This is a genomic window from Bradyrhizobium sp. MI1.11 (genome assembly GCF_055811255.1).
In genome coordinates, this window is sequence record NZ_JBVVPM010000014.1 from 110,845 (window position 1) to 159,714 (window position 48,870).

47 protein-coding genes (1 of these 47 only partly in view) are annotated in these 48,870 nt (G+C 64.3%); 18 read left to right on the forward strand and 29 right to left on the reverse strand.

Annotation, left to right across the window (positions count from 1 at the left end; translation table 11 throughout):
• The 3 genes in view from uvrA to AC0L30_RS16710 are tightly spaced (at most 47 nt apart) and all read left to right on the forward strand, a layout consistent with a single transcriptional unit that may run on beyond the window.
• Positions 1–1,256 carry the final stretch of an excinuclease ABC subunit UvrA gene (uvrA, locus tag AC0L30_RS16700; protein ID WP_473404732.1) on the forward strand. 1,726 nt of this gene lie to the left of the window's left edge, so 1,256 of the gene's 2,982 nt are visible here — the last part of the coding sequence; its start codon lies off the left edge, out of view; the stop codon is at positions 1,254–1,256.
• Positions 1,257–1,303: 47 nt separating this feature from the next.
• The gene (locus tag AC0L30_RS16705; RefSeq protein ID WP_007590721.1) at positions 1,304–1,867 is read left to right on the forward strand and encodes a DinB family protein; all 564 of its coding nucleotides are present in this window, start codon (positions 1,304–1,306) and stop codon (positions 1,865–1,867) included.
• 18 nt (positions 1,868–1,885) lie between these two features.
• Positions 1,886–2,560, forward strand: a complete 675-nt coding sequence (locus AC0L30_RS16710; RefSeq protein ID WP_473404733.1) for an HAD family hydrolase — start codon at positions 1,886–1,888, stop codon at positions 2,558–2,560.
• Between the two features lie 48 nt (positions 2,561–2,608).
• Here AC0L30_RS16710 and AC0L30_RS16715 read toward each other — a convergent pair whose 3' ends face one another.
• Both AC0L30_RS16715 and AC0L30_RS16720 read right to left on the reverse strand, forming a co-directional pair.
• Positions 2,609–3,562: a YVTN family beta-propeller repeat protein gene (locus tag AC0L30_RS16715; protein WP_007590717.1), complete on the reverse strand. Its 954-nt coding sequence runs from the start codon at positions 3,560–3,562 to the stop codon at positions 2,609–2,611.
• 2 nt (positions 3,563–3,564) lie between these two features.
• Positions 3,565–4,146: an SRPBCC family protein gene (locus tag AC0L30_RS16720; RefSeq protein ID WP_473404734.1), complete on the reverse strand. Its 582-nt coding sequence runs from the start codon at positions 4,144–4,146 to the stop codon at positions 3,565–3,567.
• Positions 4,147–5,303: 1,157 nt separating this feature from the next.
• On the opposite strand from AC0L30_RS16720, the gene AC0L30_RS16725 reads away from it, so the two are divergent.
• Positions 5,304–7,376: a DUF1217 domain-containing protein gene (locus AC0L30_RS16725; protein WP_473404735.1), complete on the forward strand. Its 2,073-nt coding sequence runs from the start codon at positions 5,304–5,306 to the stop codon at positions 7,374–7,376.
• A gap of 16 nt (positions 7,377–7,392) precedes the next feature.
• Here the strand turns inward: AC0L30_RS16725 and AC0L30_RS16730 are convergent, their stop codons facing one another.
• Positions 7,393–8,253 (reverse strand): PCC domain-containing protein, encoded by an 861-nt coding sequence (locus tag AC0L30_RS16730; RefSeq protein ID WP_007590713.1) that lies wholly within the window; start codon positions 8,251–8,253, stop codon positions 7,393–7,395.
• Between the two features lie 9 nt (positions 8,254–8,262).
• Entirely contained in the window at positions 8,263–9,870 is a 1,608-nt protein-coding gene (locus tag AC0L30_RS16735) for an acyl-CoA synthetase (RefSeq protein ID WP_007590712.1), read from the reverse strand.
• Positions 9,871–10,049: 179 nt separating this feature from the next.
• Here AC0L30_RS16735 and AC0L30_RS16740 point away from each other — a divergent pair, with 179 nt between their 5' ends.
• Positions 10,050–10,406 carry a hypothetical protein gene (locus tag AC0L30_RS16740; protein ID WP_007590711.1) on the forward strand — a complete coding sequence of 119 codons (357 nt, stop codon included), beginning with the start codon at positions 10,050–10,052 and terminating at the stop codon, positions 10,404–10,406.
• A gap of 63 nt (positions 10,407–10,469) precedes the next feature.
• Here the strand turns inward: AC0L30_RS16740 and AC0L30_RS16745 are convergent, their stop codons facing one another.
• On the reverse strand, positions 10,470–11,399 hold the full coding sequence (locus AC0L30_RS16745) for a tetratricopeptide repeat protein (RefSeq protein ID WP_473404736.1): 930 nt from the start codon (positions 11,397–11,399) through the stop codon (positions 10,470–10,472).
• Positions 11,400–11,502: 103 nt separating this feature from the next.
• Here AC0L30_RS16745 and AC0L30_RS16750 point away from each other — a divergent pair, with 103 nt between their 5' ends.
• Positions 11,503–11,778, forward strand: a complete 276-nt coding sequence (locus AC0L30_RS16750; RefSeq protein ID WP_219685496.1) for a GNAT family N-acetyltransferase — start codon at positions 11,503–11,505, stop codon at positions 11,776–11,778.
• Between the two features lie 53 nt (positions 11,779–11,831).
• On the opposite strand, the gene AC0L30_RS16755 is transcribed toward AC0L30_RS16750, so the two are convergent.
• Positions 11,832–12,221: a DUF3597 domain-containing protein gene (locus tag AC0L30_RS16755; protein ID WP_219685497.1), complete on the reverse strand. Its 390-nt coding sequence runs from the start codon at positions 12,219–12,221 to the stop codon at positions 11,832–11,834.
• A 333-nt stretch (positions 12,222–12,554) separates the two neighbouring features.
• Here AC0L30_RS16755 and AC0L30_RS16760 point away from each other — a divergent pair, with 333 nt between their 5' ends.
• The 8 genes from AC0L30_RS16760 to AC0L30_RS16795 all read left to right on the forward strand — a co-directional run bounded on the left by AC0L30_RS16760 (position 12,555) and on the right by AC0L30_RS16795 (position 20,080).
• On the forward strand, positions 12,555–13,463 hold the full coding sequence (locus AC0L30_RS16760) for a DUF2189 domain-containing protein (RefSeq protein ID WP_219685498.1): 909 nt from the start codon (positions 12,555–12,557) through the stop codon (positions 13,461–13,463).
• Positions 13,464–13,593: 130 nt separating this feature from the next.
• Positions 13,594–14,418, forward strand: coding sequence for a lytic murein transglycosylase (locus AC0L30_RS16765; protein ID WP_354128846.1), 825 nt, complete (start codon positions 13,594–13,596; stop codon positions 14,416–14,418).
• A 472-nt stretch (positions 14,419–14,890) separates the two neighbouring features.
• Positions 14,891–15,043 carry a DUF1127 domain-containing protein gene (locus tag AC0L30_RS16770; RefSeq protein WP_007590701.1) on the forward strand — a complete coding sequence of 51 codons (153 nt, stop codon included), beginning with the start codon at positions 14,891–14,893 and terminating at the stop codon, positions 15,041–15,043.
• Positions 15,044–15,168: 125 nt separating this feature from the next.
• Positions 15,169–16,596, forward strand: coding sequence for a methylenetetrahydrofolate--tRNA-(uracil(54)-C(5))-methyltransferase (FADH(2)-oxidizing) TrmFO (gene trmFO, locus AC0L30_RS16775; RefSeq protein ID WP_007590691.1), 1,428 nt, complete (start codon positions 15,169–15,171; stop codon positions 16,594–16,596).
• A gap of 7 nt (positions 16,597–16,603) precedes the next feature.
• Positions 16,604–17,698, forward strand: a complete 1,095-nt coding sequence (locus AC0L30_RS16780) for a serine/threonine protein kinase (protein WP_007590689.1) — start codon at positions 16,604–16,606, stop codon at positions 17,696–17,698.
• Between the two features lie 104 nt (positions 17,699–17,802).
• Positions 17,803–18,366 (forward strand): CAP domain-containing protein, encoded by a 564-nt coding sequence (locus AC0L30_RS16785; RefSeq protein WP_473404737.1) that lies wholly within the window; start codon positions 17,803–17,805, stop codon positions 18,364–18,366.
• Positions 18,367–18,458: 92 nt separating this feature from the next.
• Positions 18,459–18,872 carry a GFA family protein gene (locus tag AC0L30_RS16790; RefSeq protein ID WP_007590685.1) on the forward strand — a complete coding sequence of 138 codons (414 nt, stop codon included), beginning with the start codon at positions 18,459–18,461 and terminating at the stop codon, positions 18,870–18,872.
• 29 nt (positions 18,873–18,901) lie between these two features.
• Entirely contained in the window at positions 18,902–20,080 is a 1,179-nt protein-coding gene (locus tag AC0L30_RS16795; RefSeq protein ID WP_035992621.1) for an aminotransferase class V-fold PLP-dependent enzyme, read from the forward strand.
• A gap of 17 nt (positions 20,081–20,097) precedes the next feature.
• Here the strand turns inward: AC0L30_RS16795 and AC0L30_RS16800 are convergent, their stop codons facing one another.
• From AC0L30_RS16800 to yajC, 6 genes are read right to left on the reverse strand one after another with little or no spacing between them, the layout of a single operon-like run.
• Positions 20,098–21,342, reverse strand: coding sequence for a threonine ammonia-lyase (locus tag AC0L30_RS16800; RefSeq protein ID WP_007590682.1), 1,245 nt, complete (start codon positions 21,340–21,342; stop codon positions 20,098–20,100).
• Positions 21,343–21,387: 45 nt separating this feature from the next.
• On the reverse strand, positions 21,388–22,251 hold the full coding sequence (locus AC0L30_RS16805; protein ID WP_007590680.1) for a phytoene/squalene synthase family protein: 864 nt from the start codon (positions 22,249–22,251) through the stop codon (positions 21,388–21,390).
• Positions 22,248–22,631, reverse strand: a complete 384-nt coding sequence (locus tag AC0L30_RS16810; protein ID WP_007590678.1) for an Mth938-like domain-containing protein — start codon at positions 22,629–22,631, stop codon at positions 22,248–22,250. The genes AC0L30_RS16805 and AC0L30_RS16810 overlap by 4 nt, the downstream gene beginning before the upstream one ends.
• A 60-nt stretch (positions 22,632–22,691) precedes the next feature.
• A complete protein-coding gene (gene secF / locus AC0L30_RS16815) occupies positions 22,692–23,717 on the reverse strand; it encodes a protein translocase subunit SecF (protein ID WP_007590676.1) in 1,026 nt (341 codons plus the stop codon).
• 16 nt (positions 23,718–23,733) lie between these two features.
• Complete coding sequence (gene secD / locus AC0L30_RS16820) at positions 23,734–25,338, reverse strand: protein translocase subunit SecD (RefSeq protein ID WP_007590675.1); 1,605 nt, start codon at positions 25,336–25,338, stop codon at positions 23,734–23,736.
• 59 nt (positions 25,339–25,397) lie between these two features.
• On the reverse strand, positions 25,398–25,763 hold the full coding sequence (yajC, locus tag AC0L30_RS16825) for a preprotein translocase subunit YajC (protein WP_007590674.1): 366 nt from the start codon (positions 25,761–25,763) through the stop codon (positions 25,398–25,400).
• A 180-nt stretch (positions 25,764–25,943) separates the two neighbouring features.
• Between yajC and AC0L30_RS16830 the strand changes: the two genes are divergently transcribed.
• Entirely contained in the window at positions 25,944–26,972 is a 1,029-nt protein-coding gene (locus AC0L30_RS16830) for an ATP-binding protein (RefSeq protein ID WP_007590673.1), read from the forward strand.
• Between the two features lie 155 nt (positions 26,973–27,127).
• Here the strand turns inward: AC0L30_RS16830 and AC0L30_RS16835 are convergent, their stop codons facing one another.
• On the reverse strand, positions 27,128–28,516 hold the full coding sequence (locus AC0L30_RS16835) for a LysM peptidoglycan-binding domain-containing M23 family metallopeptidase (protein ID WP_007590672.1): 1,389 nt from the start codon (positions 28,514–28,516) through the stop codon (positions 27,128–27,130).
• Between the two features lie 109 nt (positions 28,517–28,625).
• A complete protein-coding gene (locus AC0L30_RS16840; protein WP_473404738.1) occupies positions 28,626–29,276 on the reverse strand; it encodes a protein-L-isoaspartate(D-aspartate) O-methyltransferase in 651 nt (216 codons plus the stop codon).
• A 226-nt stretch (positions 29,277–29,502) separates the two neighbouring features.
• Here AC0L30_RS16840 and AC0L30_RS16845 point away from each other — a divergent pair, with 226 nt between their 5' ends.
• The gene (locus tag AC0L30_RS16845) at positions 29,503–29,874 is read left to right on the forward strand and encodes a response regulator (RefSeq protein ID WP_007590670.1); all 372 of its coding nucleotides are present in this window, start codon (positions 29,503–29,505) and stop codon (positions 29,872–29,874) included.
• A gap of 35 nt (positions 29,875–29,909) precedes the next feature.
• Here AC0L30_RS16845 and surE read toward each other — a convergent pair whose 3' ends face one another.
• The 12 genes from surE to AC0L30_RS16905 form a co-directional block, all read right to left on the reverse strand.
• Entirely contained in the window at positions 29,910–30,677 is a 768-nt protein-coding gene (gene surE, locus AC0L30_RS16850; protein WP_007590669.1) for a 5'/3'-nucleotidase SurE, read from the reverse strand.
• Positions 30,678–30,780: 103 nt separating this feature from the next.
• Positions 30,781–31,143, reverse strand: coding sequence for a hypothetical protein (locus AC0L30_RS16855; protein WP_007590660.1), 363 nt, complete (start codon positions 31,141–31,143; stop codon positions 30,781–30,783).
• A gap of 95 nt (positions 31,144–31,238) precedes the next feature.
• Positions 31,239–32,525: a serine--tRNA ligase gene (gene serS, locus AC0L30_RS16860; protein WP_354128850.1), complete on the reverse strand. Its 1,287-nt coding sequence runs from the start codon at positions 32,523–32,525 to the stop codon at positions 31,239–31,241.
• A 211-nt stretch (positions 32,526–32,736) separates the two neighbouring features.
• Positions 32,737–33,549 (reverse strand): twin-arginine translocase subunit TatC, encoded by an 813-nt coding sequence (tatC, locus tag AC0L30_RS16865; protein ID WP_007590658.1) that lies wholly within the window; start codon positions 33,547–33,549, stop codon positions 32,737–32,739.
• A complete protein-coding gene (gene tatB, locus AC0L30_RS16870; RefSeq protein WP_007590657.1) occupies positions 33,546–34,121 on the reverse strand; it encodes a Sec-independent protein translocase protein TatB in 576 nt (191 codons plus the stop codon). Before tatB ends, tatC begins: the two co-directional genes overlap by 4 nt.
• 88 nt (positions 34,122–34,209) lie before the next feature.
• On the reverse strand, positions 34,210–34,446 hold the full coding sequence (locus AC0L30_RS16875; RefSeq protein WP_007590656.1) for a twin-arginine translocase TatA/TatE family subunit: 237 nt from the start codon (positions 34,444–34,446) through the stop codon (positions 34,210–34,212).
• 167 nt (positions 34,447–34,613) lie between these two features.
• Positions 34,614–35,366 (reverse strand): SMC-Scp complex subunit ScpB, encoded by a 753-nt coding sequence (gene scpB / locus AC0L30_RS16880; RefSeq protein ID WP_007590655.1) that lies wholly within the window; start codon positions 35,364–35,366, stop codon positions 34,614–34,616.
• 21 nt (positions 35,367–35,387) lie between these two features.
• Entirely contained in the window at positions 35,388–36,227 is an 840-nt protein-coding gene (locus tag AC0L30_RS16885) for a segregation and condensation protein A (protein ID WP_473404739.1), read from the reverse strand.
• On the reverse strand, positions 36,224–37,252 hold the full coding sequence (gene nagZ / locus AC0L30_RS16890) for a beta-N-acetylhexosaminidase (protein ID WP_007590653.1): 1,029 nt from the start codon (positions 37,250–37,252) through the stop codon (positions 36,224–36,226). The genes AC0L30_RS16885 and nagZ overlap by 4 nt, the downstream gene beginning before the upstream one ends.
• Positions 37,253–37,297: 45 nt before the next feature.
• A complete protein-coding gene (locus AC0L30_RS16895; RefSeq protein ID WP_007590652.1) occupies positions 37,298–38,872 on the reverse strand; it encodes an SPOR domain-containing protein in 1,575 nt (524 codons plus the stop codon).
• Positions 38,873–39,011: 139 nt separating this feature from the next.
• A complete protein-coding gene (argS, locus tag AC0L30_RS16900; RefSeq protein WP_007590651.1) occupies positions 39,012–40,802 on the reverse strand; it encodes an arginine--tRNA ligase in 1,791 nt (596 codons plus the stop codon).
• A 9-nt stretch (positions 40,803–40,811) separates the two neighbouring features.
• On the reverse strand, positions 40,812–42,008 hold the full coding sequence (locus AC0L30_RS16905) for a deoxyguanosinetriphosphate triphosphohydrolase (RefSeq protein ID WP_246649028.1): 1,197 nt from the start codon (positions 42,006–42,008) through the stop codon (positions 40,812–40,814).
• Between the two features lie 146 nt (positions 42,009–42,154).
• On the opposite strand from AC0L30_RS16905, the gene erpA reads away from it, so the two are divergent.
• On the forward strand, positions 42,155–42,484 hold the full coding sequence (gene erpA / locus AC0L30_RS16910; RefSeq protein WP_007610737.1) for an iron-sulfur cluster insertion protein ErpA: 330 nt from the start codon (positions 42,155–42,157) through the stop codon (positions 42,482–42,484).
• A gap of 6 nt (positions 42,485–42,490) precedes the next feature.
• Here the strand turns inward: erpA and AC0L30_RS16915 are convergent, their stop codons facing one another.
• Entirely contained in the window at positions 42,491–44,821 is a 2,331-nt protein-coding gene (locus AC0L30_RS16915; RefSeq protein ID WP_035992616.1) for a hybrid sensor histidine kinase/response regulator, read from the reverse strand.
• A 134-nt stretch (positions 44,822–44,955) separates the two neighbouring features.
• Between AC0L30_RS16915 and xth the strand changes: the two genes are divergently transcribed.
• Positions 44,956–45,753: an exodeoxyribonuclease III gene (gene xth, locus AC0L30_RS16920; protein ID WP_007590647.1), complete on the forward strand. Its 798-nt coding sequence runs from the start codon at positions 44,956–44,958 to the stop codon at positions 45,751–45,753.
• A gap of 15 nt (positions 45,754–45,768) precedes the next feature.
• On the opposite strand, the gene AC0L30_RS16925 is transcribed toward xth, so the two are convergent.
• Positions 45,769–46,590 (reverse strand): tetratricopeptide repeat protein, encoded by an 822-nt coding sequence (locus tag AC0L30_RS16925; RefSeq protein WP_007590646.1) that lies wholly within the window; start codon positions 46,588–46,590, stop codon positions 45,769–45,771.
• Entirely contained in the window at positions 46,577–48,301 is a 1,725-nt protein-coding gene (gene ilvD, locus AC0L30_RS16930) for a dihydroxy-acid dehydratase (protein WP_007590645.1), read from the reverse strand. The genes AC0L30_RS16925 and ilvD overlap by 14 nt, the downstream gene beginning before the upstream one ends.
• Positions 48,302–48,870: the final 569 nt, after the last annotated feature.

Consider the following 48,870-nt stretch of genomic DNA (forward strand, 5'->3'; position numbering starts at 1 on the left):
GCAACACCGTGATCGTGGTCGAGCATGACGAGGACGCGATCCTGCTCGCCGACCACGTGCTCGACATCGGCCCCGGTGCCGGCATGCATGGCGGCAACATCATCGCCGAAGGCACGCCCGCCGAGATCATGCGCAACCCCAACTCGCTGACCGGCAAATATCTGACCGGCGAGCTTGAGGTCGAGGTGCCGGAGCGGCGCCCGCCGAACCATCGCCGCACCATCAAGGTGGTCAATGCGCGCGGCAATAACCTCAAGAACGTCACGGCCGAAATCCCGCTCGGCCTGTTCACCTGCGTTACCGGCGTCTCCGGCGGCGGCAAGTCGACGCTGCTGATCGACACGCTGTACAAGGCGATCGCCCGCAAGCTGAACAACGCCAGCGAGGGCGCCGCGCCGCACGACCGCATCGAGGGCCTCGAGCACATCGACAAGATCATCGACATCGACCAGTCGCCGATCGGCCGCACGCCACGCTCCAATCCCGCGACCTATACCGGTGCCTTCACGCCGATCCGCGAATGGTTCGCCGGCCTGCCCGAGTCGAAGGCGCGCGGCTACGAACCCGGCCGCTTCTCCTTCAACGTCAAGGGCGGCCGCTGCGAGGCCTGCCAGGGCGACGGCGTCATCAAGATCGAGATGCACTTCTTGCCCGACGTCTACGTCACCTGCGACGTCTGCAAGGGCAAGCGCTACAACCGCGAGACGCTGGAGGTCCTGTTCAAGGGCAAGAGCATCGCCGACGTGCTCGACATGACCGTCGAGGAAGCGGCCGAGTTCTTCAAGGCGGTCCCGCGGGTGCGCGAGACCTTCCAGACGCTGCATCGCGTCGGCCTCGACTACATCCATGTCGGCCAGCAGGCCACGACGCTCTCGGGCGGCGAAGCCCAGCGCGTCAAGCTCGCAAAGGAGCTGTCAAAGCGCGCCACCGGCCGCACGCTCTACATCCTGGACGAGCCGACCACCGGCCTGCATTTCCACGACGTCAAGAAGCTCCTGGAGGTGCTGCACGAGCTGGTCGCGCAGGGCAACACGGTCGTCGTCATCGAGCACAATCTCGAAGTCATCAAGACCGCCGACTGGGTCATCGACCTCGGCCCCGAAGGCGGCGACGGCGGCGGCGAGATCGTCGCCTGGGGCCCCCCGGAAGACATCGCGAAAGCGCCGCGGAGCTACACGGGGAAGTTTTTGGCACCGGTGCTGGCGAAGGCGCGGAAGCCGAAGCGGAGACGCGCGGCGAGCGAGGCGGCGGAGTAGGTTACGCAGCGGGAGCGTGCCGACACATTGTCTGAGGGAGGTCGCTTTTGCCTGCAGGACTTCTGCAAACCTATCGTGCGTTCGCCCACAATAATGCTTGGGCGAACCACCGGCTGCTCACTGCTTGCGCCGCGCTGTCTCAGGCTGACTTCGAAGCCGCACGAACCGGCTTCTTTCCAAGCCTGCAGCGCACGCTCAACCACATCCATGTCATAGACCTCTTCTATGTCGATGCGCTGGAGGGCGGATGGCTGGGACCGGCGGCTTGGAAGAACCAGGTGCCCCACCTTTCACTTGCCGCGCTGAAGCCCGAGCAAGCCGCGATCGACAAGCGCTTGATTGCCGTCTGCGATGGACTGACGCCCGAGCTTCTCGACGGTCTCGTGCGGATCAACCGCGACACCCGCGTGCAGATCGAACGTCGCGACCGGCTGCTCATGCATCTGTTCCAGCATCAAATTCATCATCGCGGACAAGCCCACGCGATGCTGTCCGAAACGCACGTTACCCCGCCCCAGCTAGACGAGTTCTTCGCCGAGGGAGAGGCGCCGCTCAGGGCCACCGAATTCGACCAACTCGGATGGACCGAGGAAGCGGTGTGGAAAGCCTAGCGGTGTAGCTTCGTCTCCATGCCCTACTCCCTCGCCATCTTCGATCTCGACGGCACGCTGGCTGACAGCTTCCCGTGGTTCCTGCGCACCATCAACGACGTCGCCGACCGCTTCGGCTTCCGCCGCGTCGCCGATGAGGATGTCGAGGGGCTGCGGCATGCTTCGTCGCGCGAGATTCTCAGCCGGCTCGAGGTGCCCTTGTGGAAGCTGCCGGCGATCGCGCGGCATGCGCGGCGGCTGAAGGGAGAGGCGGCCGCCGAGATTTCGCTGTTTTCGGGCGTCGAGACGATGCTGAAAACACTGGCCGGTAACGGCGTGCAGCTCGCACTGGTGACATCGGACAGCGAAGCGAATGCGCGCGAAAAACTCGGCGAGGCCGCCGCGCTGTTCGCGCATTTCGACTGCGCCGCGTCGATCTTTGGCAAGCCTTCGAAATTCCGACGGGTCATCCGCCGCGCCGGCGTGGAGCCGGGCAAGGTCATCGCGATCGGCGACGAGGTGCGCGACATCGAGGCGGCACGGACGGTGGGAATTGCCTGCGGAGCGGTGGGCTGGGGTTATGCGGCGCCGGCGGCGCTGCGGGCGCAGGCGCCGGATCACATGTTTGAGCAGATGGATGAGATTGTATGGACGCTGTGCCCCGGTGCAGTAGCCCGGATGAGCGAAGCGATATCCGGGAACGGCGGTGGATGAGGAGAGCCTGTCCCGCAAGTCGCTCCGCTCATGCGGGCTACGACGCCCCTACTCCGTCCTGCGCAAAAACGCCCCGAACGCGCGCGGGCCGTCGCCGGTCTTGACTTCGCCGATCACCTTTAGCTCGACCGCGTCGATGATGTCGAGCGTGTTGCTCTCCCAGCAGGCGACGATGATGCGCTTGCCGTCGGCGGTCGCGGCGATGCCTTCGGGATAATCGCCGACATTGATGCGTTTGATCGGCTTCAAGGTCGCCAGATCGAACACGCTGACAGTGCCGCCATATTGGTCGGTGACGAAGCCGCGGCCCTGCGCCAGCGCCACCGCATAGGGGCGCATCCCGACCGGCACGCGGCCGGTCTCGGACCCAGCGGCGATGTCGATCACGGAGACGTCGTTGGAGCCGACATTGGCGGTGTAGGCCCGCTTGCCTTCGGCATCGATGGTGACGCCGAACGGACGGGTGCCGACCTTGATGGTCGCCTTGCGCTGGCGGGTCGCGATGTCCACCACCGAGACGCTGTCGTCGTCGCGGTCGGCCGAGAGCAGCAGCTTGCCGTCTGGCGTCACTGCGAGCCCCGACGGCGAGGCGCCGACCGCGATGCTGGCCGTGACGCTGCGGCTCGCAGCGTCGATCACCCGCACGGCGGCTGCGTACCAGTCCGCGACATAGACGGTGCGGCCATCCGGCGCGACGGCAATGCCAAGCGGCCCGCCGCCGACCTCGATCCGCCCTGCAATCTGCCGCGTTGCTGCGTCCACCACCGTTACGGCCTTGGCGTCCGGGCTCGTGACATAGGCAAAGCGCCCGTCCGCGCTAACGGCCACGCCCGCCGGCTTGCCGCCGATCGGGATGGTCGCGACGCTGCGCGCGGTGGCGAGGTCCACCACCATCAAATCGTCGCTGAGCTGGTTGGTCACGAACGCCTCGTCGGCGCACGCGCTGCCGAGAGCGGCACGGTAAAGGCTGGCAGCGAGCGCCGCCAGGACCAACGCCCGCACGGTCAGCTTCCGCTCTCGATCTTCTTCTTCAACGACTCGAGGCCGGCCTTGTAGAGCCCGCTCACCGCAGTCTTAGCCGCCTCGTCGCTCAGCTCCGGCGGCGGATCGTTGTTGGGAAAGCCGCGGTAGAACGCGCCGGCCCATTCCAGGGTCGAGGCCTTGCCGTCGGCGCTCGGCGTGACGGTGAGCGTCGAGGAATAATTGGTGACCGGCAGCACCTTCACGTCCACATTGGTGATCCGGTAGGAATAGCTCATCGCGGCGGCGTCAAACTTGTAGAGCTCTTCGTCGACGGTCGCGCCTCCCGTCAGCGTCAGCTTCCGCGTCGCGCCGATCTCGTTGCCCTTCTCGCCCTCGGTCTTGGTAACAGGCGGCAGCCAGCTCATGTCCTGGAAATTGCCCATTGCGGCCCACACCTTGGCCGGGGCGGCGTTGATCTCGATGGATTCGCGGACCTTCTGCCGGGTCGGCCCGTGGGCCCAGGCCGATGTCGAAGCCGGGCCAAACGCCGCCGTCAAAGCTGCCGCGCCCGCAGCAGTCAGTACTACGCCCAAGACCGTGCGGCGTCCAATCGTCACCCTCATCTCGTTTCCTCATGCGTCTCATTGATCATGCGCGACTTGATGCGCGCTGGGATCATGGTAGCGCATTTTGCGGCCGAGGGGAGACCCGTTCGTGGCCACGTTGCGGCAGGCGTCCGCGCGCCCCACAACCCCTTGCCGCCCGGCGGGCAAAACACCCAATAAGCGGGTCAACCACGATCGGCAAAAATATTTCTCTTTATCCGTATTTCGGATTATCGTATAGAAAGCCATCCCAACCCGGCCGAGGGGCGGATCGCGATCGTCACGAACGCGGGATGGGACGTGGTGGACGTGGGCCACACCGGCGCGAAGGCTTCGCAGGGCGGGCAACCGTGAACGAAGGCGTCGCGCACACGACCGGTGTGATCCGCGTACGGCAAGATCGTGTGGTCCTGACGCCCGGGGTCTGTGCGTCAAGTCTTGTGGTGATGTGGGCGGCCCGACCGGGCATCCGCATCAGCCATCCGCAAGGCGACGGGGGCAATAGTGCATCGCTCCCCGGGGAGATCACGACATAAGCCGTCAAACCACTGCGCAGGGAAGGCCGTGTGTTGGGCTTCACCTGTATGCCGCTGTGCAGCCTCTTGTAGCGCAACCTTCGCACAGTGGACCGTGGGTGCCAGCCGGCACCCGGCCTTCCCTGCGCCCTCGGCATTTTTGGGGCAAAGAATGCCGCAAAGCTCGGGCCGCACAGGCCGCGAGAAGGCGAAGGTGCGCGGACTCTGTGGATTGAAATACGAAGATGGATTTTGGGCGCGTGCCCCGGACGCGGCGCAACGCCCCTTCGGCGGTGCGCCGCAGAGCCGGGGCCCACGCAGCGGCAAATGCACGGCTTCTGGGTCCCCGCTCTACGCCGCAACGCTTACGCGTTGCAGCTTGTCCGGGACACGAGCGTGGAACTTTATCTGGCGCGCTGGCGACCGCAACATGCCAAGCACGAAAGCCTCGCGAAAGCTGCATCTGGGAAACAGACAGAAACAAACGGCAACAAAACTCGTCATGCAGCATCGGACGCAAATTGTAACCTCAGCTTGTCAAACGGAATCGTCCTGGGAAGACGCAGCTCAGACAGTTTGCCGGCATGAGGCCAGCCCCACCTCACGACCCCGCAATGATTGACGGACGTCCGAGACCGCAATAGCCGCGAGGAGTGCGCGATGGTATCAACCTATTTCAGCTACAGCTACATCACGCGCAATCTCAAGCAATCCCTGACGCGGGTCGAACAGCAACAGGACGTGGCGCGAGAAGCCGCCTATTACAAAGCCCACATCGGCAAGGTGAAGTCCGTCGACGACTTCATGAAAGACTATCGCCTTTATCATTATGCAACGAAGGCATACGGCCTCGAAGACATGGCCTACGCCAAAGCGTTCATGAAAAAGGTGCTGGAGAGCGACCTTTCCGACGCAAACAGCTTTGTCAACAAGCTGGTCGACAAGCGTTACCGCGAGTTCGCCGCGGCATTTTCCTTCAATGGCAGTGCAACGCCGGTTGCGCAATCGGAGAACCAGACCGACGAGATGATCGGCCTGTACACGGCGACCAGGAAGAGCCAGGTCGATGCACTTGCCGGCGACTCGAATTATTACAGTGCCGAAATCGGCAACATCAGCAGTTCAGACCAGCTCCTGAACAACGACCGTCTTCGCAACTACGTCTATTCGGCGTACGGGATCGATCAAAGCAAGTGGTCGCGTGACACGATAAGCCAGGTCTTGCGCAGCGATCCATCCGATCCCAACAGCTACGTCAACACCACTTTCGCCTCTCAGTTGAGTGGCCTCAACGCCGATCTTGCTCAAGCCCGATCGGATGTCACCGCGGCCAATTCAAGGATCGCCGACTACACCGCCCAATTATCGCAACCGGGCGCGAATGTGACCCAGTTGAACGTGCAGATCCTGGTCGAAAAGCATCATTTGGAGTCATATGCGAGCAGCATTTCCAGCCTCAGCGACCAGATAGGATCGATTGGCGGGTTCGTCGACCTGGCAGGTGCGTTCGAGTTTTCCTCCGACGGGTCGCTTCCGTCAGGCGTGTCGGCGCAGACTGCTGCAAATGTCACCATCACGAAACAGAGGTTCGACGACAGCAAGTCCGCCGTCTATTCGGCGGCAAGCCCGTTGAACGAAGCCTTTGCAATCAGGCAATTCAGAACCGCCATCCTCAAGATCAATTCAGTCCAGGCGTTCGTATCGACACCGGGCGTTTATGATTTTGCGCTGGGAGCCGTCGGCCTCGATCCCGCAAACGTCTCGCCGGCGACTGTCAAGGCCGTGCTCGAAAGCGACATCAACGACCCCAAAAGCTACGTCTATACCCTCAAGGACAATCGATATCTGGAGCTGGCCCGCGCCTTCAACTTCGACGCAAAGGGCAATCTGACCACCCCCTTGGTGGCTCAGGACTCGGCTGAAGTCCTCCAGATCGCGAAGGACTACGTCATTGGAGCGGTGAAGAGCGCCAGCACGGCAACGCCCCAGCAGCAGGCCGCAGTTCGGGCCCAGGCCACGAAGGATGCGTCGGAATATCAGCAGGCCATCGCCGGCATCGACAGTGTTTCCGATCTTCTCGCAAACAGGCCGATGGTCGATTTCATTCTCCTGGCCAAGGGTCTGGATCCCAGGAAGGTCAGCACCGAATTTCTCAAGAAGATCTTCAGCTCCGATCTGAACGATCCAAAGAGCTTCGCGAACACCGAAAGCGATCCTCGCTTTGCCGAAATCGCGGCGTCGTTCAATTTCGACAGTCAAGGCAACGTCGCGCGTCTTCCGATGATGGGGCCGCAGAAGCGGGATCAGTTTCGGGAAACACAGGCGAACTATGTCGAGCAAAGCCTGGAGCAGCAGCAAGGCGATGCGAATCCCGGCGTGCGCCTGGCGCTCTATTTCCAGCGAAAGGCGGGGGACATCACATCCGCGTACGACATCCTTGCCGACAAGGCTCTTTCGGAGGTGTTCAGGACCACCTTCGATCTGCCTGACTCGATGGCGGCGATGCCGATCGACCAGCAGGCCAAGTTCGTGGACAGATTCATGAAGATCAAGGACCTGTCCGATCCCGCGAAGGTTACAAAGCTGCTGAACCGTTTCTCCGCCATGTATGACATCAGAAACAGCCAGAGCACCGGTCAGGGTCAATCCCCCCTGCTCAACCTCTTTCAGGGATCCGGTTCGGGGATCAGTGACTCCACATATCTGGCCATTGCCAAGCTACGCACTCACTGACGGTCGCCCGCCGGGACTAGTCCAACACCTCGAGCACCAGCTCCATGGTCATGAGCACGGGATTGTCGCCACGGACCAGACGGCCCTCCGCCATGCCGCCGGTGTAGTCGATCAGGGCGACGTCGAGTGCGGCTTCGAGCGCTCCGGAGGCGCCGGCCGCAATCGTGCCGCCGGTGACCGCAAGCTCGGTCGCGAAGGGCTCGGTCACGCCGCCATGGCTGAAGCGGGCGCCGATGGTCGAGCCGACGCCGCCGTGGATCCTGGCGCGCGCGATGCCTTGCGCGCGGCAGAAGTCTTCGAGACAGATGGCGAAATCCTGATTGGGGCGCAGCCGCAGCGCGAAAGCGCGGCTGGTCGTGCGTGCGCCGGTGCTCGCAGCCGGCACCGGCCCGAACAGCTTGAAGTTGGTCTCGGGATCGGGTTCGGCGGCAAACATCGCACCATCGATGCCGAAGGCCTCGACCTCGAACGGCTCGGCGACGTCAGTCTCGTCCGGCAGCATGTGGCCGCCACTGTCGCGGCCATCGGGCTCCGTCCACAGCCCATGGCAATGAAAGAACGGCGCGCCATCGCGCGTGCCCAGCGTCATGCTGCCGAGCCTGGTGCGCGTCACGCCGCCCGGCCGGAAAGTGTCGCTATAGAACGCGGCGTTCTCGCTGGTCTTCGACAGCGCCGGCATGACATAGGCGAACGGCCCGAGCGCGCCGCGCCCGAAGCTGAGCACGCCGCCGGCGAATCCCTCCGCGGCAAAACCGCGGCGCGCCGCCTCCAACAGCGGCAGACCTGCTCGAAGCGTGAAGGAGAAAGCGCGTCCCCTCGCCTCCACCCATTGGATGCGTTCGGCGACCGGCGCGCCGGGCTGCTTGATGCTGCGCATGACTTTCGCTCAGCCCGCCCGCGTCTTGTCGAGATCGAGCAGCCCGCGCGCCTCGAGCTCGTCGCGAACCATCCGTTTGGGAATCTTGCCGTAGCCGGATTTCGGCAAGGCCTCCCAGAAGAAGAACCGCTTCGGCATCTTGTAGCGCGGCACCTTGGGGCTGAGGAATGCCGCCATCTCCGCTTCGCTCACCGGCTTTGCGCCTTCGCGGGCGACGCAGACGGCAACGCCGACCTCGCCCCAGGTCGCATCGGGCACACCGAGCACCGCGACCTCGCCGACGCAAGGATGGGTCAGGATTTTCTCCTCGATCTCCCGTGGATAGATGTTGGAGCCGCCGGAGATGTACATGTCGGAGGCTCGTCCGGTGATGTAGACGAACCCCTCCTCGTCCATGTGGCCGAGATCGCCAGTGCGGAACCAGCCATTGCGGAACGCCTTCGCATTGGCTTCGGGATTGTCGTAGTAGCCGGCAAGCACGGCGGGGCCGATCACGCAGATCTCCCCGCTCTGGTTGGCGCCGAGTTCGCGGCCCTCGTCGTCCTGGATCGAGACCTGCATGCCGGTACGCTCGAAGCCACAGGTGCCGATCTTCGCGTGCGGCCCGTCCTCGGGATCATGCAGCGCCGCCGGCAGCACGGTGATGTTGCCGGTCACCTCGCCGAGACCGAAATACTGCACGATGACCTTGCCGAGCTTCCTCAGCGCAGCCTTCTGGTCCTCGCGATACATAGGCGCACCCGCATAGATCACCTGGCGCAGCGAGGAATGGTCGTATTTGTCGGCGGCGGGATGCTCGACCATCATCTTCAGAATGGTCGGCACCACGAAGAGATTGCTGACCCGATGCGTCTCGATCAGGCGGAACGCCTCGTCGATATCGAATTTCTCCGTCGGGAGCAGCACGGTGCAAACGCCACGCGCGGTCTGAACCAGCTGATGCACGCCGGCGCCATGCGACAGCGGCGCCACCACCAGCGAAGCATCCGCTTCGGTGACGCCGGGCGTGAGATCGGCGAGATGGTTGGTGACGACAAAACCCATCTGCCCGTGGGTGAGCACCGCAGCCTTGGAGCGGCCGGTGGTCCCCGACGTGAAGAAAAACCAGCAGGGATCGTCGTGCTCGACCGCAACGTTCTCGACCACGCTGCCAGCGCGCGACGCGACGGCATCCGCAACCGACGTCTCGGCAAATGGCGCCCGACCGTCGATGCTCCAGGTGAATTCCAGCGCGCCACCGCTCACGGCCGCGGCGTGTTCAGGAAAATCGACGTGGCACAGAAACGCCTTCGCGCCGGAGGCCTGCGCAAGATAAGTCACCTCGTCCGGCATCAGTCGGAAATTGGTGGGTACCCAGACCGCGCCGAGCCGGAACGCCGCGAACATCGAGAAGAACATCTCGTCGCCGTTCTTGGAATGGACGAGGATGCGGTCGCCCTTCGCGATGCCCCGCGCAGCGAGCGCCGCCGCCAGCGCCGAGACCTGCGCGTCGATCTCCCGCCAGGTCCAGCATCTGTCACCCCAGACGAAACCGGGACGCGCCCTATGCCGCCGCGCATTCTGGGTCAGCATGTGAGCGAGATTCATGACGCGGCGGGACATGCGCAGGGGCTGCATCGGGCTTCCTCTTCGGCGGCGGACGGCACGCAAGCCGCCCGCTCATTGCAGCCCATTTATCGCCATCGCCACGACCCCTGCAAGGCTGCCGGGCGCAGCGCAGCCCATCCCACCGTTCAGGAAATTTTAAACATGATCGGCGCAACCTCGCTCAGTTCTCGCGTACAGAGTGCCGCATCATGGTCAAAGCGCCCGCCCTCCTCCTGTTGTCGTTGGCGCTTGCCGGATGTGCCGTGGGCCCACAAGCGCACCTCGCCTCCGGTCCCGCCTTCACGCCTGCGCGCTATGCCTGGGACGGCGCTGGCGAAAATCCCAATCACCCGCGCGCTCCCTCAGGACCAGCACGCACGGCCCGATCCGAGCGCAACAGCTCGCAAGCAGGGCTTAAACCCTACTCGAAGGAATGGTGGCAGGCGCAGGACGGCATCGAGGCGGAACAGGACGCCAGGGTCAACCGTTCCCTCGTCATCTGCCAGGGATGCCTGCGCCCGCAGGCGCAGTCCGAGGATTCCAGGCTCGCCAAGGCGACCGATTGAAACCTCCGGACGATCAGGACCTGGTGGAAGTCCGGCCCCGTCGTCGCGAGAAGCGACCGGGAGCTACAACGCCCCGAGCTTCCGCAATGACTCCTGTGCGGTCGGCAGGCCCGGCTTCAATTCCAGCGCCTTCCTGAAATCGGCAATCGCGCCCTGTTTGTCGCCGAGCCGCAGCTTAGCCTGTCCGCGGTTGCTCCACGAGAACACGTCGGAGGGATCGTATTGCAGCGCCTTGTCGTAGTCGGAAAGGCCGCCCTTGCTGTCGCCCTGATAGAGCCGGATCATGCCGCGATTGCGCCAACCGCGCGCGTCGGTCGGCGCAACGCGGATCGCCTCGCCATAATCGGCGGCGGCGCGATCGAGCTGCTCGCTATCGCGATAGACGTTGCCGCGATCGATATAGGCGAGCAGATCGGGCGCAAGCTTGATCCGCGTGGTATAGTCGGCGATGGCGTGCGCCATGTCGCGCCTGCGGTAAGACACCAACGCACGATTGGCGTAGGCCATGGCGTATTTGGGATCGCGCTTGATCGCGGCGTCAAAGTCCGCGAACGCACCGTCGAGATCGCCCTTGTTGAAACGCGACTCGCCGCGATTGCTGTAGGCCAGCGCCAGCGACGGATCGAGCTTGATGGCCAAGTCGTAATCGGCGATGGCGCGATCATAGTCGCGCTTGAAACTGTAGACACGGCCCCGATTGTTGTAGGCGCAGGCATAGCCGGGGTCGCGCCTGACCGCATCGTCGAGATCGGACAGCGCCGCGTCGAGCTCGCGCTTCTCCGTCAGACCATGACCGCGATTGCAATAAGCGCCGGCGAGCCGAGGTCCGGTTTCGCTCTTGGTATCGACCACAGTCGAGCAAGCCTTGATCCGCTCGTCCGGCGTGCTGGCCAATCCGACGCAGGCCTCCCAGGCCGGACCGCCTGCCGCGGACGCCGGAGCCGGCGAGATCAGCGCGGCGAGCAGCGCCAGGAGGCTGAGCGGGACACGCATTTTCCGGATATCTCCCCTGCGGCAATCCCTCTTGGTCGCACCTTGGCAAGGGCCGGTTCAGGCGCCTAGATCAGAGGCAAGCAGCAGGTCGGAAGGATTTTGCATGGCGCCATCGGTACGGGACAACAAGGACAAAAGCCGCTTCGAGCTCGATGTCGGCAGCGAAATCGCCTTCGCCAATTACCGGCTGACGCCGTCGGCGGTGATCATCACCCACACCGAGACGCCGCGCGCGCTGCGCGGCCGCGGCATCGGCTCCGAGCTGGTCAAGGGCGCGCTGGAATTGATCCGCCGCGACGGCAAGAAGGTGATCGCCGGTTGCGGATTCGTCGTCGACTATCTCGACAGGCATCCGGAAGATGCGGATCTCGTCGCCTGAATGCAAAAGGGCCCGCGCGATCGCGGGCCCTTGGGTTACGACCGGGGGACCGGTCAGTGCTTGATCTCCGGCGGCAGCTTGCCGCCATTGGCGGCGAGCTTGGACATCACCTGCTTGTGCAGCCAGACGTTCATGGTCGCGGAATCGTTGGTGTCGCCGCTGTAGCCAAGCTCCTTGGCGAGGTCCTTGCGCGCGGCGAGGCTGGAATCGATGTCGAGCGCCTTCATGAGGTCGACGATCGAGGTACGCCATTCCAGCTTCTCGCCCTTGTGCGCGGCGGCCGCCGCGTCGACGATCGAGGCAACGTCCACCGTCGCCGCGGGCGCCGATCCGCCCGGCGCGGGCCCTGCGGGCGCGCTGCCCGACGGTGCGCTGCCTGCGGGCGCGGCGGAAGCTGGCTGGCTACCGAAGATCGCGCCCATAATTTTCCCGAAAATGCTCATGTCTGCTCCCCGAAAAGGACCCGCTGGAGGGCCTTGAGTGGCACTTATAGACCAAGTTGCGTCGTTGCGCCCGCAAAGTTCCGCGGACCAGCACGCAGCATCAGCTTATCTGCGGCGAAATGACGACCGAACGACATCATCGGGGTTGCGCTGCGGCATCGAATCTCACCCAAGCGTGAGGGACAGGACTCGCAAATGGGCGTAGGCTTGACGTTCAGTTCGCGATGCCATCCGGAATTCGCGTCTGGTTGGGGATCGTGAAACTTAGAATAGCGGCCGCTTGCGCCGTTTGCTGGCGCCAGATGCGGCTGCATGGCAAGGGAGCTAGCGACCATGGCCACACTCTACCAGGGCAATGTCCCCACCTTGGCCCAGACCGCAGAAGCGGCTGGACCGGTGATCCGAACCATCCAACTCTCCGATCTGCACGATGCGCTCAAGCGCGGCTGGGACGATTTCAAGGCGGTGCCGAGCCACGCCATCATCCTCTGCGTGATCTATCCTGTGCTGGGCCTCGTGCTTGCCCGCGTGGTGATGGGCTATTCAGTGCTGCCGTTGTTATTTCCGCTGGCCGCTGGCTTCGCGCTGATCGGCCCGTTCGCTGCTCTCGGTCTCTACGAGCTCTCCAGCCGGCGCGAGCGCCATGAGGAGGCCAGCGCCTGGGATGCCATGGAGGTGCTGCGTTCGCCCTCCTTCGGCGCGATGCTCGGTCTCGGCGCGCTGCTGCTGGCCCTGTTCGTGACCTGGGTTGCGACCGCGCAGGCGATCTACGTTGCCGCTTTCGGCTATGAAGGCGCATCCGGGATCTCGGATTTTCTGACGCGCGTGCTCACGAGCCGGCAAGGCTGGTGGCTGATCGTGGTCGGCTGCGGCACCGGCTTCCTGTTCGCCCTTGCCGCGCTCTGCATCAGCGCCGTGTCGTTCCCGCTGATGCTCGACCGCCATGCCGGCGCGTTCGAGGCAATGGTGACGTCGCTGCGCGTTGTCGCGAAGAACCCGGTGCCGATGGCGGCCTGGGGCCTGATCGTGGCCGTCCTGCTGGCGCTGGGCACGATTCCCGCCTTCCTCGGCCTTGCCGTGGTGGTCCCCGTGCTCGGCCATGCCACCTGGCATCTCTATCGCAAGGTAATCGCAGCCGATCCGGGCGCGCGTCCGGTGCCGCCTCCGCCGCATCGTCCACGCAAGCCGGCCGCCGACTTTCCCGCCAACCTCTTCCCCTGGCGCAATCGGACCGACGGCTGACGATATCGTGACATGCGATCCTGCTCCGGTGCGGGCAGGATCGCGCACTGTCATACGCCTTGCTTTGGCCGCGGTTTCCATCGAGATTGCACCCGCCGTTCAGATCACTTCACGGAATTTATTTGCTCGAATGACCCCGACGATTTCTCGTCTCGCCCTCGCAGCCTTAGCCCTCACCGCGTCCATCCTATCCGCCCAGCCAGCGCTCGCCGCTGTTGCCTGCGGTTCGGGCAATTTCGACGCGTGGCTTGCAGACTTCAAAACGGACGCCGCGGCCAAAGGCGTCTCGCAACAAGCCATTTCCGCCGGGCTCGCCGGTGTGACGCTCGATCAGAACGTGCTCAACCGCGATCGCTCGCAGAAGGTCTTCAGCCAGACCTTCGAGGAGTTTTCCGGCCGCATGGTGCCGCCGCGCCTGACGCGCGGCTCCAACATGATGAAGCAATACGGCTCGGTGTTGTCGCGTATCGAGCAGACCTACGGCGTGCCTGGCGAGGTGCTGGTTGCGATCTGGGGTCTCGAGACCGATTTCGGCGTCAATACCGGCAAGTTCGCAACCATCCGCTCGCTGGCGACGCTGGCTTATGACTGCCGCCGCGCCGAGCAGTTTCGCGCCGAGCTGTTGGATGCGCTCCGCATCGTCCAGCGCGGTGACCTCGCACCGGCCGACATGAAAGGCGCCTGGGCCGGCGAGCTCGGACAGACCCAGTTCATGCCGTCGTCATGGATGAAATACGCTGTCGATTTCGACGGCAATGGCAAGCGCGATCTCCTGCACAACGCCCCCGACGTGCTCGCCTCCACCGCGAACTATCTCGCCGGTTATGGCTGGCAAAAGGGTAAGGATTGGCAGCCGGGCAGTCCGAATTTCGCGGTGCTACAGCAGTGGAACAAGAGCGAGGTCTACTCGAAGACTGTCGCTTATTTCGCCACCCAGCTCGCGCGCGCCCCTTAGAAGCCCCACGGTTCGGCGTGTGTGCACTGCAGCAGCGCCGCGTTATGTCGATCCGCCAGGGTTTAGTCGCACCGCTGGCCCAGGGCTGGCAAAAGTGTACCCTCTCGCTTGTTAATGAATCTTAGTTCACTCTTAATGCCCGATCATCATGCGATTCGCGCATGCGAGACTTGGGTATAGAAGCTATTCGATCAACTTGCGGACGACCACAAAGCAACTTATCTGGCCCTGAGTGGAACCGCCTCATCCGCAGTAAATCCGTGAATTCACGGGCATTTTCAGTACACTTTTTCCCGTTCCGCCTACCCTTTGGGCGGGAGTGCTCCTGGGTTAATCGACCGTTACCAATGCCATGCACCCAGCGCTTAGCTGCATCGCAACATCGGAACTTTCGCACTGCACCACTCTCACTTATATTTGTTTCAACGATGAGGCTCGGGCAAGAGCTGAATCGAACTACAGGAGACTACCAATGCTGCTCTCGCTCATCCGCATGATCCAGGCTTTCCGGGACTATCAGCGCAATGTTGCCGAGCTGTCCCAGCTTAGCGATCGCGAACTGGCCGATATCGGCCTCGATCGCTCGGACATCCCGCGCGTTGCCGCCGGTCAGTATCAGGGCTGATATCGTTCAGCCTCAACCGGACGAACCGATAGCGCCCGCCTCGTGCGGGCGTTGTCGCATCCGGAGGCAGAAAACTCGATCTCGGCGATTCCACTGACCGCCGAAAAGCGCTACCTGTCCGCCCCATGACAGGACCCCAATCAAATACCGTGCACGTCATCGGCGCAGGCCTTGCCGGCTCCGAAGCCGCCTGGCAGGTGGCCAAATCCGGCGTGCCCGTGGTGCTGCACGAGATGCGGCCGACCCGCATGACCGAGGCACATCGCACCGACGGGCTTGCCGAGCTCGTCTGCTCCAATTCGTTCCGCTCGGACGATGCCGCCAACAACGCCGTCGGCCTGCTGCATGCCGAGATGCGCCGCCTCGATTCGCTGATCATGCGCGCAGCCGACGCCAACCAGGTGCCCGCCGGCGGCGCGCTGGCGGTGGACCGCGACGGCTTCTCAGCGGCCGTCACCAAGGCGCTGAACGATCATCCCCTGATCGAGATCGCCCGCGGCGAGGTCGCAGGCCTGCCGCCGGCCGATTGGAGCAACGTCATCGTTGCGACCGGCCCGCTCACTTCGGCGCCGCTGGCGGATGCGATCCGCGAGTTGACCGACGAGAACGCCCTCGCCTTCTTCGACGCGATCGCGCCGATCGTGCACCGCGAATCCATCGACATGTCGGTGGCCTGGTTCCAGTCGCGCTACGACAAGGTCGGTCCCGGCGGCACCGGCGCCGACTACATCAATTGCCCGATGACCAAGGAGCAGTATGACGGCTTCGTCGCAGCGCTGGTCGCCGGCGAGAAGACTGAGTTCAAGGAATGGGAGACCAACACGCCCTATTTCGACGGCTGCCTGCCGATCGAGGTCATGGCGGAACGCGGCCCCGAGACCCTCCGCCACGGGCCGATGAAGCCGGTCGGCCTCACCAATCCGCACGATCCCAGCACCAAGGCCTACGCGATCGTGCAGCTGCGCCAGGACAACAAGCTCGGCACGCTCTACAACATCGTCGGCTTCCAGACGAAGCTGAAATACGGCGAGCAGCAACGCATCTTCCGCACCATTCCGGGGCTGGAGAAGGCCGAATTTGCCCGCCTCGGCGGCCTGCATCGCAACACCTTTCTCAACTCGCCAAAGCTGCTCGACGGCCAGTTGCGCCTGCGCGCGCAGCCGCGGCTGCGCTTTGCCGGCCAGATGACGGGCTGCGAGGGCTATGTGGAATCCGCCAGCGTCGGACTGATTGCCGGCCTCTATGCGGCAGCGGAGGTGCGCGGCGAGACGCTTGCGGGTCCGCCTGCTACGACGGCGCTCGGATCCCTGCTCGGCCACATCACCGGCGGCCATATCGAGACCATCGAGCCCGGCACGCGCTCGTTCCAGCCGATGAACATCAATTTCGGCCTATTCCCACCGCTCGCCAGTGTACCGACGAAGAAGCCGGACGGAAGCCGACTGCGCGGCAACGAGAAGACGGTGGCCAAAAAGCAGGCGATGAGCGCGCTGGCGCTCGCCGATCTCGATCGCTGGATCGCCGATCACCTGCGCATTGCCGCCGCGGCGTGAGTTTTCGATGAACCTTCCCAAAGACGACGCCGCAACACTCTCGGCGCGCTGGACCGAGGGCGTGCTGCTCAAGCGCGACGTGTTCTCGACCGTCGAGCGCGGCCGATTCCGCGACGATGACGGCGAGGTCGACGCGGTGCTGCGCCGCCTCGACGAGGTGCCGTGGTGGTCATTCCTTTTGGCGCGCCATCTGTTCGCCCGCGAGACGCATGCGCTGGCACTCGCCAAGGGACTCGATGTCGGCCCGGAGCTGCTGTGGGCCGGACGCCGCGCGCTGGTGCGCAGCTTCGTCGATGGTGTCGCACTGCATCTGGCGAAACCGCATGGCGACCTCGCTTATTTTCGCTCGGCGAAGGCCGCGCTGCGACGGCTGCGCCGCGCCGGAATCTGCCACAACGATCTTGCCAAGGAACAGAACTGGCTGGTCGGCCGCGACGGTAGCGCCTATGTGACCGACTTCCAGCTCGCGGCCTGCTTCGACCGTCGCGGCCGGCTTTACCGGATCCTGGCGTATGAAGATCTCCGGCATCTGCTCAAGCACAAGCGATCCTACGCGCCCGAGGCGCTGACGCCGCGCGAGCGCAAGATCCTGGCGAAGAAGTCGTTCGCCGCCAGCCTGTGGCTCGCCACCGGCAAGAAGGTCTATCGGGCAATCACGCGCGGCCTGTTCAACTTCACCGACCGTGAAGGCGGCGGCCGAAGGCTCGTCAACGACGCGCCGGTGCTGGCGGAATTGATCCGCAAGAACCCCGCCGTGCGCGACACCGCCATCGTCGCGTTTGCCGACCGCCGCTCCGGTGTCGGCCTCTATGCCTTCGTCGAAGCCGATCAGGCCGCGCTCGAAGGCCAATTGCGGAACGAACTCAGCGCCGCCAAGGGGCCGAAGCCCCCGGAACACATCCAGGTCGTGCACGCACTGCCACGCAACGCCGACGGCAAGCCGCGCACGGAGATCCTGCAACTGGTCGCCATGAACCAGCTCGACCTGATCGAGCCGATGATGAAGAACGACCAGGACCGTGCTTTCCTCAAGGACATCCTGGAGCAGCGCAAGAACTTGCGCGACCGCTTCAATTTCGAGGCCGACCTGCCGGCGGGCTAGCGTGGATCACGCCTTGAAGCGTCCACATTGGCGATAGAGAAGCGATCCGATAATTCGAGCTTGGTGGGGGACTTGGCGGGGTCATGGGCACTCGGGGGACGATGATGCATCGTGTGGTAGGCGGCCTGATCGCCGGCCTTCTGCTGCTCGCCACCGCGCCCGTAATGGCCGAGTCTCCCGCCGAACTGATCTCCAGCTTCCGCCTCAAGCATGGCGAGGTCCGCGTCGTCCGCGATTCGACCCTCGACCGCATCGCCATGGACCAGGCGCACGCGATGGCGACAAAGGACGACCTCAGTCACGACGCCCTCGGTCCGTTCAACCGCCGGGTCGCACCTGCCGGCGCAGGCCGCGCCGCCGAGAATATTGCCTACGGCTACGACAATTTCGAGAAGACTCTGGGGCAGTGGATCGACTCGTCCGGACACCGCAAGAACCTGCTGCTGCACAACGCTTCCCGCGTCGGGATCGCGAGCGCGAAAAACGCCAGCGGCAAGCGCACCTATTGGGCAATGGTGATCGCCGGCGACTACGAGCCGAAGGGCAAAGGCAAAGGCAAAGGCAAGAAAGACGGAGAGCCCCTCGTTGCCGTGAAACGCGAAGCCGTTCCTGCAAGCAAGCCGAAATCCGGCGGCTGCCACATCAAGCTGCTCGGCCTCTGCATCTGAGGCGTGACGCCGCGCCGGAAGCATTGTTGCACGCGCTTCTCCGACCGGCCATTATGATCGCGCCGCTATCCTCAACCAACCTGAGGCGATCAATGGCCAAGAAGTACACCGCTCAATGCGCCTGTGGCGCCATCAAGTTCGAATTCAGCACCGATCCGTCCTTCATCGCCAATTGTCATTGCAACGACTGCAAGCGCGCTTCGGGCGGCGAGATGGCGACCTTCTTCGCGGTACCCGAGGACGATTTCACGCTTCTCTGCGGCAAGCCGAAGGCGTTTCACTACATCGCCAATTCCGGCAAAGGCCTGGATCGCAATTTCTGCCCGGAATGCGGTTCGCGGGTCTTTACCACTAATCTCGATAGCTTCCCCAAGACGGTCTTCGTCCAGTTGGGCAGCCTCGACCGGCCCGACCTCGTGGCACCGAAGCTCGAGATGTTCACCAAGCGTCGCATGTCGTGGAACATGCCGCTCAACCTGCCGCAGTTCGAGGAAATGCCGCACTGACGCGACGATAGTCCGAGCCGGAGATTTAGTTGATCAACATCGAGCGAATACGTGCCGACACGCCAGCCACCTCCCGGCTGGCGTACCTGCACAACGCGGGAGCTGCTCTCATGCCCGTTGCTGTCGTCGAAGCCATGAAGCAGCATATCGATCTGGAGTGCGAGATCGGAGGCTATGCGGCAGCCGATCGGGAGTCGCGCCGGCTTGATTCAGTCTACGGCTCTGTGGCCCGCCTGCTGAATGCCGCGCCGGATGAGATCGCCCTCATGGAGAACGCGACGGTTGCCTGGCAGATGGCTTTCTACGCGCTTCCATTTAGCAAGGGCGACCGGATCCTGACCGCCGAGGCGGAGTACGCGGCCAACTATGTCGCTTTTCTTCAGGTCGCCAAGCGAACAGGCGCCGCGATCGACATCGTGCCGAGTGATGCCAGCGGCGAACTCGACGTCGACGCGCTCGAACGCATGATCGACGAGCGCGTGAAGCTGATTGCGATCACCTGGGTTCCGACCAATGGCGGACTGGTCAATCCCGCAGCAGCCGTCGGCAAGATCGCGCGGGCGCACGGCATCCCCTATCTGCTCGACGCCTGCCAGGCGGTCGGACAGATGGTGGTCGACGTCGAGGCCATCGGCTGTGACATGCTGTCGGCGACGGGCCGTAAATTCCTCCGCGGCCCGCGCGGCACTGGCTTCCTGTACGTCCGCCGGGCGATGCTGCAGCGGCTCGAACCGCCGATGATCGACCACTACGCCGCACCCTGGGTCTCCCGGGACGCTTATCGGCTGCGTGACGATGCGCGCCGTTTCGAGACCTGGGAGAACAACTACGCAGCCCGGCTTGGGCTCGGCGCGGCTGTCGATTATGCCCTGGACATCGGGATCGGCCCGATCGAGCAGCGGTGCCGCATGCTGGCGGACCGCCTGAGGGGCAGCCTTGCGTCCATTCGCGGCATCAGAATTCGCGACCTCGGACGCACTCCGGGAGCCATCGTCAGCTTCACGGTGGACGGCTACGAGGCGGAGGCGGTCGTCAGCGGCGCGGCCGCAGCCAGCATCACGATCGGCGCCTCAGATCCGTCGAGCACGCGCATCGATGCCGAAATTCGCTCGCTGCCGCCGGTGGTGCGCGCCTCCCCGCACTACTACAATACGGAAGCCGAGATCGATCGGCTGATCGCCCATTTGGCGGGTTTGACGCCGCGATAGCGGCGGGCGCGCACAGCTCAGGTACAGCGCGCACTCAATCCGGATGCGCCAAGCTTCGCCATGACCTCGTCGAGATGGGCGCTGTCGCGGGTCTCGATCACCAATTGCAGCAACGTCGCCTTGGCCGGAAGATCCGAGAAGGTGCGCTGGTGCGAGACCTCGATGATATTGGCGCCGGCCTCCGCCAGCAGTGCCGCGACAGCAGCCAGTTGGCCGGGCCTGTCGGGGATGTCGAGCGACAATTGGGTGAGCCGCCCCTCGCGCGCCAACTCGCGGGTCAGGACCGATGCGATCAGCCGTGTGTCGATATTGCCGCCGCTCAGCACCAGCCCGACCTTCTGGCCGGCGAAACGGGACGGGTCGGACATCAGCGCGGCGAGGCCAGCGGCACCGGCGCCTTCCACGACCGTCTTCTCGATCGAGATCAGGGTCGCCACCGCGCGCTCGAGTTCGGCTTCGTTGACCAGCGCAATGTCGTCGACGAGGCGGCGGACGATTTCGGTTGTGATCTTGCCGGGCGTTTTCACCGCGATACCTTCGGCGAGTGTGTCGCCACGTGCCGGCAGATTGCCGTCGTGGATGGCGTTGTACATCGAGGGGTAGAGCCAGGCCTCGACGCCGAGGATCCGCAGCGACGGCTTGATCGATTTCGCGGCAATGGCGATCCCGCTGATCAGACCACCGCCGCCGATCGGGACGACCAGTGTATCGAGCTCCGGCACTGTCTTGAGTATTTCCAGCCCGACCGTTCCCTGCCCCGCGATGACAAGCGGATCGTCATAGGGATGGACGAAGATCATGCCGCGCGCTTCGCCGTGGCTGCGCGCATACGCGGCCGCCTCCTCTAGCGTGGCGCCCGTCACCACCACCTCGGCACCGTGATGCCTGGTGTTCTCGACCTTCACCATGGGCGTGCCGACCGGCATGACAATGGTGGCGGGAATGCCGAGCCGCTTGGCGTGATAGGCGACGCCCTGCGCGTGGTTGCCCGCCGACATCGCGACGACGCCCCGCACGCGCTCCTCCGGCGTCAGCGCCGTGAGGCGGTTGAGCGCGCCGCGCTCCTTGAACGAGGAGGTGAACTGGAGGTTCTCGAATTTCAGCCAGATATCGCAGCCGCAGATATTGCTCAGCGTGCGACTGTAGCTACAGGGCGTCTCGACGACGGCGCCGCGGATCGTCTCGGCGGCGGCATGGATGTCGGCCGGTGCGACCGGAAGGCCGCCCAGATCGGAAGATATGGTTTGGGACAACTCAGCCATAGGACAGCATAGAGCATTTGCCCGGCTCCGGCGATAAGCCAACCGCTATTTGGTAAATTCCCGCGAACGTGAAGCCCGCCAAAGCGTCCACAGCGTACGCAGCCGCGATGACGGTTGCGGCGCAAATGGATTGCGCCCGGGTTGCGACAGGCGCTCAAGGTCGGCCCTTACCTGGCTCAGCGGCAGAAACGCTGGCCGAGCCGACACCGGCACCTCGGGCAACAGCGACAAGGCCGTGGTCAAATGCTGCCCGGCCTCGCCCACGAGCTGGTCCAGGACGGCACGCAAATTCGGCGTCTCCTTGCCGGCGAACACGTCCTCCATGTTGCAATCGTGGCTTGCCAGAACTTGCTGCGGCAGGAACAATTGCCGGTGCGCCGCATCACGCGGCAAGTTCGTGATGACTTGCGCGATGCCTTGAGCCAACCCCGCATGCCGCGCGAGATGCTCGGCTGGGTCCAAGGGTGACGCCATGATCCGCGCCGCAAGAGTAAACAACGCCGAACAGGTCGCGGCCAGATAGCCTTCGAGAGCCGTCATGGTCGGCATTGGGTCGTTGTAGAGATCGAATTGATGCTCGTCGACGAGCAGCGACAGCGGTTCGACCGGCAGGTCGAAATCACGGATTGCGCGGAGCAGCTCCGCCGCCACCGGATTGCCCTCGGCGCTGCCATGGACTTGGCCCGACAGCATGTCGGTCCACCATTGCAGGCGGATTTCACCAGGCAAGGGCTGGCTTACCTGGTCACGGACGCGGACGATCTCGACATTGAAAGCATAGAGCGCCAGCAGCGCGCGGCGCTCGGCAGCGGGCGCGAACAGGGTCGCGGCATAGCGAGCAAAGTCGTGGCTGCGCACGAGGTCAGCACAGAACGCGGCAGAATCCGGCGGCGGCGCGGAGCCGCTCATGGCACGGCGATCAGCGCGGCCGCCACGCGCCGCCGTTCGCCGATCATGATGTTGTAGGTACGCACGGCGGGACCGGTCTGCATCGTGTCCAGAACCACCCTCGCCGCTTTAAGCGCCTGGCGCAGTTCCGCCGGCGGCAGCCAGACCCCGGTTCCGGTGCCGATCAGGAGCGTGTCGATGCTGTTGGCGGACTTGAAGACTCGATCCAGCGAATAGCGGTCGATCTTCGCGGGGTCCGTTATGTCCCAGGCCCAGATCGCGTCGGGCAGGCAAAGCAGCGATCCCCGATGCGACATGCCGGCAAAGGCAAAGCCGCCCTTGCCATAGGCTTCGATCGGCGCCGAGCGGGGGAAATGCGGTGCGTTGGGATCGCCGGCCATGAGCTTCGTCCGAATGAGCTTACTGCCCTCGCAAACTCCTGCGAGGGCATGCGGTTCGGATCATGCCTTGCTTTTCTTCGCCGGCGTAGCCTTATCGACCGCATCTTCGCGATGCTCGCCGACGCCGAGATAGATCAGGATCGGGGCTGCAATGAAGATCGAGGTATAAGTGCCGACCAGCACCACGCCGAACATCATGACCGCGGTGAAGCTGTGGATGGCATGGCCGCCGAACAGCAGCAGAGCCAGCAGCGCCAACGTCACGGTGAAGTGGGTGATGATCGAGCGCGACAGCGTCGAGTTGATCGATTCGTTGAGGAGCTGCGGCATCGGCATCTTCTTGTAGCGCCGCAGCATCTCACGGATACGGTCGTAGATGACAACGGTGTCGTTGAGCGAATAGCCCAAAATCGTCAGAAGCGCCGCGATGCTGGTCAGGTCGAAATCGACCTGACTGATCGACATGAACCCGATCGTCAGCACGATGTCGTGCACGTTGGCGATCATGGCGCCGAGCGCGAACTGCCACTCGAAGCGGAACCAGAGGTAGACCAGGATCGAGACGATCGCGAGCATCAGGCCGAGCATGCCCCAACTCAGCAGTTCGCCGGAGACACGCGGCCCCACCACCTCGACGCGGCGATACTCCACGGACTCGCCGAGCGCAGTGCGGACCTTGTCCACGGCTGCCTGCTGCGCCTTGTCGCCGCCCGGCTGCTCAGCAACGCGAAGCAGCACGTCAGCGGGGCCACCGAATTGCTGCAGCTGGACTTCGCCGAGTCCCAGGCTGCCAAGGGTCGTGCGCATCTGCGCAAGATCGGCGGAGCCCGACTTGGCCCTTACCTCCATCAAGGTGCCGCCCTTGAAGTCGATGCCGAAGTTCAGGCCATGGGTAAAGAACAGCGTGATGGCGACGATCGACAGCGCCGCCGAGATCGGGAAGCTGATACGGCGGAAGCGCGTGAAGTCGAAATGCGTCTCGTCTGGCACGATGCGCAGCGACGGCAGGAGGCCAAGCACGCTGACCACGGTCAGCACGGCAATCAGGACGCCGAGAGAAATGAGAACGAGTTGAGTAGTGGTCACAGCCGGCCTCGAATGATCAAATCGGCACAGTTTTCGGCCGCGTCCACTGCACCCACCATGCGACGATCAGGCGGGTCATGGTGAAGGCGGTGAAGACCGTGGTGATGATTCCGATGCCCAACGTCACTGCGAAGCCGCGCACCGGTCCGGTGCCGATCATGAACAGCACGGCAGCGGCAATGAAGGTCGTGATGTTGGAATCGAGAATGGTCGCAAGCGCCCGCTTGAAGCCTGCATCGATCGCCGAGATCGGGCTTCTCCCGCCGCGCAACTCCTCGCGGATGCGCTCATATATCAGCACGTTTGAGTCCACCGCGATGCCGACGGTGAGCACGATGCCGGCGATGCCGGGAAGCGTCAGCGTGGCACTGAGCAGCGACAACAGGCCGAAGATCATTGCGACGTTGATGGCCACCGCGATGTTGGCGAACACCCCGAACAGCCGGTAGGTCAAGAGCATGAAGATGACGACCAGGATCGAGCCGACGTAAGCCGCAAGCTCGCCCTTCTCGATCGAGTCCTGGCCGAGACCCGGACCGACGGTGCGTTCCTCGACCACCGTGAGCGGCGCAGGCAGGGCGCCGGCGCGCAGTAGAATCGCGAGGTCGTTGGCCGACTGCACGGTGAAACTGCCGGAGATCTGGCCCTGGCCGCCGGTGATCGGCTCGCGAATGACCGGCGCCGAGATCACCTTGCCATCGAGGATGATCGCGAAGGGCACCCCGACATTCTCCTGCGTGGCCTGCGCAAACTTGCGCGCTCCAGAGGTATTGAACGTGAAGCTAACGACCGGCTCGTTGGTACGCTGGTCAAAGGTCGCCTGGGCGTTGGTCAGGTCGCCGCCAGCAACCAGCACCTGCTTCTTGACCACATAGTTGGGCGGCGGCGGCGTGGCCGCCGGCAGCAGTTCGGAATCCGGTGGAATCCGGCCCTGCTGCGCCTGGTCCGGCGGCACCGAGGGATCGACCATGCGAAATTCCATTTTCGCGGTCTTGCCCAACAGTTCCTTCAAATGGGTGGGATCCTGCAAGCCCGGCACCTGCACCAGGATGCGGTCATTACCCTGACGCTGGATGATGGGCTCGACGGTGCCGAGCTCGTTGACGCGCTTCTCAACGATCTGGATCGACTGCTCGATGGTCTTGCGCATGCGGTCGAGCATCGCGGCCTCTGGAATACTGAGGCGGATCAATCCGCCACCAGCATCGGCGACCTCAAGGTCGCGCTGACCGCTGGACCCCATCAGGCCGCCAATCGGCTGCGCAAGCTCGCGCAACTTGGCGAGCGCCGGCTGCGCGTCGGTGTCCTTGGTGATGCGAACCTCGACCGCGTCGTTGCGCACGGTGACGCCACCGGTGAAGCCGATCTTGGCCTCGCGCAGCACGCGACGGACGTCGTCGCGGATCTGGTCGAGCTTTTCCTTCTTCACATAGTTGGAATCGACCTCGAGCTGCAGAGAGGAGCCGCCCTGCAAGTCGAGACCCAACACCAGCCGCCGCTGCGCCCAGGCGGGCCAGGTCTTGACCTGCGCTTCGGGGAAGAAGTTCGGGACCGCGCAGAGGCACACGATCAGCGCCGTCAGGATGATCCCGAGCGCCTTCCACCGCGTGAAATACAACATCGACTGGACCTGTCAGATCAGGAGACTTGCAGGAAGACTTGAGAGACTCGCGGAAGCGCTCACTTCGCCGCGGCGTCGTCCTTGGCGCTTTCCTTGGATTCCTTGGCCGGCTCGCCCTTGGCGCGCACGCCGGAGACCATCGAGCGCATCTGCCGCACGCGCACGCCATCGGCGATCTCGAACTCGATCTGGTCGTCGTCGACGACCTTGGTGACCTTGCCGACGAGACCGCCCGAGGTCACGACGGTGTCGCCGCGGCGGATGTTCTTTACGAGGTCAGCGTGGTCACGGACCTTCTTCTGCTGCGGACGCAGAATCAGGAAGTACATGATCACGAAGATCAGGGCGAATGGCAGCAGCGACATCAGCATGCCGCTGGTGTCGCCGGCGCCCGCAGCCTGGGCATACGCAGGGGTAATCAACATTCGGACGATCCTCGTGAGAACGGGGGAAAACCGGTCAGGCCCAAATGGCGACCGGTTCGGTCAAATTCGCGCGGACTATAGCGGCCATTGCCCCAATTGCAACGCTGCCAGACCGCCCTTTTAGCCACCTTGCGGCGCGCGCTCAGGCCCGATAAGGCTGCATTCTCAGGAACTTCGGACATGCCCCAAAAACCAAGCAAAAGCCCGGCCGGCAAAGGCCCCCGCACCCCTGCCGCGAAGCCAGCCCGCGTCGCGGCAAAACGTCCCAAGGCAGCCCTCAAAGCTGCTTCCAAAGCGACTTTCAAGACGATTTCCAAGGCGACTTCCAAGGCCAACCAAAGCGTCTCCCAGGAGCGCATCGTTCGCGCGCTGGAGACGATTGCGGCGCACCTCTCCGCGCAAGGCAAGCCCGCCGTCGAACGCGAGTCGTTCAAGCCGGCGGACGCTTTCGTCTGGCACCCGGACGGCCGTCTTGCCGCGGTGCCGCGGGTCAGCCGCGTCGAATTGTTCCTGCTTAAGGGCGTCGATCGGATGCGCGACATCCTGATGGAGAACACGGAGCGTTTCGCCAACGGATTGCCCGCCAACAACGCATTGCTCTGGGGCGCGCGCGGCATGGGCAAGTCGTCGCTCGTGAAGGCGGCGCATGCCAGCATCAACACGGAGCGCAAACCGGCCGACAGACTGAAGCTGATCGAGATCCATCGCGAGGACATCGAGAGCCTGCCCGCGCTCATGGAGCAGCTTCGCGCCTCATCCTTCCGCTTCATCGTGTTCTGCGACGATCTCTCCTTCGACGGCAATGATGCGTCCTACAAATCGCTCAAGGCGGTGCTCGAAGGCGGCATCGAAGGTCGGCCGGAGAACGTCATCCTCTACGCCACTTCCAACCGCCGCCATCTGCTGGCGCGCGAGATGATCGAGAACGAGCGCTCGACCGCGATCAATCCCGGCGAAGCCGTCGAGGAGAAGGTCTCGCTATCGGATCGCTTCGGTCTCTGGCTCGGCTTCCACCGCTGCAGCCAGGACGAATATCTCGCGATGGTGCGGGGCTATTGCAGCCATTTCGGCGTCAAGGTCGACGATGACGCGCTGGAGCGCGAGGCCCTTGAATGGTCGACGACGCGCGGCTCGCGCTCCGGCCGCGTCGCCTGGCAGTTCGTGCAGGAGCTTGCGGGACGGCTCGGCGTCAAGCTGACGGCGACGTAGCGGGAGCTAAGAGCCGCACTCACACCTGTCATTCCCCGCGCAAGCGGGGAATCCAGTATTCCAGAGACAGTTTTGATCGATCGAGACGCTGCGGCGTACTGGGTCGCCCGGTCAAGCCGTGCGACGACAGCTTTCGTGCCGAGGCAACGCTGGCCTCACGCCCCGTTCAGGAATTGAAGCGGGTCAACCGGGCTCGATCCCTTGCGGATCTCGAAGTGGAGCTGCGGCGACGCCACCTCCCCGGATTGACCCGACTTGGCAATGACCTGGCCGCGCTTGATGGTATCGCCGCGCTTCACCATCAGCTCACTCGCATGGGCATATGCGGTGACGTAGCCGTTGGAGTGCCGAACCAGGACGAGATTGCCATAACCTTTCAGCTCGTTGCCGGAATAGGCAACGACACCGTCTTCAGCCGCCTTGACCGGCGTACCCTCGGGCACCGCGAGATTGATGCCGTCGTTGGACTTGCCATTGGTCTTGGCGCCGTAGCTCGTGACCACCTTGCCGCGCACCGGCCAGCGGAAAGTCGGCAGCGCGCTGGTGGTCTCCGCAGCTTTCGCCGGAGCTTCAGCGGTCTTCTCTTCGACATTGGCAGTGGCCTGGGCCAGGCGCGCGCTTTGCACCGGCGCGACGGCCGCCATCTTGGTGGCGGGCGCAGGCGCGGCCGCAACGGGTTGCAGCGTTCCGGCAACGGGAGCGGCTCCGACCGGAGCCGCGGCAAGCGGTGCTGCGACGGCGGCGGTCTTGGCGCCGGGCACGGCCAGCCTGGTGCCGAGCTTCAGTTTCGCAGAGGGATCGAGCCCATTGGCGCGGGCCAGTTCAGCCGCCGAGATATGGTTCTTGCGGGCGATGCTGGCGAGCGTGTCGCCGTGGTTCACGAAGTGCGTGCTTGACGGCGCGGCAACGGCTGCAACCGGCTTCGCAGCAGGCGCCATCGCGGGGGCAGCGGCAACGGGAGCCATGAGCGGCGCGGGCGCAGCGGCCGTAGCCTGGTGCGGAATGATCAGTTGCTGGCCGGGCGAGAGCGCGCGCGGCCCCTTATAGCCGTTGGCGGCGAGAATCGCCTGCGGCGTGACGCGATAGCGTTTGGCAAGCAGGTCGAGCGTATCGCTGGTGCCGACGATGATTTTGGTTCCACCGACCGGCTGGGCGGCTGCGACCGAGCGCGGCGGCACGGTGGCCGTGGTCTCCAGATGCGGCTGCGCCGGGGGTGCGTAGGAGCCGACACCGCGACCGCCTCCGGACACGCCGCCTGCCGCAACGGGGTAGGATTGCGGCGCGGACACCGCCGGCGGCAAAGGCTGCGACTGATAATAACCGGACTGGGTCTGCGGCCGCGAATATTGCGGCAACTCACGCTGCGGCGGCGGTGCCTGTTGCACCGAACCGGTCGATTCCTGCGCGAAGGGATTGGAGAAGTTCGACTGGGACATGCGCGACGACATGTCGGCGCTGCACCCTGCGAAGCTGAAGGAGATCAGCGCCAGCACCGCGACCTGCGGCACCCGGCGCGAGTAAAGCAACTCGGCGGCAACGGACATGGTTACTCACTCGTACGCAACAGAACTGGTGTTTTAAGTAAACACGCGCCGAGTAAATAACGGCTTAACCCTCCCAATAAGATGTTGGCAGCACAGCCAATCCGGAATTCTACAGCTCCCGCGCCACGCCGGGCAGCGCCGGCACGAAGCGGACTTCGACGAGTTCCTTGCGCTCGATCCCGGCTTCCGTCCGGCTCAGGCGGATCAGCGTCTGCACCCCCTGATGCGGACCGACGGGCGCGATCAGGATGCCGCCCACCTCCAGCCGCTCGACCAGGTTCTCCGGGAGCTGCTCCATCGCGGCCGTGACGATGATGCGGTCGAACGGGCCGATATTGGGAGGCAGATTGAGGCCATCGCCCAGCATCACCTCGACGTTGTGATAGTTGAGCTTTTCAAGCCTGATCCGTGCGGCATCCGCAAGCTTGCGGTAGCGCTCGACCGTCAACACCTGGCCGGCGAGCCGCGACAGCACCGCCGCCTGGTAGCCCGAGCCGGCACCGATCTCGAGCACGCGGTGCCTCTTCTGAAGCTGGAGCTGCTCGGTCATGTAGGCGACGACGAAGGGCTGGCTGATGGTCTGCCCGCAGGCGATCGGCAGCGCGCTGTCGCGATACGCGCCGTCGCGATCGGCGTTGTCGACGAATTGATCGCGCGGCACCTCCTCCATGGCCCGCAGGACCGCCTGGTCGCTGATGCCCCGACGCCTCAGCGTGAGCTGAAACATCATCTTTTCCGGCGGGTGCTGATGGGAAGTCATTGCCTGCTTGTGCTGTCTTTGCGGTCCGGGACGCCGAGCTGGGGCGCTAGATTCTTGTTCCGGCTCAGGGAACCCATGATAGGCTTCGGATGGGAGTAGTTGACCACAAATTGGCTTGCAACGGGCAAGCCGCGACGGCCATTTTCATGCATCCGTTCGTCAAAACGCGCATTGCGTCGATTCATGTTATCTGCGAACGTTTTTGACAATGGGCAAGGACTCGACCATGACCGCGACGGGGCTTACCGGCCGCTCTGTATTCCTCGTCGAAGACGAGGTGATGATCAGGATGATGGTCGCGGACATGCTCGAAGAGCTTGGCTACAAGATCGCAGCCGAGGCTGGCGACATCACCGAAGCCATGCGGCTCGCCCAGGCAACCGAGTTCGACATCGCCATTCTCGACGTCAACGTCAACGGCAAGGTCATCTCGCCGGTCGCCGACGTCATCAAGGCAAAGGGCTGCCCGTTCATCTTCGCCACCGGATACGGTTCCTCCGGCCTGCCCGAGCAGTACCGCGATCGGCCGGCGCTTCAGAAACCATTTCAGCTCGACGCCCTCGGCAAGACCATCGAAGCCGCGCTTCGCGGCGGCTAGGCCCCGTTCCAAGTCGGATTACTTCAGCGTCGGACTTACTTCAGCGTCGCACTCAGCGCCTCCGAAAACGCCTCGTTGGTGCGGTCGAGCCGGAGCGGCGTGACGGAGACGTAGCGTTCGCGCAGCGCCGCGAGATCGGTGCCATCGGCGGGTGTATCAATCATCGCGGTGCGCTCGAAGCCGATCCAGAAATAGGGATTGCCACGGCCGTCCTTGCGCTCGTCGATCTTGAGGAAGCCGAGATTGCGCTTGCCCTGCCGCGTCACGCGAATGCCCAGCACATCCTCCGGCGCGCAAGCCGGGAAGTTGACGTTGATGACGGTGTCCTTCGGGATGCCGGCGGCGATCACCTTGCGCAGGATGTCGGGCCCGAATTTGCGCGCGGTGTCCCACAGCGGTCGGTCGCGGGTCTCGACGCTGAACTCCTGCGACAGGGCGAAAGACGGTAGTCCCAGGATGGTTCCCTCCAGCGCGCCGGCGATGGTGCCGGAATAGACCACGTCCTCGGCGACGTTGCGGCCCTTGTTGACGCCGGACAGCACGACATCGGGCAGCTTGGCGCCGAGGATGTGGCGCGCGCCCATGATGACGCAGTCCGTCGGCGTGCCGCGCACCGCAAAGTGCCGCGGGCCGACCTCGCGCAGCCGCAGCGGATCGTTCAGCGACAGCGAATGCGACACGCCGGACTGGTCGAGTTCAGGCGCGACCACCCAGACGTCATCGGACAATGCGCGCGCGATCTCCTCCAGGACCTTGAGGCCGGGGGCGTGGATGCCGTCGTCATTTGTGCAGAGAATGCGCATGGGAAAGGTCGATTCCTGAAGCGGGTCTCAGCCGTCTTATCCGGCCGGGGCCGATCAGGCAAACCGGCCGATCGGGGCCGGCTGCCGGTACCGGCTTGGCCGGCTATCGGCGAACGCGCCATTGCGGCAGGAAGCGCGCCAGCCGGCCCTCGGCGTGCAATTTCATCGCCGGCACGACCGGGCTCACGATCGGCGCCTCGATGACGCCGAGCGTCTCCAGCTGTGCGACGAACGGGTCCGCTACCGACGCCTGCGGAAAGCGTTCGCGTGCCAGCGACAGTGCCTGGTCGAAATCCGCGGCATTCACACCGGGCTTGGCCCGCCGGCTCTGGACCAGATCGTCGTCCCAGAGCCGCGTGATCCCGATGTCGAACACGCCACGCAGCCGCTGATCGAGAGCCTGGATGCCGGCACCCGTCACCGCCCATTGTCTGCCGACCCAGAAGATGTCGCGGTGCAAGGCCATGAACGAGGGGTTCGCGTTGTCGGGTGGCCGGCAGGATAACCGGCCGCCCGATCTTCGCAACCAAACGTTTCGACCGTTTCAGATTGGCAGCACGCCTAGTCGCGTGCGACCACCTTCAGCCCGCCCATATAGGGCTGCAGTACGCTGGGGACCGCGATCGAGCCGTCCTCCTGCTGGTAGGTCTCCATCACAGCGATAAGCGCGCGGCCGACGGCAGTGCCGGAGCCGTTCAAGGTGTGCACGAAACGCGGCTTGCCGTCGGGACCGCGCGAGCGCGCGTCCATCCGGCGGGCCTGGAAATCGCCGCACACCGAGCAGCTCGAGATCTCGCGGAACATGCCGCCATCGCCCTGCCCGGGCATCCAGACCTCGATGTCATAGGTTTTTTGCGCCGCAAAACCCATATCCCCTGCGCAGAGCGTCATCACGCGATAATGCAGGTCGAGCTGCCGTAACACCTCTTCGGCGCAAGCGAGCATCCGCTCATGCTCGTCCTTGCTGGTTTCGGCCGTTGCAATCGACACCAACTCGACTTTTGTGAATTGATGCTGCCGGATCATGCCGCGCGTGTCGCGGCCTGCCGCCCCTGCTTCCGCCCGAAAACACGGCGTCAACGCTGTCAGGCGCATCGGCAGCTCCCTCTCGTCCACGATGGATTCGCGAACCAGGTTCGTCAGCGGCATTTCAGCCGTGGGTATGAGCCACATCCCTTCCCGCGTGCAAAACATATCTTCGGCGGATTTGGGAAGGTTACCCGTCCCATAGGCCGTTTGCTCGCGCACCAAGAGCGGCGGGTTGATCTCGGTATAACCATGCTCGTTGGTGTGCAGGTCGAGCATGAACTGGCCGATCGCGCGTTCGAGCCGCGCCAGCCCCTTCTTCAGCACGACGAAGCGCGCACCCGAGAGTTTTGCCGCTGCCTCGAAATCCATGTAGCCGAGCGCGTTGCCGAGATCGTCGTGCGGCTTCGGCGCGAAGCTGTAGTTGCGCTTGTTGCCGAAGACGTGGTGCTGCACGTTGCCGTGCTCGTCGACGCCATCGGGTACCTCGTCGAGCGGCAGGTTCGGAATCGCGGAGAGCTCTTTCGTCAGCTCCTCGTCGGCGGACTTCGCCGCGGCCTCGAGCTGCGGCATCGTCGTCTTGAGTTCGGTAACTTCCGCCATCAGCTTCGCCGCGCGCGCCTCGTCCTTGGCCTTCTTGGCATCGCCGATTTCCTTTGAGGCCGCATTGCGCCGCGCCTGCGCCTGCTCGGAAGCCAGGATCGCCGCACGCCGGGTCTCGTCGATCGCTAGCAGCGACGCCGACATCGGCTTCAGGCCGCGTCGTGCGAGGCCGGCGTCGAAGGCTTGCGGGTTGTCGCGGATCGATTTGATATCGTGCATGGCCGAGGTCCTGGGGCAGCGCGTAAACATACAACGGCAAACGTTGTACGTCAGCGCGTCTCCCTAGCACTCTGTCATCGCCCGCGAAAGCGGGCGATCCAGTATTCCAGAGACGTCAGTGATTCCCCCGAGAGGCCGCGGCGTACTGGATTCCCCGCCCCAGGGCGCAATTGCGCACAAGGCGGGGAATGACAGCGGAGGTCAGGGCGCCCTACTCCGCCGGATTAGCCGGCGTCGATACGTCAGTGCCGGTGGTGGCCTTTGAAGCTGCCGCCTTCTTCTCCACAATTCCCACCGCGATGATCGAGCCCTCGTAGAGCGCGAGCAAGGGGATCGCGAGCGAGCACTGGCTAAGCACGTCGGGCGGGGTCAGAACGGCCGCGATGACGAAGGCGACGACGATGAAATAGCGGCGCTTCTCGCGCAGCATTTTTGACGTGACGATGCCGATGCGCCCGAGCAGCGTCAGGATCACCGGAAGCTGGAAGGCGATGCCGAAGGCGAAGATCAGCGACATCATCAGCGACAGGTATTCACCGACCTTGGGCAGCAGCTGGATCTGCGCGGTCTCGTCGCTGCCAGCCTGCTGCATGCCGAGCGAGAAGCGGACCAGCATCGGCAGCACGACGAAATAGACCAGTGCTGCGCCCAGCACGAAGAAGAACGGGGTCGCGACCAGATAAGGCAGAAAGGCCTGCTTCTCGTGCTTGTAGAGGCCCGGAGCGACGAACTTGTAGATCTGCGTCGCAACGATCGGGAACGAGATGAAGCCGGCGCCGAACAGCGCGAGCTTGAGCTGAGTAATGAAATATTCCAGCAGCGCAGTGTAGATGAATTTCGAGTTCTCGGGACCCGCGACCCACACGAACGGCCAGACCAGCACGTTGTAGATCTGCTTGGCGAAGAAGAAGCAGAAGATGAAGGCAACGCCGAAGCCAAGGAGCGCCTTGATCAGCCGCGAACGCAGCTCGATCAAATGGTCCATCAGGGGAGCTTTGCTGGCCTCGATATCGGCGGCGCTCATGACGCTTTGGCGTCCTTGATCGCCTCGGCCGGCGCAGTGTCCTGGATGACCGAATCTTGCGTGACCGAACCTTGAGCGACCTGCGCCTGCTCGACCTCACGGGTGATGGCGAGCGGCTCGTTCACCGCCGCATGTGCCTCGGCCTCTACGAAGGTCTCGGGCGTCGGCGCTTCCGGCGTGGTGGGCGTCGCCGGCAATTCGCTTGAAGTCGCCAGCGCTTCGCTTGAAGTCGCCGGCGGCTCAACAGCGGCGGTGGTCGAGGTCTCGGCCGGCTTGTCCAGCGCATCGACGCGGAGCGCGTCGCTGACGTCTTTCTGAAGCGAGGTCATCAGATTGTTGCCGGCGAACCCGGAAGCCGCTTCCTTGACCTCGTCGAAGCTCTTCTTGAGGTCGGCCATTTCGGCCTCGCGCATCGCCTCCTGGAATTGGCCCTGGAATTCGGCGGCCATCTTGCGCGCCTTGCCCATCCACTGCCCGACCATACGCAGTACGCCCGGCAGCTCTTTCGGGCCGATGGCGATCAGGGCCACGACCCCGATCAGGACCAGTTCACTCCACCCGATATCGAACATGAGGTCTTCCGTTCACGCCAGCCGCAGCCAGCCCAATCCCTCGCGCGCAGGATCGGGTCCGCTACCCGCGTCTCGCGTGCTCTCTGGCTCAGACGGCCTTGCTGCCGATGTCGGACCGTGCCGCGGTCGGCGCGGCATTGTTGTGCTCGATGGACTTGGCCGGCTCGGGCTTGTCGGCGACCTTGTCGTCGTCCTGCATGCCCTTCTTGAACGCCTTGATGCCCTGCGCCACGTCGCCCATCAGATCCGAAATCTTGCCGCGACCGAACAGCAGCAGGACCACTGCGATCACCAGGACCCAGTGCCAAATGCTGAGTGAACCCATCCTGCAACCCTCCAAACGCGCATGGCCGGGGACCCGGCCGATCTTCACCGAAACCTAGGCTTGGCAGGTGTCAAAAACAAGGACCAAGGCAGCGCCAATTCGCTGTTGGCGCTACGTAATTTTGCTAGTGTTAACTGGTCGCAGGTGGCCGGTAGAAGGCCGGGACGTCAGTCCTCGCTACCGCCCTCGCCGCCCTCATTGCCGCCTTCCGGCGGCGTCTCGGGCTCGACCGCAGGCGCCAGCGCGAGATCAAGGTCCTCGCCAGGTTCCAGCGGATCCTCGTCCTCACGCAAAGTCGGGTCATCCGACGGCGTCGGCACGCTGAATCCGGTCGGCAGACGCGAATCCAGAAGGCCCGTGCCCTTGAGCTCCTCCAAACCCGGCAGATCGCCGAGCTGTTCCAGAGTGAACTGCGACAGGAAGTCCTCGGTGGTTCCGAAGGTCAAGGGACGGCCCGGCGTCTTGCGACGGCCGCGCGGCTTGATCCAGCCGGTTTCCAGCAGCACGTCCAGCGTGCCTTTCGAGGTGACGACGCCGCGGATCTCCTCGATCTCGGCGCGCGTCACCGGCTGGTGATAGGCGATGATTGCGAGCACCTCGATCGCGGCGCGCGACAGGCGGCGGGTTTCGGTGCTCTCGCGGGTCATCAGCCAGGCGAGATCGCCCGCCGTGCGGAAGGTCCATTTGTTGGCAACCCGGACGAGATTCACGCCGCGCAAGGAATAGTCGGCCTGCAACTGCTCAAGCGCGGCCTTCACGTCCACGCCCTCGGGCATGCGCTTGGCCAGCGTCGCGGTGTCCAGCGGTTCATTCGAAGCGAACAGCAGCGCTTCCAGCAGCCGCAATTCTTCGGGACGTGCCTGGGACTCGTTCTCCATCGGCTCGGCCTCTTCTACCCGCACTTCAGCCAGGCTTGCCATGGCAGATTCTCCTTGTTGCACTTAAGCGACCGGCGCATCGGGCGCAGGAGCTGCGTCCATGACCAGCTTGGGGCGCCCCTTCCGGAAATAGATGGGCGCAAACGCCTCTTTCTGATTCAGCTCGAGCTGACCTTCGCGCACCAGTTCGAGCGCAGCCGCGAAACTCGAGGCGAGCACCGTCGCGCGCTGCGTCGGATCGGCGACGTGCTGCAGCAGAAAATCGTCGAGAACGCCCCAATCGTCTTGCTCGCTGATGCTGCCGACCAGCCGCTCCAGCGTGGCGCGCGCCTCCGCAAGCGACCACACCGTGCGCTTGGCGAGATGCACGCTCGCCAGCACGCGCGACTGGCGCTGCGCGGCATAGGCGGTGAGCAGGTCATAGAGCGTTGCGGTGTATTTCGGATGCTTGATCTCGGCGATCTGCTCGGGCTCGCCGCGCGGGAAGATGTCGCGCAGCAATTGCTGCCGGTTCATCAGCCGGTTGGCGGCTTCGCGAATGGCCTCCAGCCGGCGCAGGCGGTTGGCGAGCGCCGTCGCCATCTGCTCGGCGCTCGGGCCTTCCGCACTCGGCGGCTCCGGCAGCAGCAGGCGCGATTTCAGAAAGGCGAGCCAGGCCGCCATCACGAGATAGTCGGCGGCAAGCTCGAGGCGGATCTTTCGCGCGGCTTCGATGAAGTGGAGATACTGGTCGGCGAGCGCCAGGATCGAGATCTTGGCGAGATCGACCTTCTGCTGCCGCGCCAGTGCGAGCAACAGGTCGAGCGGACCCTCATAGCCCTCGACGTCCACCACCAACGCCGGCTCACCCTCGGCGAGCTCTGCGGGCCGCCCGGTTTCAAACGATAGGATTTCTGCGGTCATGCCGATGCCGTGTTTGCCCGTGCGATCAATGCGTCCAGTTCGGCGCGTGCGGCCGCGCGATCGAACGGTTGCGGTCCTCGACGCGCCGCGAGCGCGGCGTTCGCCCGCTCCAGCGCCCTGCCCGCCAGTTCGGGTGTCTGGCCGGCGACCTCACGCATCTCCTCGATCTTGCCGTTGCAATGCAGGGCCATGTCGCAACCGGCCGCAAAAATCGCGCGGGTCCGCTCGGCGATATTGCCCGACAGCGCGTTCATCGACACGTCATCACTCATTAACAAACCCTGGAACCCGATTGTGCCGCGAATCACCTCAGCGATCATTGTCGCAGATGTCGTCGCCGGATGGGCGGGGTCGACCGCGCTAAACACAACATGTGCAGTCATGGCCATCGGCAAATCCGCCAAAGGCATGAACGCCGCGAAGTCGGTGCGCTCCAGTTCGTCTCGCGACGTGTCGACGGTCGGCAGATTGAAATGGGTATCGGCCGTAGCTCGGCCATGGCCGGGGATGTGCTTGAGCACCGGCAACACGCCCCCCTCTTCCAGGCCCTCGGTGACCGCGCGGGCGATCGCGGCGACTTTTCCCGGTTCGGTGCCGTAGGCCCTGTTCCCGATGACGGCGTTGGCGCCAGCCACCGGCACGTCGGCCAGCGGCAAGCAATCCACGGTAATGCCGAGATCCCCGAGATCGGCCGCGATCAGCCGGGCACTGAGGCGCGCCGCGGTCAGCCCGAGCGCCGAATCAGTATCGTAGAGACCCGCGAAAATAGCGCCCGGTGGATAGACCGGCCAAAGCGGCGGCCCCAGGCGCTGCACCCGTCCACCCTCCTGGTCGATCAGGACAGGGGCATCAGCGAAACCCGCGACCGCCCGCAATTCCGCAACGAGTGCAGCAACTTGAGCTGGCGTCTCGACGTTGCGCTTGAAGAGGATGAAGCCCCATGGGCGTTCGCTGCGGATAAACTCCCGCTCGGCGGCAGTTAGTTCCGTTCCGGAAACGCCGGTAATGAAGGCCCGCGTGCTCATACGGCCGATTAACCCTGACCCGCGAGACGGTCAAGGAAACGGCCGTTAATTCCTCTGGACGAAGCAGGCAGACAGGCCCGCGGATTTCAAACTGTTGCAGGCCTGGTTCGCCTCTTCGAGCGATCCGTAGGGTCCAGCGAAGGCGCGGTAGACGATTCCCTTGCCCTTGTCGGTCAGGTCGACCCGCTTGACCACCGGAGCGCGGGAGCCCAGCACGCTGCCGTACTTGCTCTGAAGCACCCGGTAGGAGGCGTGGGCGCTATCCTCGGTCTGCTGCGAGGAGACCTGCACGACGTAGCCACCGCCACCGCTGCTCGCGGGCGCAATTTGCGTCGGATTGGTCGCAGCCATCCGCTGCGGCGGCTCCGCAGCCGGCGCCGATTGCGGCGCCAGCGAGAGCGGCTGATTGGCACTGGCATTGGCCGAGGTCGGCGGCGTGCGTGGTGCAGCGGGTGCCGCAACGGGCTTCAGTGGAGCTGCCGGCTTCGCGACGGCGGCGGCTTGCGACGCGGTGGCGTCGGTCTGATCGCCCTTCACGGCCACGGTCCTGATCGCGCGCGGCGAATTGTTCGGCAGCGTGCCGTTACTCGGATTCGGGCCCGCACTCGATAGCGGAATGCTGGACGGCGACACGCTCGCCACCGGCGGCGGGTTCGCGTTCTGGTTCAGCGGCGGGAACACCACGCGGGGACCTCCCGCCTTGGCGTTGACGTCGACAGGCGCCTCCTCGCGCGGCACGATCTTCTCAGCGCCATCACCGGTGACCATGCGGTCCGGCACCTTGGCCGAGGAGTCCGACGGCGCCGGCACGATTTTGGTCGGCGTGTTGTCGGCCTTGATGATGGGCGGCTCGCCGCTGCGGGGCGAGCCCACATAGGTCTTGTAGGCGAACGCAGCGCCGGTCCCGACCACGGCAAGCGCCAGGATCGCCGCGACCGTCATCATGCCGCCGCGCTGCTTCTTGGGCTCGTCGAGATCGGCCTCGGGATAGTCGCTCTGGAATGCGTAAGGATCGTCGGGATAGGCGGCATCGCGCTGGTAGTCTTGTTCGCCCGCCTCCAGCCGTCCGTAGAGCGCATCGTCGTAGCGCGCCGGATCGGGCTGCTGCTGATAGGCTTGTTCCTGATAAGCCTGATCGTGCTGCTGGTAGGCCTGATCCTGATAGGCAGGAGCTTGATAAGCAGGAGCTTGATAGCCCTGATCCGGATAGGCCTGCGGCTGACGAAAATCAGGTTCGGGCTCGGGCGCAGTCGGCTGGGCTGAATAACGATGCAGTGGATGAACCGGGTTTACGGAAGCGGGATAGGCAGGCTCAGCTGGCGCCGTCTGCGGCTGCACATTGGCGCGCCGCATCCATGAGGGCGGTCCGGGCGGCGGCGGAGGAGCCTGCTCGGCATAGTCCTGCGGGTCATCGTCCTGGCGATAGTCGTCGTCCTGATAGCTCTGGGCAGGCGCGGGCGCTGCTGGCGGGTGCGCACCCGGCCGCCCTTGCGCCGCAAACGGATCGGTCTGCCCGATCAGGCGGGCGAGTTCGGCCAAGGGATCGCCGCTCCCATGCTGATCGCCACCGCGACCATAGTCATCGGAAGGAAACGGTCTGTCCTGATATCGTTCGGCCATCGTGATGATGCGTCCCTTCGGGAAAGCCGCGCGCCCCTCGGCCAAGGCACGGCTTTCGACCCACAAGGCTTTCAACCAAGTCTAAGCGATCCGGCTTCTGCCGGTTACCCCCGAAATCCCTTAAGTAGTTCGCCCCAAACTACCGCATCTCGTCCGGAGCATGGACGCCGAGGATGGCGAGGCCCGATGCCAGGACAGAGACGACGCCCTGGACCATGGCCAGCCGCGCCTTCGTTAGATCTGCATCATTATTGATAATGAAGCGTAAATAGGGCAAATCGCGCCCCTTCGTCCAAAGTGCGTGAAATTCGCTCGCTAAGTCATAGAGATAGAAAGCAATTCGGTGCGGCTCGTGGGCGCTTGCCGCCGCTTCCAGCATGCGCGGAAAAATTGCGAGCCGCTTAAGAAGGTCGAGCTCAGCCGGGTCTGACAGCCGTTCCACCGCCGACTCACCGAGCCAGGCGATGCGCTTTTCGGTTTCCTCGGGGAGTTCCGGGAACACCTCGGCCCGGGCGTTGCGGAAGATCGAATGGCCGCGGGCGTGGCCGTACTGGACATAGAACACGGGGTTGTCGCGCGACTGTTCCATGACCTTGGCAAGGTCGAAGTCGAGCACCGCGTCGTTCTTGCGGTAGAGCATCATGAAGCGGACGGCGTCCTGGCCGACTTCATCTACCACCTCACGCAAGGTGACGAAGTCCCCGCTCCGCTTGGACATTTTCACCGGCTCGCCGTTGCGCAGCAACTTCACGAGCTGGACGATCTTGACGTCGAGCGCCCCCTTGCCGGAGGTCGTCGCCTTCACCGCCGCCTGCATGCGCTTGATGTAGCCACCATGGTCGGCGCCCCAGACGTCGATCATTTCCGCAAAACCACGGTCGAACTTGTTCTTGTGGTAGGCGATATCGGCGGCGAAGTAGGTATAGGAATTGTCCGACTTGATCAGCGGGCGATCGACGTCGTCGCCATAAGCAGTCGCCTTGAACAGCAACTGCTCGCGATCTTCCCAATCCTCGGCCGGGGCCCCTTTTGGCGGCGGCAGACGGCCCTGGTAGACGTCGCCCTTGGCCTTGAGGAAGTCGATGGTCTCGGCGACCTTGTTGTTGCCGGCGTCCTGCAGCGAGCGCTCCGAGAAGAACACGTCGTGGCGGATGTTGAGCGCGCCGAGATCTCCCTTGATCTCGTCCATCATCATCGCGATGGCCTTGGCGCGTACCGTCGGCAGCCACGCGCCCTCGCTCATGGCGAGGAGCTTGTCGCCGTGTTCGTTGGCCAGCGCCTGCCCGACCGGCTTCAGATAGTCGCCGGGATAAAGGCCTTCCGGAATCGCGCCGATGTCCTCGCCGAGCGCCTCGCGATACCTGAGGAACGCGGAACGTGCGAGCACGTCGACCTGCGCACCGGCGTCGTTGATGTAATATTCGCGCGTGACGTCACGGCCTGCGAACTCGAGCAGGCTCGCCAGCGCGTCGCCGAACACGGCGCCGCGGCAATGGCCGACATGCATCGGTCCGGTCGGGTTGGCCGAGACATATTCAACGTTGACCTTGGAGCCGCCGCGGACGCGGCCGTAATCGGCGCTCTCGCGCAGCACGGTCCGTAGCGCCTCCGCCCATGCGGCCGGCTTCAGCGTCAAATTGATGAAGCCGGGACCGGCGACGTCGACCTTGGCGATCAGCGCATCCGCGCGCAGCCGTTCGGCGATCTGCTCGGCGAGATCCCGTGGCTTTGCCTTTGCCTCTTTCGCAAGCACCATGGCCGCGTTGGTCGCCATGTCGCCATGGGAGGTATCGCGCGGCGGCTCGACCACCACGCGCGAGAAATCGATGCCCTCGGGCCAGTTGGCGTCCGCCGCAAGCGCGCGGCAGACCGCGTGCACGCGTGCGAGCACGTCGGCGAACAAGTGCAGTGCTGAGGATGTGTCGGGCATGGGCGCCGCCTAACGCAAATCCGGGGTCGAGTCAAAGAGCCGCTGGTGCTCGGTCAGGGCGAAACGGTCGGTCATTCCGGCAATGAAATTCCCGATCCGTCGAGCCCGGTCGCCCTCATTGTCCGCCTCCGCCCCGACCAGCCATTCCGGCGGCAGTTCGCCGGGCGATGTGAGGTATTTCGCGAACAGGTCGAACAGGATCTGTTCCGCCTCGCTCATCACCCGCATGACCCGCTTGTGGCGGTACATGTGCTGATAGAGAAAGCGCTTGATGGCGGCCTCCTCCTCGGCGACCGCGGCGGGGAACGCGATCAGTGCCCGGCTCTGCTGGCGCACGTCCTGGGCGGATTGCGGTTTCACGGCGGCAAGGTTTGTCTGCGCCTCGGCGAACACGGCACCGATCAGGTGCGAGATCAGCTCGCGCACCAGCTCGGCGCCGCGCCTGACGTCTTCGAGATCGGGGTAATGCGCAGACGTCTCGGCGATGATCTCCGCGGTCAGCGGCATGACCTTGAGGTCGTCGAGGTGAAACAGGCCGGCGCGCAGGCCGTCGTCGATATCGTGGGCATCATAGGCGATGTCGTCGGCGATCGCGGCGACCTGTGCCTCCAGCGAGGCGAAACTCCACAACTCGAGATCGTAGGTCTTGATGTAGTCGGCGATGCCGACAGGAATGCCGTGCTCGCGATAACGCCCGACCGGCGCACCGCTGCGATCGGTCAGCGGGCCATTGTGCTTGACGATGCCTTCCAGCGCTTCCCAGGTCAGGTTGAGCCCGTCGAATTCGGGGTAGCGGTGTTCCAGCGCCGCGACGACGCGGAGCGTCTGGGCGTTGTGGTCGAAGCCGCCGAAATCCGTCAGGCAGGCGTCCAGTGCCCGCTCGCCGGCGTGCCCGAACGGCGGATGGCCGAGGTCGTGGGCGAGCGCCAAGGTTTCCGTTAGGTCCTCGTCCAGCCCGAGCTGCCGCGCCAGCGCCCGGGCAATCTGCGCCACCTCCAGCGAATGGGTCAGCCGGGTCCGGTAATGGTCGCCCTCGTGGAACACGAACACCTGGGTCTTGTACTTCAGTCGGCGGAACGCGGTGGAATGGATCACCCGGTCGCAATCCCGCCGGAACGGGCTGCGGGTCCGGCTCGGCGGTTCCGCGACCAGCCGGCCGCGGCTGCGATCGGGATCGCAGGCATAGGGCGCGTGGGGGGCAGCCATTCCGACGGACACGGCGAATTTAGTCCCTATCCATTTGATTCTGCGTATGGTGGCACTTAACTATGCCGGACGCGGGATACCAACTGAATTGGGCAACCGACCTTCGGGCGACCTTGGTGTGACCGCGGGGCTATCGGAGACGAGCGATGACGACTGACGTGACCATCAGTGACAAGGCCGCACGCCGGATTGGGGAGATCCTCAAGGGCGAAGGGTCTGGCGCGATGCTGCGGATCTCGGTCGAGGGCGGCGGCTGCTCCGGCTTCCAGTACAAGTTCGACATTGACCGTGCCCGCACCGACGACGATCTCGTGATCGAGCAGGACAATGCTGTGGTGCTGGTCGATTCCGCCTCGCAGCCGTTCCTGGCGGGCTCGCAGGTCGATTTCGTCGACGATCTGATCGGCGCCTCGTTCCGGGTCAACAATCCCAACGCCACGGCGTCCTGTGGCTGCGGGACCAGCTTCTCGATCTGACAGGCTTTAGGCGCCAGTCATCTGCCTTTCCTCGTCCGTCCACTCCACGTCGACAGGCGTGAGCTCCGGCTGAAGTGGTGCGTCTTCCGCCATCACATGTCCATCGAGCGCGCGCAGCAGAGCCGCCACCAGCGCAGGCTTGCGCAGCGGTTTGGCGAGGAAGTCGGACATCCCCGCCTCGCGGCAGATCTTGACGTCCTCGGGGAAGGCATTGGCGGTCAGCGCGATGATCGGCAAGGCCGCGAAGCATCCGCCCTCGGCGCGGATCGCACGGGTCGCGGCAAGCCCGTCCATCTCGGGCATGCGCACGTCCATCAGCACGATATCGTAATCGTCTTCGGACACGGCCGCGACGGCCTCGACACCGTCGGTCACGACGCGCAACTCGACGTCGAAGGCACCGAGCATCTTGCTCACGACCATGCGGTTGACGGCGTCGTCCTCGGCGACCAACACCTTCAGCGGTCGGTCGAGGCCCGCGATGCGCGCCTTGAGATCGTCGGCTTCCTCGCGGCCTGCGTCGTGATCGGACGTTTGCACCTGACTCCACGGCAGTACCAGCGTGAAGCGGAAGGTCGAGCCTTCGCCCGGCGTCGAGGTGACGCCGATGGTGCCGCCCATCTGCTCGATAATGCGCCGCGAGATCGCTAGGCCCAGCCCGGTGCCGCCGAAGCGGCGGCTGATCGAGGCGTCGGCCTGGGCGAAGTCGGAGAAGAGCTCGCCGAGCTTCTCGGGGGCGATGCCGATACCGCTGTCGGTCACGCTCCATTCGACGGTGGCGAGCAGATCGCGGCGGGCCTGACAGACAGCTGCGATCGTGACTTCGCCTCCGTCAGTGAACTTCACCGCGTTGGATGCGAGATTGAGCAGGACCTGGCGGATACGCGCGACATCGCCGCGCAGCGTCGGCGGCAGGTTGGGATCGAGCTCGACCTTGACGGCGAGCCCCTTGCTCTTGGCGCTCGCGCGCACGATGGTCGCCACGGCTTCGACCATCGCCTGCGGCGCGAAGTCGATCACCTCGAACGCGAAGCGTCCGGCCTCGAGCTTGGACAGGTCCAGGATGTCGTTGAGGATGCGCTGGAGATTGTCGCCGGACTCGCGGATCGTGGTGACAGCCTCGCGCTGCTCCGGATCGAGTTTTGTCTCCAGCAGCACGCTGGCAAGCCCGAGCACGCCGTTCATCGGCGTGCGGATCTCGTGGCTCATCACCGCGAGGAAATCCGATTTGGCACGGCTCTCGGCCTCGGCCTTTTCGGCGCGCCAGCGCTCGGTCACGTCGCGGCCGAAGCCGCGATAGCCGAGGAATTGACCGTCGCGGTCGTAGGCCGGCTTCGCAGTGAGCGACCACAGCCGCGCCTCGCCGCCGGCGACGACCTTGAGGTTCATTTCGTGCAGCGGTTCGGCGTGCTCCATCAGGCCGACGACGTTGTAGGCCGCGCTCTTGTCTTCGGGGCACAGCATGTCGAGCACGTCGGCGAAATGCGAGCCCTTCAGCAACGGCAGTGGCAGCTGTGCGACGGCGGCGAAGCGCTCGGGCACGTCGACCAGATGCCCTTCGGCGTCGGTCTGCCATAGCCAGTCGCTGGCGTTCTCCTGAAAATCCTTCAGCAATAGCGAAATGATCTCGGTCTGGCGCTCGAGCTCGAGCCGGGCCTTGAGATTGCCGAGGAACAGATTGCCTTGCGAGACGATGTTGCGCGCCATGAAGAACGCGAACAGCAGCAGAAACACCGCGGTCAGGAGGTAAGGCCCGGTGCCGCACAACAGCAACGCCGCGGCGCAGGCAATCGTCGTCGTCGCGAGATAGACAAGGCCCGCGCGCGGGAAGGTCGAGAGCATGAAGGCGCCGCCGGACATCGTGCCGACCATCAGGCAGGCCAGGACGAGCTGGCTGGTCGGCTCGATGCGGCTGAACAGCGCGATCGGCAGCGTGCCCCAGATTGCGGCGAGGAAAAACGCCTGCCGCAACATCTGCCGCGCGGCGCGGGGCGAGGCTTCCTGCGGCGGGCTCCGGTGGGAGCGCCGCCACGCGCGCACCGCGAGCGAGGCGGCGGTCGCGAGGGTCATGCCCCAGATCGCGAGAAAGTCGTTCCAGCCACGGCCCCAGAACAGGACCAGCACGACTGCGACGTTGAGCATGGTGACGGCCATCGTCACCGGGATCAGGCGTATCACCGCGTCGATCTGCTTGGCGCGGATGCGGCTCAGCTCGCGCTCGCTGAGACCGGCGGTCAGGCCGTCCTCGATCTCGTAGCCGCCGAGCCAGTACAGGAACGCGCCGATCAACCCGTCGCGGGGCTCGGTTCGCTTCATGGATTTGTCCGGCCGTCCCATTCGAAAAACCTTTTCACGATCAATGACCCAGGCCCGACTTAAGCCGGGTTAATTTTGTGGGAGATTTCGCAGCGTCCTTGACGGGCGCGTTTGCATTTTGTTCTAACCATGGCCCCTGCCCGGAGCCCGTCGAAATGCCCATCAGAATAGCCACCTGGAACGTGAACTCGGTCCGGCAGCGGATCGACCTGTTGCTGACCTGGCTGAAGGAGTGCCAGCCGGACATCGTCTGCCTCCAGGAGATCAAATGCGTCGACGAGGCCTTCCCGCGGCTGGAGATCGAGGCGCTCGGCTACAACGTGGTCACCCATGGGCAGAAGACGTTCAACGGTGTCGCCCTGCTCTCGAAGCTCCGGTTCGACGAGACCAAGTCGGGGCTGGCCGGCGACGACGAGGATGCGCATGCCCGCTTCCTCGAAGGCGTGGTGACGCTCAAGAGCGGCGTGCTGCGCATCGCCTGCCTCTATCTGCCCAACGGCAATCCGGTCGGCACCGAGAAATATCCCTACAAGCTCAAATGGATGTCGCGGCTTCTTGAGTATTCGAAGGAGCGCCTCAAGACCGAGGAGCCGCTGATCCTCGCAGGCGACTTCAACGTCATCCCGCATGCCCGCGACGTCCATAATCCCGCCGCCTGGACCGAGGACGCCCTGTTCAAGGCCGAGACGCGGGAGAGTTTTCAGTCCCTGCTCGGCCTCGGCCTGACCGATGCGCTTCGGGCCGTCACCGACGAGCCCGGGCTCTACACCTTCTGGGACTACCAGGCCGGCGCTTGGCAGAAGAACCACGGCCTGCGGATCGACCATCTGCTGCTGTCGCCACAGGCCAGCGACCGGCTCGGCAATGTCGGCATCGACAGTTATGTGCGCAGCTGGGAGAAGCCGTCGGACCATGTGCCGGTGTGGGCGGATCTCGACCTCGAGGCGGCGTGAGGCCGCCTCAACCCATCACTCCCGGCGACCCTGGACCCATTGCTCCAGCATCTGCAGGCACATGGCGCGATCGTCGTCGGAGGCCTTTGCGAAGGCGCGGTTGTAGTTTTCCTTGATCCAGGTCTCGTCGCTACCTGCGCTGTCGCGCGCCAGCGTCAGCCACATCAGGCCGCGCGCGGCCTGCCGCGGCAGGCGGTCGCCGTTGAACAGCATCTGGCCGAGCAGCGCCTGGGCCTCGTGCTGGCCCTTCTGCGCGGCGAGCCCAAGCCAGCGCGCGCCGTAGCGGAAATCCTCGCGCGAAGCGTCTGGTGTCTTCAGGTACAGGCGGGCGAGATCGTATTGCGCATCCGCGTTGCCGAAATAGGACGCGGCATAGGAGAACATCTCCCGCGCCCGCTCCTGGTCCGGCTTGACCTTCGAATTCGGGATGCCACTGAGATAATAGCGGCCGAGCGCCACAAAGGCGTTGGCGACGATCTGCGCCTGGGGCGCGGACGGGCTGTCCTCGGCGTGCGCGTTGGCGATCCGGGTGAAATACTCGAACGCACGAACATCGTCCTGGGCGACGCCGTCGCCATTGGCATACATGCGGCCGAGCTTCCACTGCGCGATGGGGTGGCCCCCTTCCGCGGCATATTGCAGGGCGCTGAGCGAGGTTTCCTGCGGCACGACTGGCGGTACATTGCGCACCTTGCCTGCTGCGCCCGGCAAGGTCGTGACCACCGGGATGGTCGCATCCTTCTGGCTGACGGGTGCGCCGTCAAAGGCGAGCGCCGGCGCGGCCAGCGCAGTAGCCCCCAACACAAACGCAACGATGGTACGCCTAGATGTCCGCATAGCACTGTTTCTCGTGCGCGCCGCCCGGATGGGTCACTGCCCCACCGACCGCTGGTCCAACCTGCTGAGCATATTTCCAGAGCGCGCCCGTCGTGTGGTTAGTCGCGCGAGCGGTCCATTTGGTCTTGCGCTGGGCAAGCTCCTGGTCGCTCAATTTTACGTTAAGGGTACCGGCGACCGCGTCGATCTCGATGATATCGCCGTCCTCGAGCAGCCCGATGGGGCCGCCGATGGCGGCTTCCGGCCCGACATGGCCGATGCAGAAGCCGCGGGTGGCGCCGGAGAAGCGGCCGTCGGTGATGAGCGCGATCTTGCCGCCCATGCCCTGGCCGGTCAGCGCCGCGGTGGTCTGGAGCATTTCCCGCATGCCGGGACCGCCCTTGGGCCCCTCGTAGCGGATCACGATGACTTCGCCTTCGCGGTAAGTGCGGTTCTGGACGGCCTCGAAAGCATCCTCCTCACGGTCGAAGCACCTGGCCGGACCGGTGAACCTGAGGTTGGACATTCCCGCGACTTTCACGATCGCACCTTCTGGCGCCAGATTGCCCTTCAGACCGACCACACCGCCGGTGACGGTGATGGGTTTGTCTGCCGGGTGCACCACGTCCTGGTGCGGATTCCACTTCACGCTTTTGAGGTTTTCGGCGATCGTTCGACCGGTGACGGTCATGCAGTCACCGTGGAGAAATCCGTTGTCGAGCAGCGTCTTCATCAGAAGCGGTATGCCACCTACTTCAAACATGTCTTTGGCGACATAACGGCCGCCCGGCTTCAAATCCGCGACGTACGGTGTCTTTTTGAAGATTTCGGCGACGTCGAACAGGTCGAACTTGATGCCGCACTCGTGCGCGATTGCCGGCAGGTGCAGTGCAGCATTGGTCGAGCCGCCGGACGCGGCGACCACGGCGGCGGCATTCTCCAGCGCCTTGAGGGTAACGATGTCGCGCGGCCGGATGTTTTGCGCGATCAGCTCCATGACCTGCTCGCCCGCCGTCATGCAGAAGGCGTCGCGAATTTCATAGGGTGCCGGAGCACCAGCCGAGTACGGCAGCGCCAGCCCGATCGCCTCGGAGACGGTCGCCATCGTGTTGGCGGTGAACTGCGCGCCGCAGGCACCCGCCGAGGGGCACGCCACGCGCTCGATCTCGTCGAGGTCCTCGTCGGACATTGCGCCGACCGAGTGCTTGCCGACGGCTTCGAACATGTCTTGCACGGTCACCTGCTGGCCCCGGAAATTGCCGGGCAGGATCGAGCCGCCATAGATGAAGATCGAGGGCACGTTGAGGCGGACCATCGCCATCATCATGCCCGGCAGCGACTTGTCGCAGCCGGCCAGGCCAACGAGGGCGTCATAGGCGTGACCGCGGATCGTCAGCTCGACGGAATCGGCGATGCATTCGCGCGACGGCAGCGAGGAGCGCATGCCGTCATGGCCCATGGCGATGCCGTCGGTCACGGTGATGGTGCAGAATTCCCGCGGCGTGCCGCCGGCGGCTGCGACGCCCTTCTTCACCGCCTGCGCCTGGCGCATCAGGGAGATGTTGCAGGGCGCGGCCTCGTTCCAGCACGAGGCGACGCCGACGAAGGGCTGGTGGATCTGGTCGGTGGTCAGACCCATGGCGTAGAGGTAGGACCGATGGGGCGCGCGCGCAGGGCCTTCCGTCACGTGACGGCTCGGCAGCCTCTGCTTGATGTTGCTCTTCGCGTCCATCGCAAACCAGTTTCCCCGGCGAACCCTTTCAGACCCGAAAAATCAGTGCCAAGATTTGAATCGACCTTTTGAATCGACCTTGGGGATTTCCGTCGCCTTCCAGGACCACCGCTGCCGCTAAAACATTCGAGTGATTTTATTCATGTTCGGGTGTGGCCAAAAAGCGGCGTTGATGCGAACGGACAGAGATGATGGTTAAATCCGTGACGGGTGTTGCGCGGACGGCACAATCGTGGCTTGGAGGACACGATTGAGCTTACTGCGATACCCCCGGCGGGAGGACAATCCACAACTTCAGGCCAGTAGATGCCCGCACCGCAACTAAGACGCGACGACGAGGCGCAGCCAAGGTGAGTCGGCGCCTTCATCATCCCCCGCGCGTGCCCCTACGCGCTGCAAAGGCCTCTGCGCTGCGCATCGGAGACTCAAGGGTCGAGCGTGGCGCACACTCTCTCAAAGCGTCATTGCGAGCGAAGCGAAGCAATCCAGAAATGATCTTCCCCCAAAAAAGTGGACATGGATCAAGCCGATTTTAGCTCCATCTCGACCGGGCTGATATAGCCGATGGC

Excerpts from the sequence above, each read along its gene's own strand:
- AC0L30_RS16710 (WP_473404733.1), top strand. The coding sequence starts at position 1,886 with ATGCCCTACTCCCTCGCCATCTTCGATCTCGACGGCACGCTGGCTGAC.
- AC0L30_RS16720 (WP_473404734.1), bottom strand. The coding sequence starts at position 4,146 with ATGAGGGTGACGATTGGACGCCGCACGGTCTTGGGCGTAGTACTGACT.
- AC0L30_RS16725 (WP_473404735.1), top strand. The coding sequence starts at position 5,304 with ATGGTATCAACCTATTTCAGCTACAGCTACATCACGCGCAATCTCAAG.
- AC0L30_RS16730 (WP_007590713.1), bottom strand. The coding sequence starts at position 8,253 with ATGCGCAGCATCAAGCAGCCCGGCGCGCCGGTCGCCGAACGCATCCAA.
- AC0L30_RS16735 (WP_007590712.1), bottom strand. The coding sequence starts at position 9,870 with ATGCAGCCCCTGCGCATGTCCCGCCGCGTCATGAATCTCGCTCACATG.
- AC0L30_RS16740 (WP_007590711.1), top strand. The coding sequence starts at position 10,050 with ATGGTCAAAGCGCCCGCCCTCCTCCTGTTGTCGTTGGCGCTTGCCGGA.
- AC0L30_RS16745 (WP_473404736.1), bottom strand. The coding sequence starts at position 11,399 with ATGCGTGTCCCGCTCAGCCTCCTGGCGCTGCTCGCCGCGCTGATCTCG.
- AC0L30_RS16750 (WP_219685496.1), top strand. The coding sequence starts at position 11,503 with ATGGCGCCATCGGTACGGGACAACAAGGACAAAAGCCGCTTCGAGCTC.
- AC0L30_RS16755 (WP_219685497.1), bottom strand. The coding sequence starts at position 12,221 with ATGAGCATTTTCGGGAAAATTATGGGCGCGATCTTCGGTAGCCAGCCA.
- AC0L30_RS16760 (WP_219685498.1), top strand. The coding sequence starts at position 12,555 with ATGGCCACACTCTACCAGGGCAATGTCCCCACCTTGGCCCAGACCGCA.
- AC0L30_RS16765 (WP_354128846.1), top strand. The coding sequence starts at position 13,594 with ATGACCCCGACGATTTCTCGTCTCGCCCTCGCAGCCTTAGCCCTCACC.
- AC0L30_RS16770 (WP_007590701.1), top strand. The coding sequence starts at position 14,891 with ATGCTGCTCTCGCTCATCCGCATGATCCAGGCTTTCCGGGACTATCAG.
- trmFO (WP_007590691.1), top strand. The coding sequence starts at position 15,169 with ATGACAGGACCCCAATCAAATACCGTGCACGTCATCGGCGCAGGCCTT.
- AC0L30_RS16780 (WP_007590689.1), top strand. The coding sequence starts at position 16,604 with ATGAACCTTCCCAAAGACGACGCCGCAACACTCTCGGCGCGCTGGACC.
- AC0L30_RS16785 (WP_473404737.1), top strand. The coding sequence starts at position 17,803 with ATGCATCGTGTGGTAGGCGGCCTGATCGCCGGCCTTCTGCTGCTCGCC.
- AC0L30_RS16790 (WP_007590685.1), top strand. The coding sequence starts at position 18,459 with ATGGCCAAGAAGTACACCGCTCAATGCGCCTGTGGCGCCATCAAGTTC.
- AC0L30_RS16800 (WP_007590682.1), bottom strand. The coding sequence starts at position 21,342 with ATGGCTGAGTTGTCCCAAACCATATCTTCCGATCTGGGCGGCCTTCCG.
- AC0L30_RS16805 (WP_007590680.1), bottom strand. The coding sequence starts at position 22,251 with ATGAGCGGCTCCGCGCCGCCGCCGGATTCTGCCGCGTTCTGTGCTGAC.
- AC0L30_RS16810 (WP_007590678.1), bottom strand. The coding sequence starts at position 22,631 with ATGGCCGGCGATCCCAACGCACCGCATTTCCCCCGCTCGGCGCCGATC.
- secD (WP_007590675.1), bottom strand. The coding sequence starts at position 25,338 with ATGTTGTATTTCACGCGGTGGAAGGCGCTCGGGATCATCCTGACGGCG.
- yajC (WP_007590674.1), bottom strand. The coding sequence starts at position 25,763 with ATGTTGATTACCCCTGCGTATGCCCAGGCTGCGGGCGCCGGCGACACC.
- AC0L30_RS16830 (WP_007590673.1), top strand. The coding sequence starts at position 25,944 with ATGCCCCAAAAACCAAGCAAAAGCCCGGCCGGCAAAGGCCCCCGCACC.
- AC0L30_RS16835 (WP_007590672.1), bottom strand. The coding sequence starts at position 28,516 with ATGTCCGTTGCCGCCGAGTTGCTTTACTCGCGCCGGGTGCCGCAGGTC.
- AC0L30_RS16840 (WP_473404738.1), bottom strand. The coding sequence starts at position 29,276 with ATGACTTCCCATCAGCACCCGCCGGAAAAGATGATGTTTCAGCTCACG.
- AC0L30_RS16845 (WP_007590670.1), top strand. The coding sequence starts at position 29,503 with ATGACCGCGACGGGGCTTACCGGCCGCTCTGTATTCCTCGTCGAAGAC.
- surE (WP_007590669.1), bottom strand. The coding sequence starts at position 30,677 with ATGCGCATTCTCTGCACAAATGACGACGGCATCCACGCCCCCGGCCTC.
- AC0L30_RS16855 (WP_007590660.1), bottom strand. The coding sequence starts at position 31,143 with ATGGCCTTGCACCGCGACATCTTCTGGGTCGGCAGACAATGGGCGGTG.
- serS (WP_354128850.1), bottom strand. The coding sequence starts at position 32,525 with ATGCACGATATCAAATCGATCCGCGACAACCCGCAAGCCTTCGACGCC.
- tatC (WP_007590658.1), bottom strand. The coding sequence starts at position 33,549 with ATGAGCGCCGCCGATATCGAGGCCAGCAAAGCTCCCCTGATGGACCAT.
- tatB (WP_007590657.1), bottom strand. The coding sequence starts at position 34,121 with ATGTTCGATATCGGGTGGAGTGAACTGGTCCTGATCGGGGTCGTGGCC.
- AC0L30_RS16875 (WP_007590656.1), bottom strand. The coding sequence starts at position 34,446 with ATGGGTTCACTCAGCATTTGGCACTGGGTCCTGGTGATCGCAGTGGTC.
- scpB (WP_007590655.1), bottom strand. The coding sequence starts at position 35,366 with ATGGCAAGCCTGGCTGAAGTGCGGGTAGAAGAGGCCGAGCCGATGGAG.
- AC0L30_RS16885 (WP_473404739.1), bottom strand. The coding sequence starts at position 36,227 with ATGACCGCAGAAATCCTATCGTTTGAAACCGGGCGGCCCGCAGAGCTC.
- nagZ (WP_007590653.1), bottom strand. The coding sequence starts at position 37,252 with ATGAGCACGCGGGCCTTCATTACCGGCGTTTCCGGAACGGAACTAACT.
- AC0L30_RS16895 (WP_007590652.1), bottom strand. The coding sequence starts at position 38,872 with ATGGCCGAACGATATCAGGACAGACCGTTTCCTTCCGATGACTATGGT.
- argS (WP_007590651.1), bottom strand. The coding sequence starts at position 40,802 with ATGCCCGACACATCCTCAGCACTGCACTTGTTCGCCGACGTGCTCGCA.
- AC0L30_RS16905 (WP_246649028.1), bottom strand. The coding sequence starts at position 42,008 with ATGGCTGCCCCCCACGCGCCCTATGCCTGCGATCCCGATCGCAGCCGC.
- erpA (WP_007610737.1), top strand. The coding sequence starts at position 42,155 with ATGACGACTGACGTGACCATCAGTGACAAGGCCGCACGCCGGATTGGG.
- AC0L30_RS16915 (WP_035992616.1), bottom strand. The coding sequence starts at position 44,821 with ATGGGACGGCCGGACAAATCCATGAAGCGAACCGAGCCCCGCGACGGG.
- xth (WP_007590647.1), top strand. The coding sequence starts at position 44,956 with ATGCCCATCAGAATAGCCACCTGGAACGTGAACTCGGTCCGGCAGCGG.
- AC0L30_RS16925 (WP_007590646.1), bottom strand. The coding sequence starts at position 46,590 with ATGCGGACATCTAGGCGTACCATCGTTGCGTTTGTGTTGGGGGCTACT.
- ilvD (WP_007590645.1), bottom strand. The coding sequence starts at position 48,301 with ATGGACGCGAAGAGCAACATCAAGCAGAGGCTGCCGAGCCGTCACGTG.